Origin of the sequence: Magnetospirillum sp. (genome assembly GCA_027532905.1) — a bacterium.
Classification (GTDB): Bacteria; Pseudomonadota; Alphaproteobacteria; order CACIAM-22H2; family CACIAM-22H2; genus Tagaea.
The window spans coordinates 1,470,087-1,525,710 of record JAPZUA010000001.1; the positions used below are offsets into that span (position 1 = coordinate 1,470,087).

A 55,624-nucleotide genomic window follows, 5' to 3' on the forward strand; every position below is an offset into this window, starting at 1 on the left:
TGATCTCGATGCCGCGTGCATCGACGTTCTTTTCGTGCGCGAGATAATCAAGCAAGGCGCCGTCGCCGCAGCCGATATCGAGCACGCGCGTCCCCGGCTCGATCATCTCGGCAATCGCCTGCAGATCGACGCGGATCGAGGCGCGCGGGCGCCCTTGTGCTGCCAACGGTAACGGACCGGTCATTTGAATCTGAGACCCCGATGTTCGGCCGCCCCGTTGAGGAAGCCGCCGAGTACGGCATGAAACTCCGGCTCGTCGAGCAGGAACGCATCGTGGCCCTTGTCCGACACGATCTCGACGAACGAGACGTTGGCGGCAGCGGCATTGAGCGCATGCACAAGCGCGCGGCTCTCGGACGTCGGGAACAGCCAGTCGGACGTGAAGCTCACGACGCAAAAACGCGTCTTGGTGCCTTCGAATGCCGCAGCAAGGCTGCCGCCATGCTCGGCCTGCAGATCGAAATAATCCATCGCGCGCGTGATGTAGAGATAGGAATTGGCGTCGAACCGGTCGACGAAGGTGGAGCCTTGATGGCGCAGATAGCTTTCGACCTGGAAATCGGCGTCGAAACCGTACGAAAGCTGGGCACGGTCCTGCAGCTTGCGCCCGAACTTGCGATGCAGCGCCGTTTCGGACAGATACGTGATGTGGGCGGCCATGCGGGCCACGGCCAAACCCCGCTGCGGCTGCGTGCCCGCAGCTTGGTAAGCACCGCCGTTCCATTGCGGATCGGCCATGATCGCCTGGCGGCCAACCTCGTGGAACGCGATGTTCTGCGCCGAATGGCGATAGGATGTGGCGACGGGCACGGCCGCAAACACACGCTCGGGATATGCGGAGCACCATTCCAGCACCTGCATGCCGCCCATCGAGCCGCCGATCACGCAAAACAGCTTGTCGATGCCGAGATGGTCGATCAGGCGCGCTTGCGCCTTCACCATGTCGCCGATCGTGATGACCGGAAAGGCAAGGCCATAAGGCTGATCGGTGGCTGGGTCGATGTCCTTGGGGCCTGTGGTGCCCATGCAGCCGCCGAGCACGTTCGCGCACACGATGAAATAGCGGTCCGTGTCGAGCAATTTGCCGGGGCCGACGATCGCCTCCCACCAGCCGGGCTTGCCGGTGACGGGATGGCGGTCGGCCACAAAATGGTCGCCGGTCAACGCGTGGCAAACCAGAATGCCGTTCGACTTGTCGGCATTCAGCGTGCCGTAGGTCTGGTAGGCGACCGTGACGGGCCCGAGTTCGACGCCGGAATCGAGGCGCAAGGGATCGCTTGCCGGGATCACAAAGCGTTTGCCGGGGAACGATGCTGCAGCACTGTCGAGAGGCGTGAGGCTGGGATGTGCGGTCAAGGGTCGGATGCCAAAAGGCCAAGCAGGCCGGACGGGAGGAACAAAGTGGGCGAAACATGGGCCAAGCGGCAGGCGGATTCAAGCGCTTGCTGAAAATCCGCGCCGCGACTTGCCGCAGGCCAATTGTATTGCGCGGTGCGACGGCGCTGGGCTATGGCTTGTGCGCCCAGCATGACCCAGCTCCAATGACCCAAGCGCCTGCTTCGCTCGCCGATCTGCGCCGCCGCCTCGATGCAATCGACGACCGGCTGCTCGACCAGCTTATGGAGCGCGCGCGCGCGATGGAAGACGTGCGCGCCGCCAAAGCCGCCGAAGGCACCGATGGGAGCCCGCGCCTCGCCCGCCCGGGGCGCGAATTGGCGATCCTGCGCCGGCTTGTGGCGCGTATCCAAGGGCCGCTGCCGCCGGGCCTCGTCGTGCGGCTGTGGCGCGACATCATGACGAGCTTCACGCGCCTGCAGGGGGCGTTCTCGGTGGTCGTGCTCGATGTGCCCTCGAACGAGCGCGCCAAACCGCCCGCCCAGCTGATGGGTTTTGCGCGCCGCCACTACGGCCAAGCCACACCGCTTCTGACCGCAAGCTCGCCTGCCCAGCTTATTGCGCGCCTCGACGACGGGCGCGCGCAATTGGGCCTACTGCCCACGCCCGAAGACGCACCCGATCTCAATTGGTGGCGCAATCTCGCACCCGGCGGCTTGCAGGTCCTGGCCCGTCTGCCGATCGACGGGCGCGAAACCCAGCCAGGCGCCTTCGTCGTCGGGCGGCAGAGTTTCGAAGAATCCGGCGCCGATCGCGGCCTGCTCGCGGTCGCCCCGGACATCGAGGCAAGCCGCGCCAAGCTCGTGCGCCTGCTGACCGATGCGGGCCTCGCCCCCGTCGGCATCATCGCCGAATCGTCGGCAGGCGGCAGGCCGATCTTTTTGATCGTCAACGAAAGCTACGTCGCCCCCAGCGACGCAAGGCTTGCGCATTTGGCCGAGGCGGGCTTGCGCACCAGCGTCGCCGGCGGCTACGGCGTGCCGCTCGACCTTGCGCTCGACCAGCCTTTGAAGGGAGTCCCTGCATGAGCTCGCCTGTGCCGCGCCCCGGCATTCTCGAAATCAAACCCTATGTCGGCGGCAAATCGAGTGCGGCGGGATCGCAGAAGCCGATCAAGCTCTCCTCGAACGAAGGCGCACTCGGGCCCTCGCCCAAGGCGATTGCCGCCGCCGCCGCAGCGGCAGCGGAAATGCACCGCTATCCCGACAGCCAATCGGCTGCCCTGCGGGCCGCCATCGGCAAGCGCTTTGCGCTCGATCCGGCGCGCATCGTATGCGGCTCAGGCTCGGACGAACTTATCGCCCTGCTCGTCAAAGCCTATGCCGGGCCCGGCGACGAAGTGCTCTACAGCCAATACGGCTTTACGATGTATCCGATTTCGGCCCTCACGGTCGGTGCCACGCCCGTGTGGGCGCCAGAACAGGGCTATCGTACCGACATCGACGCACTGATCGCCAAGGCGGGACCGAAGACGAAAATCTGCTTCCTCGCCAATCCCAACAATCCGACCGGCTCCTACGTGACGGGGGCGGACATCAAGCGCCTGCGCGACCGGCTGCCGCCGCACACGCTGCTGGTGATCGATGCGGCTTATGCCGAATATGTGAGCCGCAACGACTATTCGGCCGGCGTCGAGATCGTGGACGGCAGCGACAACACGGTGATGCTGCGCACCTTCTCGAAGATGTTTGCGCTCGGCGGCATGCGCCTGGGCTGGGCCTATTGCCCGCCCGCGATCGTGGACGTGCTCGACCGCGTGCGCGGCCCTTTCAATGTGGGTGCAGCCGCCCAGGCCGCCGGCGTGGCAGCCCTCGAAGATCTCGCCTTCCAAGACCAAGTGCGCGCGCACAACGACCGCATGCTGCCGTGGTTCGTGGCCGAGTGCGAAAAGCTCGGCCTTTCGACACTGCCGTCGGTCGGCAATTTTGTGATGGTGCGCTTCCCGGACGCGCCTGCGAAAAACGCGGCGGCGGCCAACGAATTTTTGATGGCGCGCGCGATCATTCCGCGCGCGGTCGCGAATTACGGCCTGCCGGAATTCCTGCGCTTCACGATCGGCACCGACGAAGAAATGAAGGCCGTGGTCGCGGCCCTTGGCGATTTCCTCAAATGAAGCCCGTCGTCGGCACGCTCGCAATTATCGGCTGCGGGCTCATCGGCTCGTCGATCGCGCGCGCGGCCCGGCGCGGCAATGCGGCGGCGCGCATCGTCGTGTGCGATGCCGATCCCGGTGCGCGCCGCGCGATCGCCAGGCTCGGTTTTGCCGACGCGATTCTGGCGTCACCCGCCAAGGCCGTGGCCAAGGCCGACATGGTCGTGATTTGCACGCCGATGTCGACCTATGCCGCGATCGGGCGCGCGATCGGGCCGAAACTCAAAGCGGGTGCGATCCTCAGCGATGCAGGCTCGGTCAAGCGCGCCGCCCTCGATCGCCTCGCGCCGTTTGTACCGCGCGGCGTGCATCTTGTTCCAGCACACCCCGTGGCGGGCACGGAAAACTCGGGGCCCGAAGCGGGCTTCGCCGAATTGTTCGACGGGCGCTGGTGCATCGTCACACCCGTTGCCGGCACGCCCAAACAAGCGACCAAAAAGGTCGAAGCCTTGTGGACGCGCCTGGGCAGCAAAGTCGCCGTGATGACGCCCGAGCACCACGACCGCGTGCTCGCGATCACAAGCCACGTGCCGCATCTGATCGCCTACACGATTGTGAACACGGCAAGCGATCTTGAAGGCACGTTGCGCGCCGAAGTGATCCGCTATTCGGCCTCGGGCTTCCGCGATTTCACGCGCGTGGCCGCCTCGAGCCCTGTCATGTGGCGCGACATTTTCCTCGCCAACAAAGACGCCGTGCTCGAAATGCTCGGCCGTCTCTATGAAGACATTGCATTGCTGCAGAAAGCGATCCGCCACGACGAGGGCGACACGCTCGAGCGGCTGTTCGCCAAGGCACGCCACATAAGGCGCAGCGTCGTCGCCGCCAAACAGGACTAGCTAGCGGCGCACATAGCGCAGAATAGTCGCCTTGCGCCCTTGCAGGCGCGCTTTGGCGGCGTAGCGCGTTTCGATGGCGTCGGGCGGATAAAGGCGCCAATCGTCGGCAGTGCGCGCGGTCCACGCAAACGCCGGATGCGACTTCATCTCGACGAGCATCCACAAAAGATACGGCTCGTCGTCGGTCGCAAGACGCAGTTCGGAACCCGGTTTCAGCAGCCGTGCCGCTTCGTCGAGAAACGGTGCCGCGATCAAGCGGCGCTTGTGATGGCGCTGCTTGGGCCACGGATCGGGATGCAGCACGAAGAGTTTTTCGAGCGATGCGTCGGGCAGATGGCCCAACAATTCGCGCGCGTCGCCCGCATAGAGGCGCACGTTTTTGAGATTGCGCTGTTCGAGATGACGCACGGCCGAGACCACGCCGTTCACAAACGGCTCGGCGCCGATCAGCGCCACATCGGGATTGTTGGCGGCTTGATGGGCCAAATGCTCGCCGCCGCCGAAACCCACTTCGAACCACAAAGCGCGCGGCACGAATCCGAACAGGGCGGGGATGTCGAGCAGCGTTCCTGCCGCCGGTTTGGCAAGCGCATAGGCCGGGAGTTTTTCGTCGACCAGAACGGTCTGGGTGGGCTTCAGCTTGCGCCCGCGCCGCCGGCCGTAGGAATGCACAAGGCGCCGGGGTTCGCCCGGCGCCTTGTCGTTTCCGTCGCGATCCGCGTCGTCGTTCAACGCGCGCCGAACGCCTTGCGCAGATCCTTGACGAGGTCGGTCTTCTCCCACGAGAAGCCGCCGTCCTTTTCGGGCGCGCGGCCGAAATGGCCGTAGGACGAGGTGCGGCGATAGATCGCCTTGTTGAGCCCCAGATGCTCGCGAATGCCGCGCGGCGTCAGGTTCACGAGCTCCTGCAGCACCTTCGAGAGCTTGGCTTCGTCCACCTGGCTCGTCCCGTCGGTATCGACATAGACGGACAGGGGTTTGGCCACGCCGATCGCGTAGGAGAGCTGGATCGTGCAGCGGTCGGCAAGGCCGGCCGCGACGACGTTCTTGGCGAGGTAGCGCGCGACATAGGCGGCCGAACGGTCGACCTTCGTCGGGTCCTTGCCCGAGAAAGCGCCGCCGCCGTGCGGGGCCGCACCGCCGTAGGTATCGACGATGATCTTGCGGCCCGTAAGGCCGCAATCGCCGTCTGGACCGCCGATCACGAAGTTGCCGGTCGGGTTCACGTAGAACTCGTTCTCCGGAATCTTCCAGCCCTTCGGCAGAACGGCCTGCACGTAGGGGCGCACGATTTCGCGCACGTCGTCCTGGTCGACCTTGGCCGAATGCTGCGTCGAGACGACGATGGCCGTCGCTTCGACGGGCTTGCCGTTGACGTAGCGCAGCGTGACTTGGCTCTTGGCGTCGGGCTCGAGATATTTCTCTTTGCCCGAATGGCGCGCTTCGGCCATGAGGCGCAGGATGTTGTGCGAATACTGCAAGGGGGCCGGCATCAGTTCCGGCGTTTCGTTCGTGGCGTAGCCGAACATGATGCCCTGGTCGCCCGCACCTTCGTCCTTGTTGCCCTTGGCGTCCACGCCCATGGCAATGTCGGCCGACTGGCCGTGCAGATGGACCTGCACCTTGGCCTTCTTCCAGTGGAAGCCCTTCTGCTCGTAGCCGATCTCGCGCACGGCACCGCGCGCGAGCTTCTCGATCACGTCGGCATTGACCTTGCCGCCCTTGAGCATCGGCGCCTTGGGACCGCACTTCTTCGCGTCGAGGCGAACTTCGCCCGCGATCACGATGCGGTTGGTCGTCACCAGCGTTTCGCACGCGACGCGCGCGTACGGGTCGAGACCCAGAAACGCATCGACGACCGCGTCGGAAATGCGGTCGGACACCTTGTCCGGATGGCCTTCGGAAACGGATTCGCTGGTGAAAACAAACTCGCCCTTGCGCATGGGCTTTCCTCCGAAATGGGATCAGGGATCGTAACGTTCGAACAACACACAACGCGCGCGACTCGGGGGACTATTCCCCGTGTCGTGCGCGAAAACTGCGGTCTTTTGGCAAGGATCGTCCGGCGCGTCAACAGACAAGCGACCCGCCGACCGCGTCCGCCCGCAAGATCGCCGCAAAACAGCGGCTATTTCGCGTTTTTCTTGGCTTTGTTGGTCGAGCCGACCGGCCGGCCACGGCGCGGACGGGCGAGCGCCGTCGGGCTGTTGCTGCCGATGGCGCGGATGGCACTGACCATGTTCTGGCGCAGCTTGCGGTCCTCGATGTCGTAGTAGGCGCGCACCAATTCGATCGTTTCGCGCCGCACGAGCGGATCGATCTGGTACGTCGGAACCGGACCTTCGGCGAGACCCTGGATGTGCTTGCGGCCGTAGGCGGCGACATCGTTCGGCATGTCGTCGAAGAAATACTGCACCGTCGTGTCGAGGGCGCGCGCCGCTTCGTAGAGGCGCGAGGCCGACATGCGGTTCGCACCGCGCTCGTTCTTCTGGATCTGCTGGAACGTCACGCCGAGAAGGCGGCCGACTTCCTGCTGCGAGAGACCCAGGATCGTGCGCCGCTCGCGCAGCCGATGCCCGACATGCACGTCGATCGGGTTCGGGCCTGGCGAAGCGCGCCCGCGGCGACCGCGTGCGGCGGCTGCAGTCGGTTTTTTCTTCTCGGCCATTGATCGACTCTCCCGTCTCGGTACCAAATTCTGCGTGGTGTACATTTGTAGGCGCGGGGAACATAGCGCGCAATCAAGTGCGAGGCAAAATGGAAATTCACCACGTCGCCACGTTGCGGCGGCGCAGCACGCCTGCCAAAGCGCCGAAGAACACTGCCAAGACAAAAACTGGCGCGTTGCGCGCCTGCACGTAAGGCGTTGCCGACAGCGAAGGCGGCAGACCAGAATCGAGCACGCCGCGCACGCCGAGCCCGAGCTTGGCCACGGGGCGGCCATAGCCGTCAATGACCGCCGAGATGCCGCCGCCCGCCGCCCGGATCGCGGGCAAGCCCTCTTCGACGGCGCGCAGTCTTGTCGCCGCAAAATGCTGGTGCGGGCCGCTCGACTGCCCGAACCACGAATCGTTGGTGATATTCAGCAGCAGGTTCGGGCGCGGGCCCTCGGGCACGACGTTGCCGGGAAAGATGATCTCGTAGCAGATCAGCGGACTCGCGACCGGTAGGCCGCGGACCGCCAGCAGCTGCGGCCCCGGACCGGCGCTGAAATCGATGCCGCCGGGCACGATGCGCTCGAACGGCAGCCACTCGCGCAGCGGCACGTATTCGCCGAACGGCACCAAATGGAATTTGTCGAAAGTGGCCGTCAGCGTGCCGTCCGGGGCCATCGCATGAAGCGAATTCCATGCAAAAATAGTCCCGTCTGCGTCGCGTGCGAATCGCGGCGCACCCGTCACCAGCATGCCGCCCGGCGGCACCGCTTCGGCCACCTGCGCGCGCCGTGCGGCAAGCGCGGGCGTGTCGCCCCAAATCGGAAAGGCGGTTGCGGTCTCCGACCAGATCACGTGCGTCGCGGTGGCGAAGCCGTCGCTGCGCGTAAGCGCGATAAGCTCTTCGAGATTGCGCTCGCGCGCTTCGGGATCCCATTTGAGCGCCTGCGGCACGTTGGGCTGCACGATGCGCAAGCGAATGTCCGGCAACGGCACTTCGTCGCTCTGCGCCAAGCGATACGCACCCGCACCCCACGCGACGGCGAGGATCGCCGCACTTGCCGCCGCCGGGCGCCATTTGCCGCGCGCCAAAGCGGCGGGCAATGCAAACACGAGCACGCCGATGGCGGACAAGCCGTAGGCGCCGAACAGGGCGGCACTTTGCGCCAACGCATCGCTCGCAAGCCATGCGGTCGCGACGAGGTTCCACGGGAAACCCGTCAGCACATGGCCGCGTGCGATTTCGGCCAGCATCCAAAAGAGCGCAAGCCCGAACGGGGCGGCAGCGCCCGACAATTTGGCCGCGCGCACGCTCGCCGTTGCAGCGCCCGTGAACACGCCGAGCACGGCACCCAAGCCAAGCACGGCGAACGGGATCATCCAGCCCACGCGCCACCATTCGATCATCAGCGCGTTGGCGATCCAATAAAGGCCGGCCGCAAAATGCCCAAGGCCGAACAGCCAGCCGATCCAGAAGGCGCTGCGCACGCTTCTGCCTTCGATCATCCACACGAGGCCGGCAAACGCAGCAAAACCGAGCGGGAACAGATAAAGCGGCGGCAGAATGCCGGCCCCAACAACGCCGAGCCCGATCGCCGCGGCGGCACGCCGCCGCCCGGACAGTGCGCCGAGAGCGGCCGCAGCCGAACCCAAATTCAGAACGCGCATCGGATCAGCCGGCCGGCTCGTCGGATGCGCCGCGCGGCTCGATCCGCCGCGCTTTGAGCTTTCGGATGCGCCTGGGATCGGCATCGATGATCTCGAATTCGCAGCCCGCCGGATGGCGGATGATCTCGCCGCGGCCCGGCACGCGGCCTGCGACCGACACGACCGCCCCGCCGACCGTATCGACGTCGGCCGCGCGCTCGGCGTCGTCGAGCGCAATGCCGGTCTGCGTCTGGAACTCGTCGATCGGCAGACGCGCATCGACCAACCACAAACCGTCGACGGTTTTGGCGAGCAATGGGCCGTCTTCGACGTCGTGCTCGTCTTCGATGTCGCCGACGATCGCTTCGACGACGTCTTCAATGGTCACGAGCCCGTCGATGCCGCCATATTCGTCGACGACGAGAGCAAGATGCGTGCGGCTCTTGCGCATCTCGAGCAGCAGATCGAGCACGCGCATCGACGGCGCCACGAACAGCACCTTGCGCAGTACGTCGGCGAGGTTGAACGCCTCGCCCGACTGCTTGACGCGCAAAACGTCTTTGACGTGCACAAAACCCTGTACCTCGTCGAGCGAGCCGCGGAACACGGGCACACGGCTGTGCGCCTCGCGCACCAGGAAGGCGACGAGCTCTTCGAGTGCGATGCCGTAATCGACCGCGACGATGTCGGCGCGCGGCACCATCACATCTTCGGCCGTCACTTCGCGCAAGCGCAGCACGTTGGCGAGAATGGCGCGCTCAGCAGCACCCATCGGCTCGGCGGGCGCTTCGCCCTCTTCGATGATTTCTTCGATCGTGTCGCGCAGCTGCTCTTCGGCCGCACGGCCGCGCGGACGCAGCATATCGCGCAAGCGTTCGCGCAGGCGGTCGGCAAAACTATGGGCGTCGTCGTTCATGCTGCGGATCTGCTCGCGTAAGGGTCGGACAAGCCCAAGCGGCGCAGCACGCGCCGCTCGCGCGCTTCCATCGCAAGGGCATCTTCCGCCGTTTCGTGGTCGAAGCCGCGCAGATGCAACGTACCGTGCACGACCAGATGACGCACATGGCGGGCGAAGGATTTGCGCTGCTGGCGCGCCTCGCGCCGGCAGGTTTCGAAGGCGAGCGCCACATCGCCCGCACCGGGGCTTGCGGCAAAAGACAGCACGTTGGTCGGCTTGTCCTTGCCGCGATAATCGCGGTTGAGTTCGCGCAGCATTGCGTCGTCGCCGAGTGCGATCGCGATGGTGCCGCCCGCAAAACTTTCGAGTGCCGCCACCGCCGCTTGGCGCACGACCGCCTCGGTGCGGGCAAGCGAACGCCGCCAGCGCGGATCCAGCACGGCAATGCGAATATCGGCGTTCATTTTTTGGCGCCGTCGCGCGCGTCGTACGCATCGACGATGCGCCCGACCAGCGGATGGCGCACGACGTCTTGATTGAGGAAACGCACGGTGCCGATGCCTTGCACGCCTTCGAGCGCTTCGAGCGCGTCGGCGAGGCCCGAACGCGTTCCCGGCGGCAAATCGACCTGGCTCAAATCGCCGGTCACGACCATGCGGCTGCCTTCGCCAAGACGCGTCAAAAACATCTTCATCTGCATGGCGGTTGTGTTCTGCGCCTCGTCGAGAATCGCAAACGCGTTGGCAAGCGTACGGCCGCGCATGAAGGCGAGCGGTGCGATTTCGATCTCGCCGGTGGCCAGGCGCTTGGTCACCTGTTCGCCGGGCAGCATGTCGTAAAGCGCGTCGTAGAGCGGGCGCAAGTATGGATCGACCTTCTCGCGCATGTCGCCCGGCAGGAAGCCCAAGCGCTCGCCCGCCTCGACCGCCGGGCGCGACAGGATGATGCGATCGACCTTGCCCGACGTGAGCGCGTCGACCGCCATCGCGACGGCGAGATAGGTTTTGCCCGTGCCCGCCGGCCCCACGCCGAACACAAGCTCGTTGAGCTTGAGGGCTTTCAAGTAAGCGCCTTGGTTGGCCGTGCGCGGTGCGACACGGCGCTTGCGCGTGGTGATCGCAAGTCCCTCGGCGCCGAAAAGATCGAGCCCGCCCTCGGTGCTGCGCGGCTGCGAAAGACGCACGGCCGCTTCCACTTCGCCCAGATCCACGTTCATCCCCTTGCGCAGTTTGGCGTAGACGGCGTTGAGTGCGTCGCGCGCGGCTTCCATTGCCGAATGCGGACCTTGGATGCGAACCTGGTTGCCGCGCGACACGATGGCGACACCCAGCATCTGTTCGATGCGGGCGAGATGCCGGTCGTGTTCGCCGAACAGAGGCGAGAGCAGCGACGTATCGTCGAATGCCAGAACGATGGGAGCGCTCACGCCGACCGCCTTTCCGCCGAATCGAACTGCGTATCGCAGATTTCGCCGGCCAACGAATTCGGCGCCAGCGCCAATATGCGCGTTTCCAGAACTTGGCCCGCCGCTGCGGCAGACGCGTGCGCATGCACAGGCTGCAGCCACGGCGTTTTGCCGACGAGCTGGCCCGCATGGCGGCCCTCGCGCGCATAGAGGACCGGCACGGTTTTGCCCACGAGTGCGCGATTGAAGGCATCCTGCTGGTCGCGCAGCAATGCCTGCAGGCGCTGCAGCCGCGCATCCTGCACAGGCTCGGGCACTTGGGCGGCGATGAGGGCGGCGGGCGTGCCCGGACGCGGCGAATACTTGAACGAGTAGGCAGCGGCAAAGCCGATCTCGGCAACAAGCGCCAGGGTGGCTTCGAAATCCGCTTCGGTTTCGCCGGGGAAACCGACGATGAAATCGCTCGAGAGTGCGATATCGGGGCGTGCTGCGCGCAGGCGGCGCACGAGCGCGCGATACTGGTCGGCCGTGTGGCCGCGATTCATCGCATCGAGAATGCGGTTCGAGCCCGACTGCACGGGCAGATGCACGTAAGGCATCACGGCCGCCGTATCCGCGTGGGCGGCGATCAGATCTTCATCCATGTCGCGCGGATGCGAAGTGGTGTAGCGCAGCCGCTTGAGCCCGTCGATGCGCGAAAGCCTGCGCATCAAAGCACCAAGCCCGATCTCGGCGCCGGTTTCGTCGCGCCCGTGATAGGCATTCACATTCTGGCCGAGCAGCGTGAGTTCGGCGGCCCCGTTCGCCACAAGCGCACGCGCCTCGGCTTCGATCGAAGCGGGCGTGCGCGAATATTCGGCCCCGCGCGTATAGGGCACCACGCAGAAGGTGCAGAATTTGTCGCATCCTTCCTGCACGGTGAGAAACGCCGACACGCCTTGAGCGGTCGCCGGGGCCGGCAGATGGTCGAACTTCACGTCGACCGGAAAATCGGTATCGAGTGCGGTACCGGCCCCACGCGCCGCACGCGCCACAAGCTCGGGCAGACGGTGATAGGCTTGCGGACCCAGAACGACGTCTACGTAGGGTGCCCGCGCAAGAATGGCTTCGCCTTCGGCCTGGGCCACGCAGCCTGCGACCGCCAGCAAGGTGCCGTCGCGGTCTTTAAGCGGCTTAAGACGGCCCAATTCGGAAAAGACCTTCTCGGACGCTTTTTCGCGGATATGGCAGGTGTTGAGAATGACGAGGTCGGCCCCTTCGGCCTGATCGACAGGCCGATAGCCGAGTGGCGCCAGGACATCCGCCATGCGGGCGGAGTCGTAGACGTTCATCTGGCAGCCATATGTTTTGATGTGGAGCTTTTTCACGCGCGCCGCAAACTCATTCTGCAGCCTATCATTGGCGGACAAGGTGCTTCAAGCGGCCACCGGACGGCCGGCATTGATCGCCGCCAGCGTGTGCGAAATCGTCGATTCGCAGTGCTGGGACAAGGCCTTGCGCGACCCGGCAGCGGCGAGGCTGGTGGCCGGATGGAAGACGATTTCCACGCCGAGCTGCCCCAGCCCGATGAGCCGCCACAGATGCGGCAGCAATTCCATGTCGCCGTACCAGGCCACCGCAGGGCGCAAGGCGCGGCACAGCGGCATGCCGTCGAGCCGCGTATAGGCGATCGTGACCGGTTGCACGACCACGCCTGCCCGGTCGGCGGCGGCGAACAAAGCGCTCTTGAAGGGCCGCGTGCGGTTGCCGTCGCCGGTGGTTCCCTCGGCGAACAGCACAAGTGCGCCGCCCTGCGTCAGGCGCGTTTCGAGTGCGGATTTTTCGTCGGCGACACGGTTGCGCTGGCGACCGACAAAAACCGTGCGCTGGAGTTTGGCAAGCCAGCCGAAAAACGGCCAGCCGGCGATTTCGGTCTTGGCGACGAAACTCACTTCGGCCACCGCCGACAAGGCGACGATGTCGATATACGACACGTGGTTCGCCACAAACAGTACCGGCCGATCCGCAACCGGCATGCCGGTGGTTTTGATGACGATGCCGAACAGGCTTGCACAGCGCGCATGGTACCAGCGCGGCAACGCGCTTGCGGCTCGCCAATCCAGCGCCACGAACAAAGCCTGCAACGGCATCAACGGCAGCGTCAAAGCGACATAGGCGGCCGCCCGAAGACCGGCCAGCATGCGCGAGGCGATTTGGTCCAAGCCGGTCAGTCCGCGCTCGAAGCGCCGACTTCGCGGCTGTAGTGCTTGAGATATTTGGATGTGACCGCATCGGTCACGACCTGGATGCAGACGTCGATCGTGTTGAATTCGTGGTCGATCACTGCCCCGTCGCCGACGAAACCGCCCACACGCAGATAGCCTTTGATGAGCGGCGGCAATGCCGCAATCACGGCGCGCGCATCGAAGGCGCGCGCGGCATCTTCATGCACCGCCTGGTCGGCGGCAATCAGATCCATCGACACGTAGCGCTCCGGCAAAGCGCGCGCGCGGATGCGTTCGGGGGCAAGATGGTTGTGGTGCAGATAGCCAAGCGCGCCTGCGTGCGCCGAAACATCCGTACCCGGCAGGCTCGCGCAGCCGAACAGAATCTTGACGTCGTACGCGAAGACGTAAGCGGCAATGCCCTTCCACAGCAGCTGCATGGTCGGGCGATTGCGATGGGCGACATCGACGCACGAGCGGCCGAGTTCGAGCAACTCGCCCTCGGCTGCCAGCATGCGCGAAATGTCGAACTCGCCGGCCGAATAAAATCCATGATGGCGGTCGGCGACCGAGCGACGCAGCAGCCGGTAGGTGCCCACGATCGCAGCCGGGCCCGTGGCCTTGGCGTGGTCGAGCACGAGCAGATGGTCGCAATATTCGTCGTAGCGGTCGGCGTCGCGTTTGCGATCGGCGGCAGGCCCGGTTGGCCGCGCGCCCATTTCCTCGACGAAGACTTTGTAGCGCAGGGCCTGTGCCGCATCGATCTCGGCTTCCGTCTCGGCCAAGCGCACTTCGAGCGAGCCCAAACGAAGCCCTGCGTCTGCAAGGCCGGGGGCGGGAAGGCCGGCGGCGGGAAATCCTAGGCCGGGCATCGCCCCGCCCGACAAAAGCGCATCGAACATCGCGGCATGAGCGGTCATTGCGGGATTTCCTTTTTCTTCGCAAGCGCTGGATCGTGTGCCGCCAACGGCACGCCGTAGAGTTCGAGACGATGGCCGACCAGCTCGTAGCCATGCTGGCGCGCCACTTCCCGCTGCAGACGTTCGATTTCTTCGTTGTGGAATTCGATCACCGTGCCGCCTTTGATGTCGATCAGGTGGTCGTGATGCTCTTCGGGTGCTTCTTCGTAGCGCGAGCGGCCGTCGCCGAAATCGAGGCGCGCCAGGATATTGGCCTCTTCGAATAGCTTGACGGTGCGGTAGACGGTGGCGATGGAAATGCGCGGATCGATGGCCGAGGCGCGGCGATAGACCTGTTCGACGTCCGGGTGGTCCGTCGATTCGGCCAGAACCCGCGCGATCACGCGTCGCTGGCCGGTCATCTTCAGACCTTTTTCGACGCAAAGCTGCTCGATTCGCTGTGGCATCGCAACGTAACTCCCGTAGCCGTCAGGCATCGTTAAAGCGCCGCTCCTTTCCTTCTCGCCCTTCTGCCGCCAAGTGCCTGGATCTGCGCTTGCGACTCGAGGTGTCGTGAACCGGAGACGACGATGTACCCGAATTATATTGCGTCGCGATGACGGCGGTTAGTCCCCATTGCCGCCGCGCCGCCGTTTCGCCTTGGTACCCAAGCCGAGATCGCGCGCCAACTGGCTGCGCTTCTTGGCATAATTGGGGGCGACCATCGGATATTCAGGCGGCAGGCCCCAGCGCTCGCGATATTGTTCGGGCGACATGTTGTAGGCCGATTTCAGATGTCTTTTCAACATCTTGAGCTTCTTTCCATCTTCCAGGCAGACGATGAAATCGTTGGTCACCGACTTTTTGATCGCCACCGCCGGCTGCGGCCGCTCGACCGGGGTTGAGCCCGTTTCAATGCCCGCAAGCGTTTGATAAGTCTGGCGAATAAGGGCCTGGAGGGCATCGCCGTCAAGCGCGTTTTTGGCCGCGTGGGCGGCCACGATATTGGCCGTCAACGTCAGCAAGTCGGCGTTGCGCGGCGCTTCCGGTTTCATCTCGATTGCCACAAGAATCCCGTTGTTTTAACGCATTTACTTGGTTCATGTAGGTATCTGCACACCAATTCGCAAGTATTGCCAGTTAGCCAAGCGTCGTGGGTGCCGCCGACATCGTCAAAGCGGCAACAAAACGCCCGCCGCCGCGCGCATAATAGTTTGCCCGACGGCCAACTTCGGCAAAGCCGAGCCCGCTATAGAGGCGCTGGGCGCCACGATTGTCTTCGGCGACCTCGAGGAAGACGGCCGTCACGCGCGGCACGCAGGCCGCAACCGCGCGTACCAAGGCCCGGCCCACCCCTTGGCGGCGATAGGGCGCCAGCACGCCGAGGCTGAGAAGCTCGGCCGCATCGCCCGCAAGACGGCCCAGGGCAAAACCAACCGGCGCTTCGCCGTCGAACGCCATCAGCGCGTAGACGCCCGGCGAGCGCATCACGTCGGCCATCGCACTCGGACCCCAACCTTCGTCGAGACATTCGCAATGCAAGGCCGACAGAACGGCGCTATAGGCTCGGTCGACCGGATGGATTTCGATCATTGGGCCTTCGGAACAGTGGTAGCAGGCGGATGGATATAGAGCGGCAGCAGCGGGCCGGTATCCGCCGACGTCGCTTCCGCAAGCAAAGCAATCGTGCGCGCATCGGGCAAGCTGGTGCCGGGATCCATACGCGCGGCTTTGCCCAGCGTCCGCAGGCGTTCGACAAAGACCGACGCCACATCGCCGCCGACCAGAAACGCGTCACCGAGCGGCGCAAAATCGGCGGGTTTGACGGCTCCTGGCGCTTGCCCATCGAGTTGGAAAAACACCTCGGCGCGTTTGGAATCGAACACGATCAAACGCTGCTCGCCGTCGCCAAGTGCGCCCATTTGGGCGGCGACCACGGCAAACGCATCGAAGCCGACGAGGCACGCGCCGCTGGCTTGCGCAAAACCCTGTGCGGCCGCGATCCCGGCGCGCAGGCCCGTGAAATGGCCGGGCCCGCGCACGGTCGCAACGCAATCGATTTCGGATGCGGCAACGGCTGCCTCGGCCAGCACCTCGGCCACCATCGGCAGCAGGATTTCGGCATGGCCGCGCGAGGTGACGACATGGCGCCACGCGCGCGACTGACCATCGACCCGCACGCAGGCCGAAACGGCCGCAAAGCTCGTATCGAAGGCCAGAATTTTCATGCTAAAACCGCGTCATGACTTTGGTGCCGATCGCCGCTCCGAAATTCGACGTCGATGTCGATCTGCGCTACGCGACGTCCGACAATTTTACGGGCAAACCGGTCTATGCCAACGCCCAAGCTTGGCTGCACGCAGATGCCGCCGACGCCCTTGCCCGCGCGATCGAATTGGCGGCAGCGCTCGGCTTGCGCTTCAAGATCTTCGATGCGTTTCGCCCGTCCGAAGCGCAATGGGCCTTGTGGAATTTCCGCCCCGATCCCGATTTCATCGCCGATCCGCGCCGCGGCTCGCCGCATTCGCGCGGTGTGGCGGTCGACCTCACGCTGATCGACGAGGCTTCCGCAGCCGAGCTCGACATGGGAACGGAATTCGATGCGTTCACGACGCAATCCTACCATGGCGACACGACGGTGAGCCGCGAGGCCCAGCGCAATCGCCATATCTTGCTGGGCGTCATGTCGGCGGCCGGCTGGGATTTCTACAGGCGCGAATGGTGGCACTATCAGCTCTTCGATTCGAGACGCTATCCGGTTCTGTCCGACAGCGTGCTGGCGGCAGGGCAGGCAGGCGGCCTGATGGCGAAGCCTTAGCCTGCGAATCGGAGACAAGGCGAGCGTGAAACGGCTTACCGTCATCGTCAAAGGCTGGCCGCGCCTGTCGGAAACCTTCGTGGCGCAGGAATTGGTCGGGCTCGAGGCGTTGGGCCTCGAACTCGACATATGGTCGCTGCGCCACCCGACCGACACGCGCCGCCACGCGCTGCATCTGCAGCTCAAAGCCCGCGTGCGCTATCTGCCGGAATATCTGTGGCAGGAGCCGGGCCGCGTGTTGCGCGGGATCGCTGCCGCCTTGCGCCTGCCGGGCTGGGGTGCTGCTTTGCGCACCTTCCTCAAAGATTGGCGGCGCGATCCAACGTCCAATCGCGGGCGTCGCTTCGGCCAGGCATGCGTGCTGGCGGCCGAGATGGAGCCGGCCACGGCCCATCTTTATGCGCATTTCATTCACACGCCGGGCTCGGTCGCGCGTTATGCGGCGATTCTGCGCGGACTCAGCTGGTCGGCCTCGGCACACGCCAAAGACATCTGGACCACGCCGGCCTGGGAAAAAGCCGAAAAACTCGCCGACATGGCATGGTGCACGACGTGCACCGCCGCGGGGGCCGCGCATCTGAATGCGCTCGTGCCGGGCAAGACCCATCTCGTCTATCACGGGCTCGATCTCGCCCGCTGGCCCGCCCCCACCCAGGCGCGGGCGTCGCGCAACGGGACGGATCCAAGCGATCCCGTGCAGATCGTTTCGGTCGGTCGATTGGTCGCCAAAAAAGGCTACGACGACCTGATTGCGGCCTTGGGCCAGCTCGACAAAAACATCGCTTGGCGCCTTATCCATATCGGCGGCGGCCCGCTCAAAGAGAGCCTGCAGGCGCAAGCTTCGGCGGCCGGCATTGCCGCGCGCATCGACTGGCGCGGTGCGCAAGACCAGACGGACGTGCGCGCGGCGCTGGCGGCAGGCGATCTGTTCGTGCTGGCAAGCCGCATTGCCGCCGATGGCGACCGCGACGGGCTGCCCAATGTGCTGATGGAAGCGGCAAGCCAGGGCCTCGCGCTGATTGCAACCGAAGTCGCCGCGATTCCTGAATTCGTGACAGCAACCTGCGGCGTGCTCGTCCCGCCCGGCGACCCGTCGGCTTTGGCAGTGGCTTTGCAAAGCCTGATCGGCGACCCGGCCGCACGCGCGCGACTGGGTGACGCAGCCCAAAGCCGCGTGCAGCGCGATTTTCCGTTCGCGCGCGGACGCGAAGCGCTCTACCAATTGCTCCAACCATGCTTGTCGCCGCCTATGCCCCGCTGAAACCACCCGACCATCCGGTGCCATCCGGCGACCGGCGCGTGGCGCGGCTGCTCGACGCGGCCCTCGTGCTTGCGGGCCATCGCGTGGAATGGCCGTCGCGCTTCCGCAGCCGCGACGGAGCCGGCAATCGCTTGCGCCAATTGCGCTTGGCCCTGCTGGGCGGGCGCTTGGCCGACCGGCTATTGCGCCGGCTTGCGGCACGCCCGACCGGGCAGCGCCCGCAAGCCTGGATCACCTACCATCTCTACTACAAAGCCCCCGACCATCTGGGGCCGACGGTCGCGCGCGGACTCGGCATTCCCTATATCGTGGTCGAGGCCTCGCTCGCCGCCAAGCAATTGGGCGGCAAATGGGACATGGGCCATCGCGCGACCGTGGCGGCCCTTGGCCAAGCCTCGGCCATCGTCTCGCTCAATCCGGGCGACGTGCCGGCGATCGACGCGTTCCGCAATCCGCGCATCCCGCATTATCTGCTGCCGCCGTTTCTGGCGGCCGACAGCTATTCGCAAAGCCGCCCGCGCACAGCGCCGCCCGCACGCTTGCTGGCCGTGGGCATGATGCGCAAAGGCGACAAGCGCCGCTCATATGCGGTGCTGGCGCAAGCGCTGGCACGGCTCAAAACACCGTGGCAGCTTGAAATCGTCGGCGACGGGCCGATGCGCAGCGAAATCGAAGCGGATTTTGCGGCCTTCGGCGAACGCGTGCGCTTCCACGGCGAATGCGATGAGGCGCGGATGGCGGCCTTGCGCGGCGCCAGCGACATCTATGTGTGGCCCGCGATCGGTGAAGCGTTCGGCATGGCGCTGCTCGAAGCGCAGGCAAGCGGCCTGCCGGCCGTGGCGGGGGCCACACCTGGCGTTGCCGCGATTGTCGTCGATGGCCAGACCGGCCTGCTTGCAACCCTCGGCGATGCGGCCGAATTCGCGCAAGCGCTCGCCACCTTGTGCCTCGACACGGGGCTTCGCGCCAAGATGGGCCGGGCCGCATTCGAAAAAATTCGTGCGCAGCACGACATTGCAGGTGCCGCCGACCTGTTCGACCGAATCCTGCGGCGGCAAGCATGAGCGGCGCAAGCACGAAGGACGGGCGCATCTATGTGGCCTTCATGCGCCACGGCCCAACCGCCTGGAACGGCGCACGCCGGCTGCAGGGGCGGGCCGACATCGAAATTACGCCGCGTTCGCAGCATTTCCTCGAAGAGCGCCGCCTACCGCGCGAATTCGGGCATTTCCGCGTGCTGTGCTCGCCTTTGCGTCGCTGCCGCCAGACGGCCGAGATCCTCGGCCTCAACGCCGAAATCGAGCCGCGTTTGATCGAAATGGATTGGGGCGAATTCGAGGGCCACACGATCGAAGAATTGCGCGTGTCGCACAATTTCGATTTCGTCGAAAACGAAAAGCGCGGCCTCGATTTCCAGCCGCCAGGCGGCGAATCGCCGCGCATGGTTCAGGAACGCGTCGCGCCTTTGCTGCGCGAGATCGCCCTCGAGGGGCTCGACACGCTATGCGTCACGCATCGCGGCATTTTCCGCGCGGTCTATGCGCGCGCGCGCAACTGGGACATGATCGGCCCGCCGCCCGATAAGCTCGATCTCTATTCGCTGCATGTTTTCGCCCTCGATGCGGACGGCACGCCGCATGTCGAAGCGCTCAATCTGGCGCTGAAGCGGCGATGGCTGAAATCCTGATCCATGTCCAGCATCTGCTGGGTTCGGGCCACGCACACCGCATGGCGGCGATCGCCGCCGCTGCCGCCGCACGCGGCCACGATGTAACGCTCGCCTCGGGCGGCCGACCGCTGAAACTCGAGCTTGGGCGCGCCAAGCTCGAACAATTGCCGAGCCTCATGGCCGCCGACGCGAGCTTCAAAGATCTGCGCGACGACCGCGACCGGCCCATCGATGCCGCGTGGCGAAGCCGCCGGGTTGCCGCAACGCGCGACCTCTTCGCACGGCTCAAACCCGATCTGCTGGTCGTCGAGCTCTATCCGTTTGGGCGCAGCATGCTGGCCTTCGAGCTCGAAGCGTTGCGCGCGGATGCAAGCACCATCCCGGTTCTGTGCTCGGTGCGCGACGTGCTGCAGCGCCCGGCCGATGCGACCAAAGCAACCGCGCGCATCGCCGCTGCAGCCCGCTTCGATGCCGTACTCGTGCATGGCGACCGCGATTTTCTGCCACTCGCGGCAAGCTGGCCCGAAACGGCTTCGCTGGCGGCGAAGCTGCATTACACAGGCTATGTCGGCCCGGCCAGCGGGGCAGCAAGTGCGGCACGCGACGAAATCGTCGTATCGGTCGGCGGCGGGGCGGCAGGCCAAGCTTTGCTCGAAGCTGCCCTACCGCTGGCCGAGCGGCGCGCGCATGAAGGCGAAAAATGGCGCATCCGTGTCGGCAACGACGCTGCTTTGCCTGCGTGCGCCAATCCGCATGTGATGTGCGAACTGAACCGGCCAGATTTTCGCGACCTTCTGCGCCATGCGCGCCTGTCAATCAGCCAGGCCGGCTACAATACCTGCGTCGATCTCTTGCACGCGCGCTGCCCGGCCCTGCTGGTGCCCTTCGATGCGGGCAACGAGCGCGAACAGTCGATCCGCGCGAACGCATTCGCCCAAGCGGGCTTGGCGCAGGTCTGCACGCCGCGCGAACTCGCCCGCCATATCGACCGCGTGCCCGCGCCCCGTGCCCACAACATCGCTTGCGAAGGGGCGGCCCAAACGGCCAAACTCTTCGAACAATGGCTATAATCTATCCGCCTGCCGACTGGTCCGATCTGCGTGCAGCGCTCGATGCTTTTGCCGCCGCCGGCAAAAGCGCGACGCTGTGGTGGCGCGACGACGACGCGACGCATCCGACCGCTGCCCTCGACCGTTTGCTGACGGTCGCACCCGAAATCCCGTTGGCGTTGGCCGTAATCCCAGCGCGTGCGGTTCCGGACCTCGCGGTCCGCATCGCGCAGGCGCGCAATGTGCGCGTCTGCCTGCATGGCTGGAACCACTGGAACCATGCGCCGCTGGGTGCGCCCAAAGCCGAATTGGGGCCCGAACGGCCGACGGCTTACGTGGTCGGCGAATTGGCGCGCGGACATATGGTGCTGCGCGCGTTGTTCCCGAACATGCTGGCGATGCTTGTCCCGCCGCACAACCGCATCGCACCCGCCGTGGCGGCCGCACTGCGCGGTGCTGGCCTTACCGGGCTTTCGACCTTCAACGCGCGCAAGAAAGTGCCGCAGGGCATCGCCCAGACCAACACCCATGTCGATCTCATGGATTGGACCACGCGCCGCTTTGCAGGCGAAGGGGCGTGCTTGGGCGCACTCGTCGGGCATTTGCGCGCACGGCACGAAGCGCGCGTCGATGCGGACGAACCGACCGGCATCCTCACACATCATCTGGCGCACGACGAAGATGCGTGGGCCTTCCTGCAACGCCTGTTCGTGGCCCTTGGCACGCATCGTGCGGTGCGCTTTGCCGACCCACTTGAAATTTTCGCGGCACAACAATGACAGAACGACTTTCCTACCCCGCCAAAGCCGTGATGGGCGACTATGCGCGCGCGGCGATCGGCGTCTTTTTCACCGGCGTGCCCGCTTTGTCGCTGGGACAATGGACATTCGCGCATTGGGTGCTGGTGCCCCTGTGCCTTTTGTTTTTAGTTTTCGGCTGGCGGACTAGAGTACGCCAGCAGACGGCGATCGTCTGGGACGACACGGGTCTCTCGCTTTCGGGATCGGCGCAAGCTAGTGTTCGATGGGATCAAGTTCGGTCGTTGAAGCTTGCCTTCTATGCAACGGGGCGCGACCGCACGGGGGGTTGGATGCAACTGACGCTGAAGTCCGAGGCGGCGAAGATCGTCGCCGATTCGGCCGCCGACAATTTCCCGGCTTTTGCGGCGCGCGCAGCCCTTGCTGCACAAGCGCACGACCTTCCGATCGACGAGATCAGCCGCGCCAATTTCAACGCGCTCGGCATCCATCTCGCCCCTGCCGTCGACGACGCTGCCGCAACCGACGACACGAAAAATAGCGGGGCGAACGCGTGAACCTGCTCGAAGTCCGCGATCTGGCGATCGATTTTCGCGTGCACAATTCGCATGTGAAGGCGGTCGACGGCGTGGATTTCCGCGTGCGGCCCGGCACCACGGTTGCCGTGGTCGGCGAGTCGGGTTCGGGCAAAACCGTAATCAGCCAATGCGTGATGGGCATTCTGCCGAAGGTCGGGCGCATTTCGCGCGGTTCGGTGCTGTTCAACGACCGCGGTACGACGATCGATCTTGCCAAGCTCGATCCGGACGGTGCGCCCTATCGCAAAGTGCGCGGCGGGCGCATTTCGATCATCTTCCAGGAGCCGATGACCTCGCTGTCGCCGCTGCACACGGTCGGCGACCAGATCTCCGAGGCCGTGCGCCTGCACCAAACGCGCGACGAAAAAGCCGCCCTCGAACTTGCCGGCGACATGCTGGCACGCGTCGGCTTCCCCAATCCCACAAAGGCGCTGCAGACCTATCCGTTCGAGCTTTCGGGCGGCTTGCGCCAGCGCGCGATGATCGCGATGGCGCTTGTCTGCCGCCCGGCCCTGCTGATCGCCGACGAGCCGACGACCGCGCTCGACGTGACGATCCAGGCCCAGATCCTCAAACTTCTCAAGGATCTGCAAAACGATCTCGGCATGGCGATCCTGCTGATCACGCACGATCTGGGCGTGGTCGCCAACATGGCCGACGAGGTCGTGGTCATGTATCGCGGCCGCGTGATGGAGGCGGGAACGCGCGAAGACATCTTCCGGCGGCCCGAGCATCCGTATCTCAAAGCGCTGCTGCACGCCGTCCCGCGCTTCGACATGAAGCCCGGCGAAAAGCTGGTGCCGCTGCGCGCGATCAAAAGCGACCTCGGCGAAATGGTGCGTCGGCGCAACGCCCCGCCCGAGCGCCGCCAGATCAACCAGGGACCCGCACCCGAAACGGGCGAGCAGCGCGGCGCCCTGCTGCAGGTCCAGAATCTGCGCAAGACCTACACGATCCGCAAATCGGGTTTCTTGGGCGCGGGCGCGCCGCAATCGGTGCTGGCGGTCGACGATGTCAGCTTCGACGTGCTGCGCGGCGAATGTTTGGGTCTCGTCGGCGAATCGGGCTGCGGCAAAACGACCGTGTCCAAAATGGTCATGCGCGCGCTCACGCCCGATTCCGGCACCGTGCTGTTCGAAGGGCGCAACGTGCACGAGCTGCAGGATGCGGCCTTGTTCGAATATCGCCGCCAGGTTCAGTTCGTATTCCAGGATCCTTTCGGTTCGCTCAATCCGCGCATGACGGTGGCCGACATCGTAGCCGAGCCGCTTGTGATCCACGAAATCGGCGACGATGCGGGCAGACGCGCGACGGTCAGCGAACTCCTGCGCGTCGTCGGGCTCGACGATCGCGCACTCAACCGCTATCCGCATTCGTTTTCCGGCGGGCAGCGCCAGCGCATCGGCATTGCGCGTGCGCTCGCGTTGGGGCCGAAGCTGCTGCTGCTCGACGAGCCGGTCTCGGCCCTCGACGTGTCGATCCAAGCGCAGGTGTTGAACCTTTTGCAGGATCTCAAGAAGGCGCTCGGCCTCACCTATGTGTTCGTAAGCCACAATCTGGCGGTCGTCGACTACATGGCCGACCGCATTGCGGTGATGTGCGCAGGCCGCCTCGTCGAAGTCGCCCCGCGTGCGCAACTCTTCCAGGAGCCGATCCACCCTTATACGCAAGCGCTGCTGTCGGCGGTCCCTGAACCCAATATCGACAAGCCGCTCGATCTGCGCGCGCTCATGGAAGGCCGCGCCTCGATGCCGGGTCTGTGGCCGGCACCCTTCACGGTGGACGCGACGACAGACGCGACCTTGATCGATCTCGGCGGCGGGCATCTGGTGCGCGCGGCGCGCGGAAGCGACCATCGTCTCTTGCGCAGCTGTGCTCGCCCGAGGGTGACCGCATGATCCGCAAACTTGTTCTTGCCCTTGCATTGTTGGCGGGCCCAGCTGCGGCGGCCCCCTACATCGAAACGCCTTCGCTGGCGGCCGACGTCGCGGCCGGGCGTTTGCCCGCGATCGAGGCGCGTTTGCCCAAAGCGCCGCTTGCAACCAAACTCGCGCGCGAAGATTGGGAGCCTGGGCGCCATGGTGGCGAAATTCGCACGCTCGCGGGCCGCGCCCAAGATGTGCGCATTATCTCGACCTTCAGCTATGCGCGGCTTATCGGGTACAATTCCGAGCTGCGCTTGACCCCCGATCTGCTCGAAGCACTCGACATCGTCGAAGACCGCATCTTCACGATGCGCCTGCGCCCCGGCCATCGCTGGTCGGACGGCAAGCCTTTCACGTCCGAAGATTTCCGCTATTTCTGGGAAGACGTCGCCAACAATAAAGAATTGTCGCCGGGCGGGCCCGTCAAAGCGCTGCTGGTGGACGGCAAGCCGCCGAAGGTTTCGTATCCCGACGCCACGACCGTGGTCTACGAATGGCATGCTCCCAATCCGGGCTTGCTGTCGGCACTCGCGGGGCCGGCACCGCTCACGCTCTACCGGCCAGCGCATTACTTGCGCGCCTTCCATGCGCGCTACACCGATGCGGCCGCTTTGACGCAAGCCGCGCGCCGCGCCAACGCGCGCAATTGGGCCCAGATGCACAATCGGCTCGACAATGTCGGCCGCAACGAGAATCCGGATTTGCCCACGCTCGATCCGTGGATGGTGCGCACGCGCGCACCCTCGGAGCGTTTTGTGTTCGAGCGCAATCCCTACTACCACCGCATCGACGAGAACGGCCGCCAGCTGCCCTATATCGACCGGCTCGTGATGAACGTGGCCGACGGCAAGATCCTCGCCGCCAAAACCGGGGCGGGCGAGTCCGATCTGCAGGCGCGCGGCCTCAATTTCGCGAACTACACGTTCCTGCGCCAGGCCGGCAAGCGCAACGATTTCGAAACGCGCCTGTGGAACACGGCCAAAGGTGCCCATATCGCGCTCTATCCCAATCTCAATGCCAACGACCCGGTGTGGCGCGAACTGCTGCGCGACGCGCGCTTCCGCCGCGCACTCTCGCTTGCGATCAATCGCCGCGAAGTGAACCAGGTCGTCTATTTCGGGCTTGCGGTCGAAGGGGCCAACAGCGTGCTGCCGGCAAGCCCGCTCTACGCGCCGGCATTCCGCAACCAATGGAGCGGTTTCGACGTTGCCGCCGCCAACCGGCTGCTCGACGAAATCGGTCTGACCCAGCGCGACGGGCGTGGCGTGCGCAAGCTGCCCGACGGTCGGCCGCTCGAGGTCGTCGTCGAAACGGCGGGCGAAGACGGCGAGCAGGTCGATGTGCTCGAACTCATCCACGATTCGTGGATGCAAGCCGGCGTCAAGCTCTTCTCGCGCCCGCAGCAGCGCGAGATTTTCCGCAACCGCATCTTTGCGGGCGAAACCAAAATGAGCGTGTGGATCGGTCTCGAGAACGGCCTGCCGAGTGCCGACTTCTCGCCCGAAGAACTCGCCCCGGTGTCGCAGAACCATCTGCAATGGCCCAAATGGGGCCAATACGCCGAGACCGGGGGTACGGCCGGCGAGGCGGTGGACATGGCGGCTGCCAAGGAACTTCTCGAACTCAACGAAGCCTGGCGCCGCGCGGGCGATCCGGCCGACCGCACGCGCATTTGGCAACGCATGCTCGCCAACCATGCCGAAAACGTCTGGTCGATCGGCATCGTCGCCAATGTGCGCCAGCCCGTCGTGGTGTCGCGCCGCTTGCGCAACGTGCCGAGCGAGGCCGTGTGGAACTGGGATCCGGGCGCCTTCTTCGGCATGCACCGTATGGACACGTTCTGGTTCGACGGCGAGGCGCGGAGATAGCGGCATGTTCCAGTATCTCATCCGCCGCCTGCTCGTGATGGTGCCGACGCTGTTGGCGATCAGCGCCATCGTGTTCACGATCATCCAATTGCCGCCCGGCGACTATCTGTCGACGTTGATCGCCGAGCTGCAATCGCAGGGCGAGACCGCCAATCTCGAGCGCATCGCGTTCCTGCGCGAGCAATACGGGCTCGACCGCACGCCGGTCGAACAGTATTTCCACTGGCTGTTCGGCCTGCTGCAGGGCGATCTCGGCTGGTCGTTCGAGTACAATCTGCCGGTAAATCAGGTGATCGGCGACCGGCTGGCTTTGAGCTTCCTGATCGCGTTCGTGACGGTGCTGTTCACCTATGCGGTCGCGTTCCCGATCGGCATCTATTCGGCCACGCACCAATATTCGTGGGGCGATTATGGCCTCACGCTGCTTGGCTTCTTGGGGCTCGCAACACCGTCGTTTCTGCTGGCCCTCGTGATGCTGTATCTCGCCAATGTGTGGTTCGGCACGTCGATCGGCGGCCTCATGGACCCCGAATATGTCGACGCGCCTATGTCGTGGGGCAAGTTCCTGTCGGTGCTCGAGCATCTGTGGATCCCGGTCGTCGTGATCGGTACGTCGGGGACGGCCGCCATGATCCGGCGCTTGCGCGCCAATCTGCTCGACGAGTTGCAGAAGCAGTATTTCACGACCGCCAAGGCCAAAGGCCTGCCGCCGCGGCGCGCCTTGCTCAAGTATCCGCTGCGCATGTCGCTCAATCCGTTCATCTCGGACATTGGCGATCTGTTGCCGCACATGATCTCAGGCGCTGCCATCGTCTCGGTCGTGATGTCGCTGCCGACCAACGGGCCGATGCTGCTGTCGGCGCTGCGCAGCCAGGACATGTATCTGGCAGGCTCGTTCCTGATGATCGAAGCGGTGCTGATCGTGGTCGGCGTGTTCTTGTCGGACTTGGCCCTCGCCGCCCTCGATCCGCGCATTCGCCTGCACGGAGGGGCCACGAAATGAGCGGCAGCCCCGTAACGAGCGACGAAAAACTTCCGCACTTTGTGCGCCGCGAGCCGTTCGATCCCTACGACGGCGAGAAGCTCGATCCGAAGCTCGAATCCTACTACATGGCCACGCAATGGCGGCTGATGTGGTGGAAGCTCAAGCGCCATCGCTTGGCCGTGTGGTCAGGCGTTTTCCTGCTGCTGATGTACGCCTCGATCCTCGTGAGCGAGATGATCGCCCCCTATGCGAGCGGCACACGCAACACGGATTTTATCTACGCACCCCCGCAGGCCGTGCATCTGTTCCACGAAGGCAAATTCGTCGGCCCGTTTGTCTACGGGCTCGACTATTCTCTCGATCTCGACACGCTGAAGCGCAACTACACCCCCAATCCTGACAAAGTGCAGCCGCTGCGCTTTTTCTGCCGCGGCGACGCCTACGAATGGATGGGTCTGGTCGCCGGCAATTTCCATTTCGTGTGCCCGGCCGAGGGCGGAACGTTCTTTCTGTTCGGTACCGATCGGCTCGGGCGCGACGTGTTCAGCAGGCTCGCATATGGCACGCGAATTTCGCTGACGATCGGCCTCATCGGCGTGACGATCAAGTTCATTCTCGGCATCGTGCTGGGCGGGCTTGCGGGCTATTACGGCGGCTGGGTCGATATGACGATCCAACGCCTCATCGAGATCATCCGCTCCTTCCCCGAGCTTCCTTTGTGGATGGCGCTGTCGGCGTCGCTTCCGGTATCGTGGAGCCCGCTTTACATCTATTTCGGCATCACGCTCATTCTCGGCATGATCGGCTGGACAGGCTTGGGGCGCGCCGTGCGCTCGAAATTGCTGTCGCTGCGCGAAGAGGATTTCTGCACGGCCGCCAATCTGATGGGCGCATCGCCCAGGCGCATTATCTTCCGCCATCTAGTGCCGAGCTTCATGAGCCATCTGATCGCGTCGGCCACGCTCGCGATCCCGACCATGATCCTGGGCGAAACCGCGTTGAGCTTCCTCGGCCTGGGCTTGCGCCCGCCGATCACCTCGTGGGGCGTGCTGCTCACGGAAGCGCAGAACATCAACGTCGTCGCACTCTATCCGTGGCTGCTGCTGCCCGTGCTGCCGGTCATTGCGACGGTGCTGGCATTCAACTTTTTGGGTGACGGTTTGCGTGACGCGGCCGACCCGTACAAATAAAATCAGAGTTCGATCGTCTGGCCTTCTTTGGCGACGAAGGTACCCGGGCGCATCGCAGCGGCTTCGGCCGCGACTTTGTCCATGAAATCGTCGTCGTGCGACGGGTCGTGATGGAAGATCGCGAGGCGCTTGGCGTTGGCCTGCGTCACAAGCCGCACACCTTCCTGCCAGGTCGAGTGGCCCCAGCCGACATGGCTCGCAAATTCGGCGTCGGTATAGGTGCTGTCGTAGATCACGAGATCGGCACCGTCGATAAGGCGCAGAATGTTCGCATCCGGCTTGCCCGGCTCGTGCTCCGTGTCGGTCACGTAGCACAGCGATTTGCCGGCGACTTCGATTCGGTAGCCGGTGGCGCGATTGGGATGGTTGAGCGGGGCCGTTTTGATCACGATGCCAGGGCCGGGGCGTAGCGTGTCACCGATTTTGAAGTCGTTGAACGTCACGTCGGCGGTGAAGATCTCGAGCGGGATCGGGAACAAAGGTGCCTGCATCATTGTCGAGAGCACGGCGCGCAGGCTCGTTTCGGGGGCAAGATGGCCCGCCCACATGCGGAAGCGATTGCGCGGATTGTAAAGCGGATCGAAGAACGGAATTCCCTGGATATGGTCGAAATGGCTGTGCGTGAAATACCAGTCGGCCTCGCACATGGCGGCGCGCGCGGCGATGTTGCGGCCGAGTGGCAAGAGGCCCGTGCCGGCGTCGAAAATCAAATGGCGGCCGGCGGCGTGCACTTCGAGGCACGGCGTGTTGCCGCCGTAGCGCACGGTCGTCGGGCCCGGACAGGCGATCGATCCGCGAACGCCCCAGAAGGTGATGGCAAGACGATCAGTCGTCACTTGCGCACGTCCTTTCCGCGCAGCGCCAGACGATAGCCGCCGGGCACCGTTTCGAGAATCTTGGCGCGGCCTTGGCCGTGCTCGAGCTTGCGCCGCAATCGGTAGATATGGGTCTCCAACGTCCGAGTGCTCACCTTTGAATTATAGCCCCAAACGTCGCGGAGCAAGTCTTCTCGTGGCACGGCTTGACCGGCGGTTCGCATCAGCATCGACAAAAGATGCGTCTCGATTTCGGTCAACACGGTTTCGATCCCGGTGCGGCGATGGCGCAAGCGGCGTGCAGGCGCATCGAAATCGAAATCTGCGTTGCCCAAACGCAGCTGGGAAAAGGCTTTCCGGGAGCTTTTGGCCGGTGCTGCACCACCCGTGCGCAACGCTGCGCGCAACGCCGTCGCCAAGGCCTGCAGCCGCACCGGTTTGGGCAATAGGGCATCGATTCCGGTCAGTTTCACGCGCAGATCAGGCGATACCAGCAGACAGATCGGGCAACGCAAGGCGACGGCAAGAACCCCAAGCGCTGCCTGCGCGCGCCGCCCGAGATTGCCGCGATCAACAACGGCGGCTTCGAAACCGATGGCGCCGGCAAGGGCAAGCGCCGCATCGCGCGCTGCCGTCGTTTCGGCGCGAAAGCCATGTCCCTCGAGCCCTTCGGCAAGGGCTGCGGCAAGCGGGTGATCGGCCAGGATCAGGATGCGCGGGCGGCTCATAAGGTACCGATCCTAGCCCGCCACCCCCTAAAAATGAAACGGGCCGCGCGGGGTTTTGCCCGGCGCGGCCCGTTCCGTTCGTTCAGATGGATTTAGAACTTCTTGATGAACGAAAGAGCGACCTGACCCTTGGTCTGTTCGTACGTGTCGGACAGCAGCACGCCCGGCGTGCCGGCGACCTTGTCGAGACCGAGCGACGAACCCTTCTTGATGTTCGTGTCCGAATAGACAGCGGCCAGCGTGAAGGTGAAGGGCACTTCGAAATCGCGCGCGAGGCCGACGTTCCAGGTCGTGTAGTCGGGCACGCCGAACGAGTAGTTGTTCTGGATCGTCTGGCGACCGACGCGGCCCGACAGCAGGAAGGCGTAGGGCAGCGGCACGTCGAAACCGCCTTCGTAGTACCATGCCTCGCCGCCAGCGTAGGAGAAGTCCTTGGCGTAGAAGACCGAGCCGACAGCGACCGCGAGGCTGAAATCATAGGCGAACTTGCCGTAGACTTCATTCCACTGCGGATTGCCGTAGGTGTTGGGGCCGCCGGACTTGTTCTGATCCGCCGTGTTGTTTGGGTAGGTGTAGCTGATGAAGCCCGCATCGAGCGTGAGGCCCGCGAGCGGGGTTGCATAACGCACGCCGCCAAACAGATCGAGCTCGACATGCTGGCGCATCGTCTGCGAACCGGCGGGCGTATTGTTGGCCGGGAAGCGCACGGTCGAAGCGAAAGCACCCAGGTACGGCGTGAAGTCGCCGATCGGATAGGTGTATTCAAGGTTCGCCTGCAGCGCCGGCTCGCGCTTGCTCTGCGACAAGCCGCGGAAGATGTAGTTCGACGTTGCGATCACGCTCGGCGCGAAATTGCCAAACGACGTTTCGATCTGGGCCTGAGCGGGTGTGCTGGCAACCGAAATGCCGAACAAAGTGGCAATTGCCCCAAGGACTGCCGAATTCTTAAGCGTTTTCAACATTTTGGACCTCATTTAGCAAGTGATGCGTATGCTTGAGCAAGAATTAGCCCAATGTATTCGAGTCGGTCACGCTTTTTTGCCGAGTCCCATGTGTGTTATGCGAGTCTTCGAACTCTCGTTGCAATTCTGCAACAGAAGCGACATCGCGCCTATTTCGACCCCGCGGAAATCATCGCCAATGCCGCTTTGCCGACCGGATGTGAAAAATCGGCGAGCTTCTCGACGATCGTAAAGTGGTTGAGGCGCGCAGCCGGCACCACCGTTACCGCAGCCCCGGCCGAACCCCAAGCTGCGGCGAGATCCGCCTGTTGGCCCAGAAAGGCCGGCGTTTCGTCTGCACCCACTGCGAGCCACAGCTTCGTGCCGGGTTGCGGTCGCAAGGTGAGCGGCGAACAAGTTGCGACGACGCGGTCGGTCAATCGCAGAACCGGCTGCTGGTAGCTGCGCTTGAGCGGTGCGAGATCGTAGACGCCCGAAACGCCGTAACAACCAGCGATGCGCGCGGCCGTGTCGGGAAACGTGCACAACATCGCCGCAAGTTGCCCGCCCGCCGAATGGCCGCCGACGAAAATTGCGCCGGGATCGCAGCCGAATCGCGGGGCATGGAACCACAGATAGTTGAGCGCTGCGCGCATCTGGTCCACGATCGCGTCGATGCCGACAGCGGGGCACAGCGCATAGTTCAACGTGGCATAGGCAATGCCTTTGGCGGCAAAGGCCGGCCCCAGGCCGCGCACGTCGCTTTTGTCGAGCGATTGCCAATAGCCGCCATGGATGAACACGAACAAAGGTACGCGCGCCGCACCCTGCCGCTTGGGCACCAGCAGATCGAGGGTCTGGTTGAGCCCCGGACCGTAGGCAACGTCGCAATGCAAGCCAGGCGTTGCCAAAGCGGCTTGGCCACTGCGCTGCCAGGCTTCGACCGTTTTGGCAAAATTGGGCACGGCTGCGCGATTGTTAAACAGCGCATCGAGGGCTTCTTGGTCGGCAGGATAGGAAAACCGTTTGGACATGACGCGTTCCGCCTTGTTTGAGGCGCAATTGTGCGGCATGAACGCCCGCGATGGCGAGCGAATTGAATAAAGGCAAACGGACATTGGCGCGGCGCGGCTTTCTGCTGGCCGCCGCGGCTTTCGTCGGCACGCCTGCAAGCGCACAAGCGCCGAGCGGTTCGGACGCCGCGGACGTTGCGCGCGTCGAGGCCTATCTTGCGACGATACGCACGCTTGATTCGCGTTTTCTTCAGATTGGGCCGGACGGCAGCGTGGCCGAAGGGCGCTTCCTGCTGGCACGCCCCGGGCGCTTGCGGCTCGAATACGATGCGCCCAATCCCAATCTGCTGGTGTCGGACGGGCGGGCCTTCGTGCATATCGACAAGTCGCTGCGCACGATTGCCTATCTGCCGATCGATTCGACGCCCGCAGGCCTGCTGGTGCGCGCCGAAATCCGCCTGGCGGGCGACGTCACCGTCGTCGGCGTCGAGCGCAGCCCGGCAGCCTTGCGCATGACACTGATCCAGACCAAAGATCCGCGCGCCGGGCGCTTGGTCTTGACCTTTGCCGACCGGCCTTTGACGTTGGTCGGGTGGAGTGTGGTCGATGCGCAGGGGCTGACCACGCGGCTTACGATGGTCGATGCCAAATTCGGTGCCGAACTGGATGCGGCGGCCTTTGCGTTCGTCGATCCGAACGTGCCGACCGGCGTGTCTCGGCCCTAGGCCCCCGGCTCTAGGCAAAGAACGGCAGAGACGCGGCAAATCTTGCCGCATGCGGCGTCCGTGCTTTTGTCCAAGTAATTGATTAGATTGAGGAACGCTGTGGTCTGGCGCTTGCTTTGACAAGGCCAGCCATGATCGAGCCAAACCGCCCTACTGGATTTTCGCCGCCCGCAGCTTTCGAAGTGCGGCCGAGCCCCAATCGGCATCTCAATGCCGATGCGCCGGACGATATCGTTCTGCCCGCCAAAAGTTCCAGTTCCGGCGGCAGCTTCTTCGACTACATCAACCCGTTGCAGCATCTTCCGATCGTCGGCACTGTCTATCGCGCGGTGACTGGGGCGACGATTTCGCCGTCCGCGCGCATCGTCGGCGGCCTGATCTATGGCGGCCCGATCGGTTTTGCGAGCTCGCTTGCCAATGCCATGGTCGAGACCGCCAGCGGCAAAGACATCGGCGAACATGCGATGGCGGCCGTCGGCATCGGCGGCTCGCACAATAAATTCCCGACGCTCGACACCTCCGCGAATTTCGCGCAAGCAGCCCCACCGCCGCCGCCCCAGAATGTCGATGCCCGCGCGATGGCGGCCTTCGGCGGCCTTGGCTCGCAATCTGGGGGCGTGCAGTTGGCAAGTGCGGGCGGCGATGCGGGCAGCATGTTGGCGACATGGATCGCAGGACCCGAGCAGATGCTGGCGCGCAATGTCGCCGTTGCGCAACCCCAGCCGACACGCACGCCGCCAGCGCCCGTCGCCGCAGCGCCGACACCGGTCCAGCAGGCCGCAGTACCACCCGCCGGTGCCAATATCGGCGACAACAGCCGGTCGGCAGCAAGCGCGCCGGTCGGTCGGTCGTTGGTCGAGTATCGGGCGTCGGCCCTCAATACAGCGGGCGGTTTCCGCGGCCTCGGGCCGGCTGGACCCACGGGCGTGTCGCGCATGCCGTCTTCGCCCATCCAAACGGCGAGCCTGCAAGGCCAGCCGACGGCCCGCGCGAATACGGGCGAAACCGCCTTCTCGGCGCAGGTGCAGACCCAGCTGCAGGCGCAAAGCCAGGGCGATTCGGGCGAGGCGGGCAGCTATTTTGCAGCACAGATGGCGGCCGGGCTTGAGCGCTATTCGCGCATGCAGCGCGAGCGCATCGGCGAAGGCCAGCGACTTTAGGGCAGTGCCGATTTAGACAGCTTCAGACGGGCGCGCACCGAAGATGGCGCTGCCAATGCGCACATGCGTGGCGCCTAAGGCGGCGGCGATCTCGTAATCCGCACTCATGCCCATCGACAGCAGCAAGAGGCTATTGCGCGCGGCGATTTCGGCCAGCAGCGCAAAATGCGGTGCCGGCGGCTCGTCGGCAGGCGGAATACACATTAGACCCGCAATCTCGAGCCCGTGGACACGGCGGCATTCGTCAATGAAGGCATCCGCCGCTTCCGGCAGAATGCCGGCCTTTTGCGGCTCGGCACCGGTGTTGACCTGCACGAACAGGCGCGGCCGTTTGAGCGTGCGCGCGAATTCAGCCGCCATGGCGGCTGCGAGTTTCGGTCGGTCGAGCGTTTGAATAACGTCGAACGTGGCAACGGCTTCCTTGACCTTGTTGGTTTGCAAGGGGCCGATCAGATGGAGTTCCAGATCGGCATGTCGGGCGCGCAGTTCCGAGTACTTGGCCATCGCCTCTTGCACGCGATTTTCGCCGAACACAAGCTGACCCGCCGCGATCGCCTGTTCGACATCGCTGGCCGGGTAGGTTTTGGCGACGGCAACAAGGACGACGCTTTGGCTTGCCGCAGCGGCAATTCTGGCGCGTGCACTGCCAAGCCGGGCTGCGATCGTGTCGGTCATTGCATTCGGTTCCCAAAAAGAAAAAGGGGGATGGCGAACCATCCCCCTTTCCGCATCTCCGAAGTGTGGAGAAACGTTTAGCTTAGAACGCCAGGACCAGGGCCGAAACGGCGCCCGAAGCCTTCTGGGAGTTCTTGACGCCGGTGTTCTGCGTCTGGAAGCCGTTGTAGTAACCGCTCTTCTGCTTCAACGTGAACAGCGACAGCTGGACCGACACGCCCGGAGCGAGCGTGTAGGCGCCGTTCAGAGCAAGAGCCGAACGCTCGTCCTTGCCGAGCGGAGCGGCCGACTTGACGCCGTTCGAGCGGCTCGCGCGATCCGTGTCGGCTTCGCCCTTGAAGTAGTTCAAGGAGACCGAAGCCGGCCCGAAGATATAGCCGATGCCGCCTTCGTAGCCGACGCTGTCGCCGATAATGGTCGTCGCCGTGCCGAGGCCGTTGGTGCCGGCACCGATCGTGTCGGTCGCCGTGTAGCTGCCGCGAGCGATGTTAGCAACGTCCTTATACGAGGTGTACGAGCCGCCAACTTGGATACCCTGCCACACCGCATTCAAACCGAAGCCGTAAGCCGACGGATCGGGAAGCTTGAAAGCGCTGGTGTTGGTCGAATGCGCACCCGGGTTCGTCGCGTTCCAACGGTAGTACGTGCCGTACGCGCTCACGGCGACGCTGCCGATCGGACGCGTGAAGTTAAGACCGGCCGACAGACCGTTGATGTAGGTCTGGCCGTTCGAGCTGGGCTGTTCCGAGTTGCGGCCTGCCGCAATTTCCGGGGTCCAGCTGCCGACCAGCTGGAAACCTTCGATGCGCGGCGAGATGTAGACGAGCTTTTCCGACTGGCGGTCGAAGAGACGGATCGAGGTCGAACCCACGCCCGTATCGTCGGCCGACACCGTCAGCGGCGATCCGCCGATGAAGTCGTAGATCTTGCCGAGACGTGCCGAACCGGCCGTGAAGGCGTCGAACGAGCCGACGAAGGTCTGCTGCGACGCGTTGTCGTCGCGACCGACGCGAACCTGGCCGAACGCGCCGCCGATGCCGGCGTATGCACGACGCATCACCGAGTCGATCAGGAAGCGGTTGTTCACGGTATCAAACGAGCCGCGGCCTTGATCCTGGAACTGGATCACGCCGAGAGCCTGCATGCCGTTCGCCGTGGCGAAACGCGCCGTGATGTCGAAACGTGCGTCGAGCTGCACGTCCGCGCCCTGGAAATTGGCGGTCGTACGGTCAGCCGACACTGCGCCAGCGAAACCGCGGGTATAGCCGCCGATCGTGACTTCCGTGTTGGTCGTCTTGAATGCCTGGGCATTTGCCGGGGCAATCGCACCGAACGAGGCAGCGAGTGCCAGCGCCGTGGTGCCAAAAAGCCAGTTCTTGTTCATTCACTCTCTCCATGATGAGCTCTGCGCGAGCATTATCGCTGCACTGGTTTGGTCCCAACGCAAACGCTCAGTAGGCTTCTCATTTTGCCGCCGGGTGGTCAATTGCAAGAGAGGTGGCCGGAAAGCTTTGAAAGCAGCCTGTTGCTCATGCGCCACAGAAGAATTCAAGATATAGGACATATAACTCGTATTATGGAATATTCACTTATATTTTCGACCGCATATGCCGCGGCCCATGTCTTTGCGAAGACCGCCGGAACCGGCTAGTATATTGTGCTGTTTCTAGTTCTTTCCCAAGATAGGTTTCGTTATGCCCGTTATGCGTGCCCGGATACTCTTGCGGTTTGTCGGCGCAGGTGCCGTCGCAGCGATGCTTGCAGCGTGCTCGGGTGCGCGCATCGAGGAGGACATACCGCGCGAAATTCCGGGCAGCCCTGGCGTCTATACCTCGTCGAATGCGTCTCGTAGCGGTGAATCCGGCAGCTTGTTCGGCGACGGCGGGCTTGGCTTCGGCGGCAATCGCGGTGCCGGCGCTGGTGGCGGCGGAATCGGCGTCAACGCGCTGCTATGGCAGGCCACGCTCGATACGATCGCGTTTATGCCGCTGGTACAGGCGGATCCGTTCGGCGGCGTCATTCTGACCGACTGGTACAGCGCGGACAACGCGCCTTCCGAACGCCTCAAACTCAACATCTTCATTCTGGGCCAAGAACTTCGCGCCGATGCCGTGCGCGTGTCGATGTTCCGCCAGCGCCGCACCGGGCCGGACAGCTGGGAAGACGTCGCCGTGCAGCCGCAGAGCCCGGTCGGGGTCGAAAACGCGATTTTGACGCGCGCGCGCCTGCTTCGCCGCGAGCGTGCCGGCGCGCGCTAGCCCGGCTCCAATGCCCAATGACGGTCCAGGCCGAGCACTTGCGCTCGGATACGCGGCCGAACGCGCGGGCGATCTGCGCGCCGCCATTGGGCATTTCAAAGCGGCCGAAACGCAGACCCCGCAGGCCGCCGAACCAAGCATTGCGCTGTTTGCGGCGGCTCGTCGGGTCGGCGATGTGGCTATGGCGCTGGCGGCCGGTCGGCGGGCCGCACAAAAAGCGCCCGACAATCTCGATCTATTGGCAGGCTACGGCCATGTGCTGGCGGCGGCCGGCGAAACGACACGAAGCCTTGCGGTCTTTGCCCAAGCCGCCGAAAAAGGCCCGGACAATGTCGGCGCGCTCGTCAATTACGCCAATGCGCTGAACGACGCCAAGCGCAACAGCGAAGCGCGCGACGTTGCAGCGCGCGCGTGCGCGCTCGAGCCCGTCTCGGCAGCACCGCTGTTGAGCAAAGCGCAAGCCGAACTTGCGCTCGGCGCCGTCGAAGCTGCAATCGGCACCCTGGAAGAAGCGCAGCGGCGCGAACCGACAGCACCTGACGTCCGCATTTCGCTAGCCACGGCACTTTGCCGCAGCGGGCGTTGGTCGGCGGCCGTCGAGGCAATCCGTGCCGCACTCGTGCTAGCGCCGGATTTTGCGCTCGGGCATCTGACGCTAGGCAATCTGCAGTTCGATCTGGGCGACATGCAGGCTGCGGCGGCTTCCTTCCGGCGCGCGATCGCCGCAGGTGCGGCCGCCGGGTACGCCAACCTCGTGCAAGCACTCAACTACGATCCGCCTGCCAACCCGCTTGCGACCAAGGCAGCACATGTCGAACTTGCGCGCACGCTCGAGACGACGCCGGTTCGGGCAAAACAACGGGGTCGGCCCGCGGCGGGCGGCGCACTGCGCGTCGCGTTCCTGTCGCCCGATTTCCATACCCATTCGGTGCCGCATTTTCTTGAATCCTGGCTGGACCATGTCGATCGCGGGCGCATCGAAACCGTTGCCTACAGCGATACGCAATCGCCCGACGCCACGACTGCACGGCTGCGCGCGCTTTTCGCCGGCTGGCGCGACACGCGACGCTTGAGCGACAGCAACTTAGCCGAACGCATCGCGCGCGACCGCATCGACATTGCGATCGACCTTGCCGGGCACACGCGATTCAATCGCCTCACGGCTTTTGCGCACCGTTTGGCGCCGGTCCAGATCGCCTGGATCGGCTATCCCGCAACGACAGGGCTGCGCGCAATGGATTGGCGCCTGACGGATGCGGTCGCGGACCCCGTCGGCGCATCCGACGCGCACTTTACCGAGCGACTTTTCCGCCTGGCGCATTTTCTGTGTTACGCGCCGCCAGCCGATGCACCCGACATCGCGCGCATTGGTGACGGTCGGGTTGTCCTGGGCTCGTTCAACAATGCGGCGAAACTCTCGCAAGCCACGCTCGTGGCATGGGCCGAAATTCTGCGTCGCCTGCCGGAGGCCGACTTGTTCCTCAAAGCAAAGACGCTCGAAAATGCGGACGCAGCGGCGCGCTTGCGCGGGTTTTTCGCCGAACAGGGTATCGCGCCCGAACGGCTGCGCCTCGCGCGCCACACGCCGGACCGCACGGGCCATTTGGCGCTTTACGGCGAAATCGATGTCGCACTCGATCCGCTCGGCTACAACGGCACGACGACAACGTGCGAGGCGCTGTGGATGGGCGTGCCGGTTGTGACGCTGGCAGGCGACCGCCATGCAGCCCGCGTCGGCGCCAGCCTAATGGCCGCGGCGAACCTGCCGGAGTTCGTCGCAACGGATCGCGAAGTCTACATCGCGCTTGCCGTCGCACTTGCGTCGGATCCTGCGCGCCGCGCGCACGAGCGCGCGCGGCTGCGAACGCATCTTGCCAACAGCGCGCTGCTCGACGGTCGGCGCATGGCAACCGACTTTGCCGATGCGCTGCACGCGATCTGGCGGATGCCGCGAAGCTAGTTAGGCAGTGCGGCCCATCGCGTCGCGGTAGACGTCCTCGATGGCGGCCTCGAAGCGGCGCGTCCAGCCGGCCCCGTCCATGACCGGGCTTGCCGCAAAACGCGCGCGCAACGTTTTGCGATATTCGACCAGGCGCGCCGGATCGCGTGCGAGTTCGATCGCTTTTGCCACGTAATCGTCGATATCGGCTGCGACCAGGGCGTCGAGGCCGATATGGCGCAACAAGCTTGCGCCCACGCGCGCGGAGTGGCGGTTGCCCGCGAAGGTAACGACCGGCACGCCCATCCACAGCGATTCGCATGTCGTCGTCGTGCCGTTATAGGGAAACGGATCGAGCGCCACATCGACGCGCGCATAGGAGGCAAGATAGGCCGCCGTGCTTCGCTCGCCGTCGGCAAGGATCAGCCGGTCGGCGGGCATGCCGGCATCGGCGAACATTTTGCGCAGTCGCGCACCGGCTTTGGGTTCGCCCGTCAACGGCGCCTTGATCAGGAGTTTCGCATTAGGAACCGAAGTAACAATGCGCGTCCACGCCGCCGCCACCGGCGGGCGGATTTTGTGCGGGTTGTTGAACGACCCAAAGGTCGGCGCGCCGACGATCGAAACGGGTGCCGGTGCAACCTCGGGCGCTTCGGGCGGCAGCGAATAGCAAAGGAACGGTCCGTCGAGCCGGACCATCTTTTCGGAAAAATGCACCGCATCGTCAGCCGGCGGATCGGCGATCGCATCGCCAAGGCGGTAGCCGATTTCGGGTACGCCGGTCGAACCGGGAAAGCCCAGCCATTCGACGATCGCGGGTGCAGGTTTGAAGGCGCAAACCGGGATCAGCGAACCGCCCGAATAGCCGCCAAGCTCGACCAGCACATCGATGCCGCGCTCGGCGACCGCAGCGGCGATCTCGGAGGTTTGCATTTCCGTGGTCACGCACCATGACATGGCCATTCTCTCGAACCACGCCGAGATTTCGTCGGATTTGTGTTCGGAGAAATCGGCAAAACAATGGAATTCGTAGTGCGCGCGCTCGAAATTCTCGAAAAGCGGCTTCAGAAAATACGCGCAAGAATGGCGCCGAAAGTCGGCCGACAGAAAGCCCACGCGCAACTTTTCGCCGCGCGGCCGCGGCGCGAAAAGCGGCCGCGACGGGCGCTGCATCTTCGCCGAAATCGCCTCGCCCATCGCGCGCAACGCGGCGCCGTCGAATGCCGCGTTCGAGATATGCGGAAAATAACGGCGCTGCAGCGACGGAAAGGCCTCTTCGTCGTCGTTTTCGGCGACGATCGCGTCGAAAGCCTGCGATGCAGTTTCGACGTCGCCAACCTTGTAGTCGAGCGTCGCCAGATTGTAGCGCGCCTGCATGTGGTGCGGTGCCAGGCGCAACGCGCGTTCCAGCGCGTCGCGCGCTGGCGCAAAATCGCGCATCTCCGAAAGTAGATTTCCGAGATTAGCCCAGCGTTCAGGCGTTTCGGGATCGCGTTCGACGGCCTTTTCGAGGAGTGCGCGAGCCGCATCGCGGTCCTTGAGCGATATGCACACGAAGGCAAGCGCCGTCATCGCCAAAACCGAGTCGGGCCGCACGGCGACCGCGCGCTCGAGCGCTGCGCGCGCATCTGGCAGCTGGGATTTGTCGCGCATCAGCAGGCCGAGATTGTACCAAGCCTCGTAGCTGCCGGGATCGAGGGCGGCTGCCTCGCGGAAATAGCCGATCGCGTCGTCGACACGACCGGCCTGGCCCGAAAAGACGCCCAGATTGTTGACGATTTTCACGTTGCCGGGTTCTGCCGCGCGCGCTTGGCGCAACACGGCAAAACACGCATCGAGGTCGCCGCTCTGAAACGCTTCGACCGCCGCCGCAAGATAGGCGGGCATTTCGCTGGGTGGCGCGGTGCTGGACATCAAGATACCGGGATCGACATAAGGGATCGGCGGGGTACCATGCGCGCCCGCACCTGACAAGCGCAGGGCCTAAAGCATGCCCGTGCGGCGCGATGTCGGCTATTCCCATCTCCGGGAAGTTCGCCTATTCATGAAGCCCCTTCGACCGAGAGACGGCAAAAGAACGCATGGCCCGCTACAATTTCCGCGAATCCGAAACGCATTGGCAGCAGCGCTGGGAACAGACGCGCGTGTTCGAGGCAAGCAGCGACTACACGCGCCCCAAATACTACGTGCTCGAGATGTTTCCGTATCCCTCGGGCCGCATCCATATGGGCCATGTGCGCAATTACACGCTCGGCGACGTGGTGGCGCGCCATCGCAAAGCGCTTGGCTACAACGTGCTGCATCCGATGGGCTGGGACGCGTTCGGCCTGCCGGCCGAAAACGCCGCGCGCGACATGCAGATCCATCCCGGCAAATGGACCTACGACAACATCGCCACGATGCGCGGCGAGTTGAAGCGCGTGGGCCTCGCCATCGACTGGACGCGCGAAATCGCGACCTGCCACCCCGGCTACTACGCGCACGAGCAGCAGCTGTTTTTGGATTTCTTCGACAAGGGCCTCGTCTATCGCAAGGAAGCCTTCGTCAATTGGGACCCGATCGACCAGACCGTGCTCGCCAACGAGCAGGTCATCGACGGCAAGGGCTGGCGCTCGGGTGCTGCGGTCGAGAAGAAGAAGCTGTCGCAGTGGTTCTTCAAGATCACGCACTACGCCGATGAGCTTCTGGCGGCTTTGGGCACGCTCGACCGCTGGCCCGAAAAAGTGCGGCTGATGCAGGAAAACTGGATCGGCAAGTCGGCCGGCGCTTACGTTCGTTTCGCGCTCGAGGGGCGTGCGGACAATATCGAGGTTTTTACCACGCGGCCAGACACGCTGTTTGGCGCGTCGTTCCTGGCACTGTCGCCCGACCACAAGCTGACAGCCGAACTTGCCGCCGCAAACCCCGCACTCGCTGGCTTCGTGGCCGAGTGCCAGCGCGCCGGGACCTCGGCCGCGATCGTCGAGCAACTCGAAAAGAAGGGCTTCGACACGGGCCTTCGCGTCGCGCACCCGTTCGTGGCCGGCAAGACGCTGCCCGTGTGGGTCGCCAATTTCGTGCTGATCGACTACGGCACGGGCGCCATTTTCGGCTGCCCCGCGCACGACCAGCGCGACTGGGATTTCGCGACCAAATACGGCCTGCCGATCGTCGCCGTCGTCGCCCCAGAAGGCGAAAAAATCGACATTTCGAAAGAGGCATATACGGGCCCCGGCCGTCTCGTGAATTCGGATTTCCTCGACGGCCTCGCGGTCGAAGACGCCAAAACGAAAGTCGGCGAAAGGCTCAAAGCATTGGGCTCGGGCGAGCCCACGGTCGTGTGGCGCCTGCGCGACTGGCTCGTGAGCCGCCAGCGCTATTGGGGCTGCCCGATCCCGGTCGTGCATTGCGACACATGCGGCGTGGTGCCCATGCCGAAGAGCGAGCTGCCGGTCAAGCTGCCCGACGATGTGCGCTTCGACAAGCCGGGCAATCCGCTCGACCATCACCCGACTTGGAAACATGTCGGCTGCCCCAAATGCGGCAAACCTGCGCGCCGCGAAACCGACACGTTCGACACGTTCGTCGATTCGTCGTGGTACTTCGCGCGCTTCTGCAGCCCACGCGACGCGAACCCGGTGGACCGCAAGGCGGTCGATTACTGGCTGCCGGTCGACCAGTATGTCGGCGGCGTCGAGCATGCGATTTTGCATCTGCTCTATTCGCGGTTCTTCACGCGCGCGATGCGCGCCACGGGCCACGCCAATCTCGACGAGCCGTTTGCGGGCCTGTTCACGCAAGGCATGGTCTGCCACGAGAGCTACAAGAGTGCGGCCGGCAAATGGCTCTATCCAGAAGAGATCGAGCGCAAATCGGAGAATCTCGTGATCGAAATCGCGACCGGCCAACCTGTCACGGTCGGCCGCCGCGAGGTCATGTCGAAATCCAAAAAGAACGTCGTCGCCCCGGGCCGCATCATCGACGAATACGGTGCCGATACCGCCCGGCTGTTCATGCTGTCGGACAGCCCGCCCGAGCGCGATCTCGAATGGACGGAAGCGGGTGTGGATGGCGCGTTCCGTTTCCTGCAACGCCTGTGGCGCGACGTGACCGAACCCGATGTGCCGTTCGCGGCCAAAGACGCGGCGAAGCCCGACACGCTTGATCCAGTCGCCGACGCGGCCTGGCGGGCCGTGCACAAAACGATCGCGTCGGTCTCGGACAATCTCGAGAATTTCCGCTTCAACGTGGCAGTTGCCCAGATCCGCACGCTCGCCAACACGCTGGGCGACCTAGATCCTAAGGCGGCCGGAGCCGATTGGGTGCGACGGCGCGGCTACGAAATTTTGGTGCAGCTCGTGGGCCCGATGGTGCCGCATATCGGCGAATCGCTATGGGCAGCCCTCGGGCACGCCGATCGCATGCTGGTCGAAGAAGCCTGGCCCAAGGCCGATCCAAGCCTGCTCGTCGACGAAAGCGTGACCCTGGCCGTTCAGGTCAACGGCAAGCTGCGCGGCACGATCGCCATCGCGCGCGATGCGGCCGAGCAAGTCGCCAAGGATGCCGCCCTGGCGGTCGCCAACGTGCAGACCGCCATGGCCGGCAAGCCCGCACGCAAGATCGTCGTGGTGCCCAACAAGATCGTCAATATCGTGGTGTAAACCGGAGCCTCACGGCCCCGGCACGTATTGCGCGATCCCGTTGCCGAACGACCAGTCGACGCGCGTGTTTTCGGCAAGAGCGATCATCACATCTTGCGGCCGCAGGCCCGGGTCGACGCCAAGATTGCGCGCGACCGCAGCATAGAGGCTGCGCTTGATTGCGTCGTTGCGGCCCACGCTCAAGAAAATCTGCACAAGCACAAAATCGTTCGTGCGGGCGATGCCGAAATAGTTCGGATCGACGATGCGCATGTCGGGGGTTTGCTCGCTCAGGATCTGGAAGCGGTCGTCGGCGGGTACACCGGCCATCTCGACCAAAGCCGCATGCACGCCGTCCGCGATTGCGCGCTTCCAAGCGGCGGATTTTCCGGCAGGCAATTCGATTCGCACGAGGGGCATTGCTGTCTCCATTGACGGGGTCGAAGGAGAGCAGATTGCGCGTGCGCGGCACGGCAGAACCACACGCGCACAGAACTTGTGCGCGCGCGGCACAAATAGGGCGATGTCAGATGCGCAACAGCCAGAAGCGATAGAAATCGAACGGCTGGGCCCGCGCCGCTTCGAGTTTTTGCCAGTTGGCAATATCGGCGCAAGTCTGCTCGGCCGGGAATTTCTTTTTGTAGCTCTGCAGCGTGCCAGGATCGAATTCGAAGCCCAGAAACTTGACCGGTAGCCCGTCAAGCAGCGTGCGCAAGGCCGCAATGTCGAAACTGTTGTCGTGCGTTTGCAAACCGAACGCCGCCAAAGCGGCGGCCGAATGGAAGCCTGGCCAGTGCGGCAGATTGCGCTGCAGTTCCGGCCCGTATTTGCCCGAAAGAATGTCCGTACGCCACCGACGCAGGCTCGCAAGATCGGTTTGCGCACCGGCTGCGCGCAAGGATTCGCGCGCTTTGGCGAGAAACGCACGGCCGTTTTTGCCGGGTGCGTCGAGCCGCAGGAAACTGCCCGGGGCCAGCACAGCGACAAGAGCTTCCACGCAGGCGCGCGGATCGGCAGCGGCGCCGAGCACGTCGAGCGCTTCGGCATGGCCCCACCCGGCACCGGTCTTGGGCAAATCGAGCAGATCGGCTTGCGAAAAATGGACATTCGGCACGCCGATCGCCTCGGCCTGGGCGAGGCCGAACGCGAGAGCCCGGCGCGACAAATCGGTCGCCTCGACCTGCACATTGTCGTAGCCAACCGCCATCGACAAAGCGAGATGGCACGTGCCCGCCGACGGCACCAGCGCCAGCAGGGGCGGTGCGAATTCCGGGAACGGACCGGCCCACGCATATTGGCGGCCAAGGCCCGCGCGGATATCGATGCGGCCGGGCATGCGCAAACCCTGCCAGCGCGGTGCGGGTGCGTGCGCGTCGCGCGCGGTTGCGTGCGCAAACGCATCGGGTGTGAGCGGATACATCGAGACGATGCGCTGCTCGGCCGATTGCAAAGCGGCCTCGTATTTCGTGCGCTCGGCCAGATAGGCGCCAAGCATGGGGAAGCTCGCTGCCGCCGGATCGAGGGGGCCAAACATTGCGCGCCGTGCGACGCCGAATTCGTCGCCCGCAACAAAAGTGAGGGCCGCTTCGTCTTCGGCCGTGATCGGCCAGACATAGTCGTTGTTGAAAGCCTGCTGGGCAAAGGCGATGGCAAGGGGCAGCAATTTTGGCTTGGCGTCGGGGGCGCACAAGGCGCGCCGGGCGCGGCACAAAAACGCCTCGACGACCGGATCGCCGATCAGCCCCAGATGGAGCACCGCCAACAGCAACCCGTCGCGCGCAAACGCGTCGAGAATGTCGAGCGAGGGGACCGCACTTGCATCGGCCATGCGGTATTTGAGCGCGAGCTGGGCTTGCGCGCTACGCACCAAGCCGTCGCGGCGCGCTGCCGGTGTGCCAAGGGCACGCTCCAGCAAAGCCGCAAGGCCCGGGTGAAATTGTGGCGTGCGCGCACCCTCGAGAATCTGGGTGAGGCCGTCGAGTGCATCGAGCCGTTTGGCGTCGGCGCTCAGCACGGCGACATAGCCCTCGAGGGCGGTTTCGAGGTCGCCGGCAGCGTGGGCTGCAGAAGCGCGAGCGAAATTCGGATCGGTTGAGTCGGCCATCGCAAAAGGGCTTAGCAAACTGCTATCGTCGGCGCCATGGTCATTAAAGGTGCAGCCGTCGCGAATTTCGCCAAACGCCCGGATCCTGCGGCGCGTGCGGTCCTATTGTACGGCCCCGATGCGGGCCTCGTGCGCGAGCGCGCCGAGCAGATAGCGCGCACGATCGTGCCCGATCTGGCCGACCCGTTCCGTGTGGCCGACATTTCGCCCGAGGCGATCAAGGACGACCCAGCCAAACTCGCCGACGAAGCGGCCGCGATTTCGATGCTCGGCGGCCGACGCGTGGTGCGCGTCCGCGGGGCCGGCAACGATATCGCGACAGCGGTTGAAAATCTGCTCGAAGACCCAAAGGGCGACGGGCTCGTGGTGATCGAAGCAGGCGAGCTCGATGGCAAATCGAAGCTGCGCAAGCTTTGCGAAAGTGCGGACAATGCGGCCGCAATCGCCTGCTACCACGAGGAAGGGCCGGATCTTGCGCGCACCATTTCCGAGACCCTGACGCAGAACGGCGTCAAAGCCTCGGGCGAAGTGCTCGACTGGCTCGCCGCGCGGCTCGGCGGCGACCGTGCGATCACGCGCAGCGAACTCGACAAGCTCGCCCTTTACGCCGGCAAAGGTACGACGCTCACGCTCGAGGATTGCCACGCCGTGATCGGCGATTCGGCGGACATCGATCTCGACGACGTGATCCGGGCGGCGGCAATGGGCGATCTTGCCGGGCTCGAGCGCGCCTATGGGCGCGTCTCCAGCGAAGGCGACAGCCCGATCGGCATTCTGCGCATGACCGCGCGCCATTTCATGCGGCTGCAAAGCGTGCAGGCCGACATCGCACGTGGCCTCAGCGCCGATGCAGCGATGGGCAAACTCTGGCCCAAAGTCTTCTACAAAGAGGTTGGCCCGTTCAAAACCCAGCTCGCGCGCTGGCCGCAGCCGCGCATCGTGATGGCGCTCGAGCGGCTGCTGGAAGCCGAGATCCAGTGCAAATCGAGCGGTGGCATGCCGAGCGAGCTCATTACCCAACGCAGTCTGATGGCGCTTGCGCAAATGGCAGCACAGGCGGCACGCCGTTAAGCCAATTCGCGTCAAATTTAGTGAAATCTTTACTATTTAGGGCGTAAGATACTCGAATCATGAGCATTCCGACGTCTCGAGCCATCGGCCAGGCCGATCCCAGCCCGCGCGGTGCTTCGCGCGAAGTCGTCGATGCAATCCGCGACGCCTCGAAACGCAGCGGTGTCGACTTCAAATTCATGCTCGCCAAAGCGCAGACGGAATCGAGTTTCGATCCCGGTGCTAAAGCGCGCACCTCGTCGGCCTCGGGGCTTTATCAGTTCATCGAGAGCACGTGGCTCAACACGGTGCGCCAGCACGGCGCCAAACACGGGCTCGGCCAGTATGCCGCCCAAATCGAAGACGATTTCGGCGGCGGACCCAAAGTGCGCGACGCTGCGGCGCGCAAGACCATCCTCGATCTGCGCTTCGATCCGCGCGCGGCAAGTTCGATGGCGGCGGAGTTTGCGCGCAGCAACTACAACCAGCTTGAAAACGCGCTTGGCTCCGGCGTCAACGCAACCGATCTCTATCTTGCACATTTCCTGGGTGCTGGCGGTGCCACGCGGTTCCTTGCAAGCTATCGGCAGGACCCGCAGCGCATCGCGGCCACGCAGTTCCCGGAAGCCGCATCCGCCAATCGCGGCGTGTTCTACGATGGCAGCGGGCGTGCGCGCACGCTCGACCAGGTCTATCGGTTTTTCGAATCGAAAATGACGCGCGATGTGGCCGATGTGGCGGCGATCGCGTCGGCCGAAGCACCGGCCGCCAAACCGGCACCCAAGCCTACGGCAACGCCAGCCCTGCCGCCGCAGCTGCAGGCCCTTGCCAACCAGTTCGGCCTCAAAGGGGCGGCGCTCAAGCCCGAAACGATTATGGCGATGGCGCTGCTGGCCGAACCGCTCGTCGAATCGGTGCGCGGCGGCACGTCGCTGTTCGAAAGCGGCAGCACCAAGCGCGGCAGCCGCATCTTCAACCCCGATATCGGCGTTTAAGCAGAAGCTTATTCGCCCACACCGACGATATCGATGAGGCCTTCGCGGATCGCGTTGGTCAACGCGTCGATGCCTTCGGTCAGTTCTTCGTGCGCTTTGCGCAGTGCCGCGAGCTCTTCGATATTGTTGCGCGAGATGGGCGCGCGGTTCGCACCCAGATCGACGACGCAAGCGAGATAGCGCGCACGCGCGCGCGCTGCGAGCTGTACGGCTTGTTCGACTTCGCGCGCGCGCACCTGTGCCACGATCTGGCCGATCGAGCGGGCTTCCTCGGTTTTGGCGAGATGTTCGAGCGTCTTCAAATAGCGCCCGCGGCTGATCGGGGCTGCCGCTTCGGGTGCGCGGCGCAAAGCTGCGATCGGCTTGGGCTGAACCTGGGTTGAGCCGCCGACCGACGCGAGCGTCGGCTTGGCAACTAGATTGGTTGTCGGCGCGGACGGTTTGGCCGTCGGCGTCGGTACGGGCGCGGGCGCGGAAGCGGGCACGGACGATCTTGATGCGACGACGGCAATCTGGGCCGGCGTTTTCGACAGGTTGAACAGTCCCTGGTGCTGGGGCAGGTCGGACAAGGCAGATTGCGTCATGATTGGAGCTCCGCGGCCGGGTGGCGATTGGTCATCAGTGACATCGCAAGCGGCGGGCCAGTTTGATTGTGGCGGAAAAACAATAGGTTAGAGCAAGGCAGTGCGTGCGGTGCTCGGCAAAATCGACCCATAGCGGCGTTTTTTGCCGAGCCTGTGACCGTGCGCACTTAAAATTGCTGCTCGATCAGCCATTCTGTTTCAGATATCGAGAAGCCGAGGTCAGGGGAGCGCATCGATTTTGCGAACCGAAACCCTTATTAGGAGTAGTGACGTGAAGGCCAGCAGTCGTGGCGTAAGTTTGGCACGACCGTTTGCGTGGCCGGTCCTTGCGGCGATTCTCGTGGCCTATGTCGTCGCCGAGATCGTCTTCAATCTCGAGCTGGTCCAGACGGTCGCGCAGCCCACGGTGGACCGCGAAAGGCTCGACGATCTTGTGCGCTTCGGCAAGGCCACCGGTTCGTTCGGCATTGCGCTGTTCGTGCTGCGGCCGTTTTTGGCGCGCGCGTGGCGCCGCTTTTCGTGGGGCTTGCCGGTCGGTTTCCTCATCCTGTGGAGCGGGTGTTTTGCCGCCGTCGATCGGCTTTACGACGAGGTGCTGGCGCAAGTGCCGCCGTCGCTGCAGCGTGAGGCGCTGTATCTCACCATCTATCGCGACGCGCTGTTCCATGGCGGTGCAACGGACGTCGAGCTTGGCGATGCGAGCGGCTTCAGCGACGACACACAGCGCCTGGCACTTCTCAATCTCGCAGCACGCCTGACCGGCGACAAACCCGAAATCGCATCGGTCCGCGCGCGCCTCGGCGAGGCCGAAACGGCGGCGCAGATGGGGCTGCCGCTTGATGCGCGGACGCAAGCGCTGCTCGCGCGCAGCAAGATCGACGATGCGGCGACCTTGCGCGATGCAACGGCAGCTATCTTGCTGCCGCCGATGTCGATGACGCTGTCGCTGCTGGCGATCGTCGCCAATCTTGCCGCCCTGTGCGGCTTGCTGCTGACGGTCGCGTTGCGCCGGCGCCGCGCTGTTCGGTTTGTGGCACCTATACTTCCCGTTCTGGCGGTCGTGGTGGCTTTGGCCGCTGCCGAAACGCCGCCCTTCCCGGCGGGATCGCACAATCGCAGCGTTTTTTCGCAGCTCGATGAGCGTCTCGGCATGATCGGCTGGATCTGGAGCCGGGCCGTCAATGGCCAGGCGATGATCCTGCGCTTGACCGAAATCGAGGCGGGGACCCGCGTTATCTAGACGCTTTGGGGTCGTGCTCGAGGCGTGCGAGCAGATCGTCGAACTGGTCGAGAGTCGCGTAGTGCAGCACGAGCTCGCCCGCCCCGTTTTTGCGCGGCTTAAGTTCGACGGCGAGGCCCAACGCCTCGGTCAGACGCCGCTCGATGGCCCGCGTATCGGCATCGCGCGCCACGCCCGTTGGGGCTGGTTTCAGTTTTTTCTTGGCCAGCTTCGGGTCGGCAAGTTCCTTGAGCCGGGCTTCGGCCGCGCGCACGGTGAGGCCCTCTTGCGCAACCATTGTAGCGAAGGCGCCAGGGTCGGGTGCCATCAAGGCTACGCGCGCGTGGGCTGGCGTAAGTTTGCCTTCGGCGACCAGCTTTTGCGCCGCCAGCGGCAGATCGAGCAGGCGCAGCGTGTTGGCGACATGCGGCCGGCTCTTGCCGAGCGCTTGGGCCACACGCTCTTGCGTGAAATCCATCTCGTCGATGAGGCGGCGATAGCCAGCCGCCTCGTCGATCGCGTTGAGATCGGCGCGCTGCAGGTTTTCGACAAGAGCCGCTTCAAGCGCCTCTCGGTCGCCGAGATCTTTGACGACGGCGGGTATCTCGTGGAGTTGGGCCGCTTGGGCGGCGCGCCAGCGGCGCTCGCCTGCAATCAGCTCGTAGCCCGTCGGATCCTTGGGATCGCGGCGAACGAGGATCGGCATCAAAACACCTTGCGTGCGCACCGAGGCGGTGAGTTCGGCAAGGGCGTCGGCATCGAAAGAACGGCGCGGCTGGAACGTTCCGGGGCGGATCTTGCCGACGGCGATCAAGCGCGCCGCACGCGGGCCTTCTGTCGAAGCGGCGGCCGTCGCACCGCTCGGCGTGCCGAGCAGTGCCGAGAGGCCGCGGCCTAGACCCTTTTTGGCGTCGGCCGGACTCACGCCACAACCTCGGCCGCAAGGGCGGCTTCGCGCTTCAAGAGCTCGCTTGCCAGCATCACGTAAGCTTGGCTGCCCGCACAGCGCAGATCGTAAAGCAGCACCGGTTTGCCGTGCGACGGCGCTTCGGAGATGCGCACATTGCGCGGGATCGCCGTCTCGTACACGAGATCGCCCAGATGTTGGCGAACGTCGGCGGCGACCGCTTCGCTCAGATTGCTGCGCTTGTCGAACATGGTCAGCACCACGCCTTGGATCGTCAACCGAGGGTTGAGACGCTCGCGCACGCGGTCGATCGTGCGCATGAGATTGGAGAGGCCCTCGAGTGCAAAGAACTCGCATTGCAGCGGCACCAGAACGGCATCGGCCGCGACGAGTGCGTTGAGCGTGAGCAGGCCCAGCGACGGCGGCGCGTCGATCATCACATAATCGAGCGACAGGCGGCCGACCGCTTCGACGATCGCATCGGCGAGGCGATATTCGCGCCGCTCGAGATCGACGAGTTCGAGCTCGGCCGCCGCTAGATCGGGCGTGGCCGGCAGCACGCTCAAACCCGGAATGATCGACGGGCGAATGGCTTCGGCCGTCGGCACATTGCCGATCAGCACGTCGTAGGAACCGACATCGCGATTTTCCGGCGGAATGCCGAAACCGGTCGACGCATTGCCTTGCGGATCGAGATCGATCACGAGGATTTTCTTGCCGACGGCCGCAAGGGCCGTGGCGAGGTTGATCGCGGTCGTGGTTTTGCCGACCCCGCCTTTTTGGTTGGCGATCGCCAGAATGCGCGGCTTTGACGGAGAGATTTGCGTCACTTGGCTTTGATGTCCCGCAGCGTCAAAACGGCAGCGTCCGGCTCCGTTAGGGAAGCAACGGCGGACACGCGCATATGCCACGCGCTTTCCGCCTGGGTCAATTCGGCTTTGTAGGTTGCCCCCTTGAGAAACGTGCATAACCCGTCGGCGGCCAGCAGCGGCACGGCCAAGGGCAGCAATTTGTCGAGCGATGCAAGCGCGCGCGCCGTAACGGCGGCAACCTGCAGATTTCCCGCCATCGCTTCCGCGCGGCGATTGTGGATTTGAATATTGGCGCCGGTCTCGCGCGCCACTTCGATCTGAAAGGCGCATTTGCGCGCATCCGACTCGATAAGATGCACGGTCTTGGCCGGCGCGCAGATCGCGATCACGAGGCCCGGAAAGCCGGCCCCAGCACCCAGATCCGCAACCGTCGCAGCGTCGCCGAGTGCGGGCAGAACCTGCCAGGAATCGAGAAAATGACGCAGCCAGATATCCGGCAGCGTGGTTGCCGACACAAGGTTGATCTTGGCCTGCCATTTTTCAAGAAGTCTCTGATAGATAACGAGCTTCTCTATTGTTTCGCGCGAAACATCGGTCGCTTGGCGGAAACGGTCGGGGGTCACGCGGCGCGCTTCGCGTAACGGAGCAGCAAGGTCAGCGCTGCGGGGGTCACACCGGAGATGCGCGCGGCCTGACCGATCGTGGCGGGGCGAATCTGCGCGAGTTTCTGGCGCACTTCGCTCGACAGCGCCTGCAGCGCCGCATAGTCGAGATCGGCCGGCAGACGCAGACCTTCGTCTTGGCGGAAGGTGCGGATATCGGCGTCCTGGCGGACCAAATAGCCACGATAGAGCGCATCGATCTCGATCTGCGTGGCGATCGCCGGCGGCAGCACCGCCATCTCGGGCCAGGCGCGCCCGAGGGCAGCCCAATCCACGCCCGGCAGCGCCAGCAGATCCAGCGGCGTGCGCGCCACCCCGTCTTGATTGACGGCAAAACCGCGCTTGGCGAGTCTTGACGGGCTTTCCGCAAGACGGGTCACGAGATCGCGCGCCGCAGCAAGGTCGGACGCTTTCTTGGCCCACGCCGCCTGGCGAATGGGTCCCACGCAGCCAATGGCCAAGCCCTTGTCGGTCAGGCGCTGGTCGGCATTGTCGGCGCGCAAGGTCAGGCGATACTCGGCCCGGCTTGTAAACATGCGATAGGGCTCGCGCGTGCCGAGCGTGACCAGATCGTCGATCAACACGCCAATATAGGCATCTGCCCGATCGAGCGTGAAGGCGGGCGACCCGGCGAGTTTCAGGGCGGCGTTGAGGCCGGCCATGAGGCCCTGCGCGGCCGCCTCTTCGTAGCCGGTCGTGCCGTTGATCTGGCCCGCGAGGAACAGCCCCGGCAGCAGGCGGGTTTCGAGCGTAAGGGCAAGGGCGCGTGGGTCGATAAAATCATACTCGATCGCATAACCCGGCCGCAGCATCGTTGCATTCTCAAGGCCTTGAATAGTCTTGAGGATTTCGAGCTGGACGGCTTCGGGCAACGAGGTCGAGATACCGTTGGGATAGACGGTCGAATCGTCGAGCCCTTCGGGTTCGAGGAAAATCTGGTGGCGCTCGCGGCTGGCAAAACGCACGACCTTGTCTTCGATCGACGGGCAATAACGCGGGCCGACACCCTCGATCTGGCCCGAATACATCGGCGCCTGGTGCAGGTTCGCACGGATCAATTCATGCGTGGCCGGCGACGTATAGGTGATGCCGCATTCGATCTGTGGCACGTCGATGCGCGCCGTTAGCGTCGAAAACGGCTCCGGCGGATCGTCGGCGGGCTGCATCTCGAGCCCGGCCCAATTGATCGTGCGGCCATCGAGGCGCGGCGGCGTTCCAGTCTTGAGACGTCCCAGCGGGAAACCAAGCCGCGCCAACGTGTCGGACAACGCCAACGACGGTTTCTCGCCGACCCGGCCCGCCGGGATCTTCTCAAGCCCGATATGGATCAGGCCGCGCAAAAACGTACCAGTCGTCAAGACAACCGCGCCGCAGGACAGCCGCTTGCCGGCAGCCGTCACGATCGCGGCAACCGCCCCGTCGGGCCCCAGTTCGATATCGGCGGCTTCGCCGGCCGCAATCGTCAAGTTGGGTTGCTCGGTCAACAGGGCCTGAACGGCCTGGCGATAGAGCTTGCGATCCGCCTGGGCGCGCGGGCCGCGCACGGCCGGCCCCTTGGAGCGATTGAGCACGCGAAACTGAATGCCGGCGCGATCGCCCGCGCGGCCCATGATGCCGTCGAGCGCGTCGATCTCGCGCACCAGATGGCCCTTGCCCAAACCACCGATTGCCGGATTACAGCTCATCTCACCGATCTTGCTCGGATCGAGCGTGAGCAGCAGCGTGCGTGCACCAACGCGTGCTGACGCCGCAGCGGCCTCGCAGCCAGCATGGCCACCGCCAATCACAATTACATCGAAATCACGACGCGTCGTCATAGGCCGCAACCTATTCAGTCGCGGCACCAACGTCAATTCGGCGCCGTCTTTTTAAGGGTTTGTTTCGCGCGAAACATTCTGAAAATATAAGCAAATCCAGTGGTTTACGAATCGCTAAATCATTCGCAAAATGCAAAATTCCTTATTGCCAATTGATTCCAGATACTTACCCCATGACAAAAAGGCTGCTTGGGTGTAGCTTTTTGCCGTTCCATCCCCAACGCGAGGGTCGCAGACAATGGAAACCTATGTGGTGCAGTTCTACAAAGCCGGCGGGCCGCAGAACGCCACGGGGCAACCGGTTTATGCCAGCAACGATTTCGGTTCTGCCACCAAGGCCTACGACGACGCCTCGAGCAAGTATGGTCCCGGCTGGATCATCTTGTGGAACCAAAAGAACCGCATGAAGCTGCAGAGCAAGCAGGTTCTCAAGGCGCCGAAATAGCTATTTGCCGATACAGAATTCGGCGAACAGCAGGTCGAGCACATCTTCCACGCCGGTGCGGCCCACGATACGACCCAACGCGTCGGCCGCCCGGCGCAAATCCTCGGCGATGAGTTCGGCCGCTGTTTGCGCGCGTGCCTGACGCAAGGCCGCGCGAACATCTTCCAGCGCTTCGCGGTGGCGCGCCCGCGTCACGATGCTCGCCTGGCCGTCTTCCTCACCCAAAGCAGCAGCGGCTTTTTGCGCCAAAACCGTTTCAAGTTCGGCAAGCCCTTCCCCGGTCGTCGCCGACACGCCGAGCGCTTCGCGGCCGGCCGGTGCCAAATCGATCTTGTTGTGCACAACGAGCGCTTCGGCGGCAAAGCGGGAAAGCGCATCGTCGATGACGGGTGCCGTCGCATCGAACACCAGCACGCGCAAATCGGCGGCCTTGGCCAGCAGCTGCGTGCGCCTAATCCCCTCACGCTCGATCGCAAACTGCGGATCGCCGTCTCCATCGTCGGCAAGCTCGCGCAGGCCGGCCGTATCGATCAGCGTGACCGGCCAGCCGCCGAGATCAAGATGCACCTCGATCGCGTCGCGCGTGGTCCCGGCCATGCTCGACACGATTGCAGCCTCGCGCCGCGCCAGGCGATTGAGCAGGCTCGATTTCCCGGCGTTCGGCGGTCCCAGCAGCGCCACCGTGTAGCCGTTGCGCAAACGCTCGCCGCGCGTCGCTTGCCCGATCAAAGCACCAAGCTCGGCATCGAGTGCAATGAGAGCCGGTGCCATCGCGGCGATGAGATCGCCCGGCACATCGCCTTCGTCCGGAAAATCGATCTCCGCCTCCGCCTGCGCGCGCAGACGCAGAATGCGCAGTCGCAAACCTTCGACCGCGGCCCCCAAGGCGCCGCCCAGTTGCTGCAAAGCTTGGCGCGCTTGCGCGCGCGTCTCGGCCGCGATCAGGTCGGCCAGCGCCTCAACCTGGGCGAGATCGAGCTTGCCAGCATCGAACGCGCGCCGCGCAAACTCGCCGGGTTTTGCAAGCCGCAATCCGGGCCGTGCCGCCAGCACCGCCAGAAGATCGGCAATTACTGCGCGCGCGCCATGCACGTGCAATTCGGCAACGTCTTCGCCCGTAAAGCTCTTCGGCGCCGGAAACCACAAAACCAAGCCGTCGTCGAGCCGTTCGCCGGTTTCGGGATCACGCAGATCGGCCCGCGTGGCCATCCGCGCCGCCGGAATTTGGCCGCACAGAGCCTGTAAAACAGCCCCGGCGTGCGGGCCGGAAATACGGATAACGGCAACCCCTGCTTTGCCCACGGCCGTCGCCGGCGCAAAGATCGTCGCCCGGCTGTTCGCCATGTCAGGCCTTGGGCGGCGTTCCAGGCGGCGGCGTTTCGGGCGCCGTCGTCGCTGCCGATGCCGGCGGCGGTGCCGAGTCCGATTTTTCGTCCGCCATGCCCTTTTTGAACGCCTTGATGCCGCTCGCCATATCGCCCATCAATTTCGGGATTTTGCCGGCCCCGAAGAACAGCAGCACAATCAACGCCAGGATCAGAATTTCGCCGAACCCGAGATTCATGGCGCTTTTTCCTTTTTCTGATCGGGTGCGAGCATCAGCGCTTGCGCGCGGCCGCCGGCGACCATATGGCTCGCAAGGATCGTATCGATATCTTCGCGGGTTTGCGGCGAATACCATATGCCTTCGGGATAGATCACCATCGTCGGCCCAAACTCGCAGCGATCCAAGCATCCGGCCGTATTGATGCGGACATTCTTGAGGCCCAACTCCTTGGCGCGCGCCTTCATATAGTCGCGTAGCTTCTCCGATCCGCGTTCTTTGCAGCAGCCGCGCGGGTGCCCCGTCGGGCGCTCGTTCGTGCACACGAACACATGCGCCTCGAAATAGGGTGCCGGGTCGCTCGGCAAAGTCCGGTCGGTCATTTCGTCTTGTCCTTGTCGGCACTTTGGGCCAGCGAC

57 protein-coding genes (2 of these 57 only partly in view) are annotated in these 55,624 nt (G+C 64.3%); 23 read left to right on the forward strand and 34 right to left on the reverse strand.

The window, feature by feature from the left end:
* Window positions 1-184: the 5' portion of a methionine biosynthesis protein MetW gene (gene metW, locus O9320_07125; GenBank protein MCZ8310607.1), read on the reverse strand. Its footprint begins 467 nt before the window's first position; 184 of the gene's 651 nt are visible here — the first part of the coding sequence; it begins with the start codon at window positions 182-184; its stop codon lies off the left edge, out of view.
* A complete protein-coding gene (locus O9320_07130; protein MCZ8310608.1) occupies window positions 181-1,290 on the reverse strand; it encodes a homoserine O-acetyltransferase in 1,110 nt (369 codons plus the stop codon). Before O9320_07130 ends, metW begins: the two co-directional genes overlap by 4 nt.
* Before the next feature lie 251 nt (window positions 1,291-1,541).
* Between O9320_07130 and O9320_07135 the strand changes: the two genes are divergently transcribed.
* The 3 genes from O9320_07135 to O9320_07145 are packed head-to-tail and all read left to right on the forward strand — an operon-like array spanning window position 1,542 to window position 4,386.
* A complete protein-coding gene (locus O9320_07135) occupies window positions 1,542-2,423 on the forward strand; it encodes a chorismate mutase (protein ID MCZ8310609.1) in 882 nt (293 codons plus the stop codon).
* A complete protein-coding gene (gene hisC, locus O9320_07140; protein ID MCZ8310610.1) occupies window positions 2,420-3,508 on the forward strand; it encodes a histidinol-phosphate transaminase in 1,089 nt (362 codons plus the stop codon). The genes O9320_07135 and hisC overlap by 4 nt, the downstream gene beginning before the upstream one ends.
* On the forward strand, window positions 3,505-4,386 hold the full coding sequence (locus tag O9320_07145; protein MCZ8310611.1) for a prephenate/arogenate dehydrogenase family protein: 882 nt from the start codon (window positions 3,505-3,507) through the stop codon (window positions 4,384-4,386). The genes hisC and O9320_07145 overlap by 4 nt, the downstream gene beginning before the upstream one ends.
* Here O9320_07145 and trmB read toward each other — a convergent pair whose 3' ends face one another.
* The 14 genes from trmB to tsaB form a co-directional block, all read right to left on the reverse strand.
* Window positions 4,387-5,118, reverse strand: coding sequence for a tRNA (guanosine(46)-N7)-methyltransferase TrmB (trmB, locus tag O9320_07150; GenBank protein ID MCZ8310612.1), 732 nt, complete (start codon window positions 5,116-5,118; stop codon window positions 4,387-4,389).
* Complete coding sequence (gene metK / locus O9320_07155; protein MCZ8310613.1) at window positions 5,115-6,329, reverse strand: methionine adenosyltransferase; 1,215 nt, start codon at window positions 6,327-6,329, stop codon at window positions 5,115-5,117. The genes trmB and metK overlap by 4 nt, the downstream gene beginning before the upstream one ends.
* Before the next feature lie 185 nt (window positions 6,330-6,514).
* The gene (locus O9320_07160; protein ID MCZ8310614.1) at window positions 6,515-7,054 is read right to left on the reverse strand and encodes a helix-turn-helix transcriptional regulator; all 540 of its coding nucleotides are present in this window, start codon (window positions 7,052-7,054) and stop codon (window positions 6,515-6,517) included.
* Between the two features lie 97 nt (window positions 7,055-7,151).
* The gene (gene lnt / locus O9320_07165) at window positions 7,152-8,708 is read right to left on the reverse strand and encodes an apolipoprotein N-acyltransferase (GenBank protein ID MCZ8310615.1); all 1,557 of its coding nucleotides are present in this window, start codon (window positions 8,706-8,708) and stop codon (window positions 7,152-7,154) included.
* A 4-nt stretch (window positions 8,709-8,712) separates the two neighbouring features.
* A complete protein-coding gene (locus O9320_07170) occupies window positions 8,713-9,603 on the reverse strand; it encodes a hemolysin family protein (GenBank protein ID MCZ8310616.1) in 891 nt (296 codons plus the stop codon).
* The gene (gene ybeY, locus O9320_07175) at window positions 9,600-10,049 is read right to left on the reverse strand and encodes an rRNA maturation RNase YbeY (protein ID MCZ8310617.1); all 450 of its coding nucleotides are present in this window, start codon (window positions 10,047-10,049) and stop codon (window positions 9,600-9,602) included. The genes O9320_07170 and ybeY overlap by 4 nt, the downstream gene beginning before the upstream one ends.
* Window positions 10,046-11,011, reverse strand: a complete 966-nt coding sequence (locus tag O9320_07180) for a PhoH family protein (GenBank protein MCZ8310618.1) — start codon at window positions 11,009-11,011, stop codon at window positions 10,046-10,048. Before O9320_07180 ends, ybeY begins: the two co-directional genes overlap by 4 nt.
* Window positions 11,008-12,399, reverse strand: coding sequence for a tRNA (N6-isopentenyl adenosine(37)-C2)-methylthiotransferase MiaB (miaB, locus tag O9320_07185; GenBank protein ID MCZ8310619.1), 1,392 nt, complete (start codon window positions 12,397-12,399; stop codon window positions 11,008-11,010). Before miaB ends, O9320_07180 begins: the two co-directional genes overlap by 4 nt.
* A 6-nt stretch (window positions 12,400-12,405) precedes the next feature.
* Window positions 12,406-13,191 carry a lysophospholipid acyltransferase family protein gene (locus O9320_07190; GenBank protein ID MCZ8310620.1) on the reverse strand — a complete coding sequence of 262 codons (786 nt, stop codon included), beginning with the start codon at window positions 13,189-13,191 and terminating at the stop codon, window positions 12,406-12,408.
* Between the two features lie 5 nt (window positions 13,192-13,196).
* Window positions 13,197-14,114, reverse strand: a complete 918-nt coding sequence (locus O9320_07195) for a GNAT family N-acetyltransferase (protein ID MCZ8310621.1) — start codon at window positions 14,112-14,114, stop codon at window positions 13,197-13,199.
* Window positions 14,111-14,560 (reverse strand): Fur family transcriptional regulator, encoded by a 450-nt coding sequence (locus O9320_07200; protein MCZ8310622.1) that lies wholly within the window; start codon window positions 14,558-14,560, stop codon window positions 14,111-14,113. The genes O9320_07195 and O9320_07200 overlap by 4 nt, the downstream gene beginning before the upstream one ends.
* 159 nt (window positions 14,561-14,719) lie before the next feature.
* A complete protein-coding gene (locus O9320_07205; protein MCZ8310623.1) occupies window positions 14,720-15,148 on the reverse strand; it encodes a MucR family transcriptional regulator in 429 nt (142 codons plus the stop codon).
* 85 nt (window positions 15,149-15,233) lie between these two features.
* Window positions 15,234-15,686 (reverse strand): GNAT family N-acetyltransferase, encoded by a 453-nt coding sequence (locus tag O9320_07210; protein ID MCZ8310624.1) that lies wholly within the window; start codon window positions 15,684-15,686, stop codon window positions 15,234-15,236.
* Window positions 15,683-16,321 carry a tRNA (adenosine(37)-N6)-threonylcarbamoyltransferase complex dimerization subunit type 1 TsaB gene (gene tsaB / locus O9320_07215; GenBank protein ID MCZ8310625.1) on the reverse strand — a complete coding sequence of 213 codons (639 nt, stop codon included), beginning with the start codon at window positions 16,319-16,321 and terminating at the stop codon, window positions 15,683-15,685. The genes O9320_07210 and tsaB overlap by 4 nt, the downstream gene beginning before the upstream one ends.
* Window positions 16,322-16,335: 14 nt before the next feature.
* On the opposite strand from tsaB, the gene ddpX reads away from it, so the two are divergent.
* The 11 genes from ddpX to O9320_07270 are packed head-to-tail and all read left to right on the forward strand — an operon-like array spanning window position 16,336 to window position 28,194.
* Window positions 16,336-16,911, forward strand: coding sequence for a D-alanyl-D-alanine dipeptidase (gene ddpX, locus O9320_07220; protein ID MCZ8310626.1), 576 nt, complete (start codon window positions 16,336-16,338; stop codon window positions 16,909-16,911).
* A gap of 25 nt (window positions 16,912-16,936) precedes the next feature.
* Complete coding sequence (locus O9320_07225) at window positions 16,937-18,172, forward strand: glycosyltransferase family 4 protein (protein MCZ8310627.1); 1,236 nt, start codon at window positions 16,937-16,939, stop codon at window positions 18,170-18,172.
* Window positions 18,145-19,236 carry a glycosyltransferase family 4 protein gene (locus O9320_07230; protein ID MCZ8310628.1) on the forward strand — a complete coding sequence of 364 codons (1,092 nt, stop codon included), beginning with the start codon at window positions 18,145-18,147 and terminating at the stop codon, window positions 19,234-19,236. Before O9320_07225 ends, O9320_07230 begins: the two co-directional genes overlap by 28 nt.
* Entirely contained in the window at window positions 19,233-19,859 is a 627-nt protein-coding gene (locus tag O9320_07235) for a histidine phosphatase family protein (protein MCZ8310629.1), read from the forward strand. The genes O9320_07230 and O9320_07235 overlap by 4 nt, the downstream gene beginning before the upstream one ends.
* Window positions 19,844-20,911, forward strand: a complete 1,068-nt coding sequence (locus O9320_07240) for a glycosyltransferase (GenBank protein ID MCZ8310630.1) — start codon at window positions 19,844-19,846, stop codon at window positions 20,909-20,911. Before O9320_07235 ends, O9320_07240 begins: the two co-directional genes overlap by 16 nt.
* Complete coding sequence (locus O9320_07245) at window positions 20,902-21,669, forward strand: polysaccharide deacetylase family protein (GenBank protein MCZ8310631.1); 768 nt, start codon at window positions 20,902-20,904, stop codon at window positions 21,667-21,669. The genes O9320_07240 and O9320_07245 overlap by 10 nt, the downstream gene beginning before the upstream one ends.
* Window positions 21,666-22,205 (forward strand): hypothetical protein, encoded by a 540-nt coding sequence (locus O9320_07250; protein MCZ8310632.1) that lies wholly within the window; start codon window positions 21,666-21,668, stop codon window positions 22,203-22,205. Before O9320_07245 ends, O9320_07250 begins: the two co-directional genes overlap by 4 nt.
* A complete protein-coding gene (locus tag O9320_07255) occupies window positions 22,202-24,124 on the forward strand; it encodes an ABC transporter ATP-binding protein (GenBank protein MCZ8310633.1) in 1,923 nt (640 codons plus the stop codon). Before O9320_07250 ends, O9320_07255 begins: the two co-directional genes overlap by 4 nt.
* Window positions 24,121-26,019 carry an ABC transporter substrate-binding protein gene (locus O9320_07260; protein MCZ8310634.1) on the forward strand — a complete coding sequence of 633 codons (1,899 nt, stop codon included), beginning with the start codon at window positions 24,121-24,123 and terminating at the stop codon, window positions 26,017-26,019. The genes O9320_07255 and O9320_07260 overlap by 4 nt, the downstream gene beginning before the upstream one ends.
* 4 nt (window positions 26,020-26,023) lie before the next feature.
* Window positions 26,024-27,022 (forward strand): ABC transporter permease, encoded by a 999-nt coding sequence (locus O9320_07265; GenBank protein ID MCZ8310635.1) that lies wholly within the window; start codon window positions 26,024-26,026, stop codon window positions 27,020-27,022.
* Window positions 27,019-28,194: an ABC transporter permease gene (locus O9320_07270; protein ID MCZ8310636.1), complete on the forward strand. Its 1,176-nt coding sequence runs from the start codon at window positions 27,019-27,021 to the stop codon at window positions 28,192-28,194. The genes O9320_07265 and O9320_07270 overlap by 4 nt, the downstream gene beginning before the upstream one ends.
* 2 nt (window positions 28,195-28,196) lie before the next feature.
* On the opposite strand, the gene O9320_07275 is transcribed toward O9320_07270, so the two are convergent.
* The 4 genes from O9320_07275 to O9320_07290 form a co-directional block, all read right to left on the reverse strand.
* On the reverse strand, window positions 28,197-29,030 hold the full coding sequence (locus tag O9320_07275; protein ID MCZ8310637.1) for an MBL fold metallo-hydrolase: 834 nt from the start codon (window positions 29,028-29,030) through the stop codon (window positions 28,197-28,199).
* Window positions 29,027-29,737, reverse strand: a complete 711-nt coding sequence (locus O9320_07280) for a winged helix-turn-helix domain-containing protein (protein ID MCZ8310638.1) — start codon at window positions 29,735-29,737, stop codon at window positions 29,027-29,029. Before O9320_07280 ends, O9320_07275 begins: the two co-directional genes overlap by 4 nt.
* A 92-nt stretch (window positions 29,738-29,829) precedes the next feature.
* The gene (locus O9320_07285; GenBank protein ID MCZ8310639.1) at window positions 29,830-30,699 is read right to left on the reverse strand and encodes a TorF family putative porin; all 870 of its coding nucleotides are present in this window, start codon (window positions 30,697-30,699) and stop codon (window positions 29,830-29,832) included.
* A gap of 149 nt (window positions 30,700-30,848) precedes the next feature.
* A complete protein-coding gene (locus O9320_07290; protein MCZ8310640.1) occupies window positions 30,849-31,712 on the reverse strand; it encodes an alpha/beta hydrolase in 864 nt (287 codons plus the stop codon).
* Between the two features lie 62 nt (window positions 31,713-31,774).
* Here O9320_07290 and O9320_07295 point away from each other — a divergent pair, with 62 nt between their 5' ends.
* Entirely contained in the window at window positions 31,775-32,416 is a 642-nt protein-coding gene (locus O9320_07295) for an outer membrane lipoprotein carrier protein LolA (GenBank protein ID MCZ8310641.1), read from the forward strand.
* Window positions 32,417-32,547: 131 nt separating this feature from the next.
* Window positions 32,548-33,576 carry a hypothetical protein gene (locus O9320_07300; GenBank protein MCZ8310642.1) on the forward strand — a complete coding sequence of 343 codons (1,029 nt, stop codon included), beginning with the start codon at window positions 32,548-32,550 and terminating at the stop codon, window positions 33,574-33,576.
* Window positions 33,577-33,588: 12 nt separating this feature from the next.
* Here O9320_07300 and O9320_07305 read toward each other — a convergent pair whose 3' ends face one another.
* Window positions 33,589-34,251 carry a YggS family pyridoxal phosphate-dependent enzyme gene (locus tag O9320_07305; GenBank protein ID MCZ8310643.1) on the reverse strand — a complete coding sequence of 221 codons (663 nt, stop codon included), beginning with the start codon at window positions 34,249-34,251 and terminating at the stop codon, window positions 33,589-33,591.
* A gap of 82 nt (window positions 34,252-34,333) precedes the next feature.
* Entirely contained in the window at window positions 34,334-35,635 is a 1,302-nt protein-coding gene (locus tag O9320_07310; protein MCZ8310644.1) for a porin, read from the reverse strand.
* A 310-nt stretch (window positions 35,636-35,945) separates the two neighbouring features.
* Here O9320_07310 and O9320_07315 point away from each other — a divergent pair, with 310 nt between their 5' ends.
* Window positions 35,946-36,509: a DUF3576 domain-containing protein gene (locus O9320_07315; protein ID MCZ8310645.1), complete on the forward strand. Its 564-nt coding sequence runs from the start codon at window positions 35,946-35,948 to the stop codon at window positions 36,507-36,509.
* Between the two features lie 10 nt (window positions 36,510-36,519).
* Window positions 36,520-38,469, forward strand: a complete 1,950-nt coding sequence (locus O9320_07320; GenBank protein ID MCZ8310646.1) for a tetratricopeptide repeat protein — start codon at window positions 36,520-36,522, stop codon at window positions 38,467-38,469.
* Here O9320_07320 and O9320_07325 read toward each other — a convergent pair whose 3' ends face one another.
* Window positions 38,470-40,362 carry a tetratricopeptide repeat protein gene (locus O9320_07325; GenBank protein MCZ8310647.1) on the reverse strand — a complete coding sequence of 631 codons (1,893 nt, stop codon included), beginning with the start codon at window positions 40,360-40,362 and terminating at the stop codon, window positions 38,470-38,472.
* Window positions 40,363-40,529: 167 nt separating this feature from the next.
* On the opposite strand from O9320_07325, the gene leuS reads away from it, so the two are divergent.
* Window positions 40,530-43,088, forward strand: a complete 2,559-nt coding sequence (gene leuS / locus O9320_07330) for a leucine--tRNA ligase (GenBank protein ID MCZ8310648.1) — start codon at window positions 40,530-40,532, stop codon at window positions 43,086-43,088.
* A 9-nt stretch (window positions 43,089-43,097) separates the two neighbouring features.
* On the opposite strand, the gene O9320_07335 is transcribed toward leuS, so the two are convergent.
* Both O9320_07335 and O9320_07340 read right to left on the reverse strand, forming a co-directional pair.
* Window positions 43,098-43,487, reverse strand: a complete 390-nt coding sequence (locus O9320_07335; protein ID MCZ8310649.1) for a tautomerase family protein — start codon at window positions 43,485-43,487, stop codon at window positions 43,098-43,100.
* 106 nt (window positions 43,488-43,593) lie between these two features.
* On the reverse strand, window positions 43,594-45,171 hold the full coding sequence (locus O9320_07340; GenBank protein MCZ8310650.1) for a class I SAM-dependent methyltransferase: 1,578 nt from the start codon (window positions 45,169-45,171) through the stop codon (window positions 43,594-43,596).
* A gap of 36 nt (window positions 45,172-45,207) precedes the next feature.
* On the opposite strand from O9320_07340, the gene holA reads away from it, so the two are divergent.
* Together holA and O9320_07350 are read left to right on the forward strand one after the other, a co-directional pair.
* Window positions 45,208-46,242 carry a DNA polymerase III subunit delta gene (holA, locus tag O9320_07345; GenBank protein ID MCZ8310651.1) on the forward strand — a complete coding sequence of 345 codons (1,035 nt, stop codon included), beginning with the start codon at window positions 45,208-45,210 and terminating at the stop codon, window positions 46,240-46,242.
* Between the two features lie 59 nt (window positions 46,243-46,301).
* A complete protein-coding gene (locus O9320_07350; protein ID MCZ8310652.1) occupies window positions 46,302-47,216 on the forward strand; it encodes a transglycosylase SLT domain-containing protein in 915 nt (304 codons plus the stop codon).
* An 8-nt stretch (window positions 47,217-47,224) separates the two neighbouring features.
* On the opposite strand, the gene O9320_07355 is transcribed toward O9320_07350, so the two are convergent.
* Window positions 47,225-47,800, reverse strand: coding sequence for a hypothetical protein (locus O9320_07355; GenBank protein ID MCZ8310653.1), 576 nt, complete (start codon window positions 47,798-47,800; stop codon window positions 47,225-47,227).
* 271 nt (window positions 47,801-48,071) lie between these two features.
* Between O9320_07355 and O9320_07360 the strand changes: the two genes are divergently transcribed.
* On the forward strand, window positions 48,072-49,040 hold the full coding sequence (locus O9320_07360) for a hypothetical protein (protein ID MCZ8310654.1): 969 nt from the start codon (window positions 48,072-48,074) through the stop codon (window positions 49,038-49,040).
* Here the strand turns inward: O9320_07360 and O9320_07365 are convergent.
* From O9320_07365 to mnmG, 4 genes are read right to left on the reverse strand one after another with little or no spacing between them, the layout of a single operon-like run.
* Window positions 49,033-49,944: a ParB/RepB/Spo0J family partition protein gene (locus O9320_07365; protein MCZ8310655.1), complete on the reverse strand. Its 912-nt coding sequence runs from the start codon at window positions 49,942-49,944 to the stop codon at window positions 49,033-49,035. The genes O9320_07360 and O9320_07365 overlap by 8 nt on opposite strands.
* A complete protein-coding gene (locus tag O9320_07370) occupies window positions 49,941-50,756 on the reverse strand; it encodes a ParA family protein (GenBank protein MCZ8310656.1) in 816 nt (271 codons plus the stop codon). The genes O9320_07365 and O9320_07370 overlap by 4 nt, the downstream gene beginning before the upstream one ends.
* Window positions 50,753-51,361, reverse strand: a complete 609-nt coding sequence (rsmG, locus tag O9320_07375) for a 16S rRNA (guanine(527)-N(7))-methyltransferase RsmG (protein MCZ8310657.1) — start codon at window positions 51,359-51,361, stop codon at window positions 50,753-50,755. The genes O9320_07370 and rsmG overlap by 4 nt, the downstream gene beginning before the upstream one ends.
* Entirely contained in the window at window positions 51,358-53,217 is a 1,860-nt protein-coding gene (gene mnmG, locus O9320_07380; protein MCZ8310658.1) for a tRNA uridine-5-carboxymethylaminomethyl(34) synthesis enzyme MnmG, read from the reverse strand. The genes rsmG and mnmG overlap by 4 nt, the downstream gene beginning before the upstream one ends.
* A 238-nt stretch (window positions 53,218-53,455) precedes the next feature.
* Here mnmG and O9320_07385 point away from each other — a divergent pair, with 238 nt between their 5' ends.
* Complete coding sequence (locus O9320_07385; GenBank protein ID MCZ8310659.1) at window positions 53,456-53,662, forward strand: hypothetical protein; 207 nt, start codon at window positions 53,456-53,458, stop codon at window positions 53,660-53,662.
* On the opposite strand, the gene mnmE is transcribed toward O9320_07385, so the two are convergent.
* The 4 genes in view from mnmE to O9320_07405 are tightly spaced (at most 1 nt apart) and all read right to left on the reverse strand, a layout consistent with a single transcriptional unit that may run on beyond the window.
* The gene (gene mnmE / locus O9320_07390; protein MCZ8310660.1) at window positions 53,663-55,006 is read right to left on the reverse strand and encodes a tRNA uridine-5-carboxymethylaminomethyl(34) synthesis GTPase MnmE; all 1,344 of its coding nucleotides are present in this window, start codon (window positions 55,004-55,006) and stop codon (window positions 53,663-53,665) included.
* A 1-nt stretch (window position 55,007) separates the two neighbouring features.
* On the reverse strand, window positions 55,008-55,226 hold the full coding sequence (gene tatA, locus O9320_07395; GenBank protein MCZ8310661.1) for a twin-arginine translocase TatA/TatE family subunit: 219 nt from the start codon (window positions 55,224-55,226) through the stop codon (window positions 55,008-55,010).
* The gene (locus O9320_07400) at window positions 55,223-55,588 is read right to left on the reverse strand and encodes a (2Fe-2S) ferredoxin domain-containing protein (protein MCZ8310662.1); all 366 of its coding nucleotides are present in this window, start codon (window positions 55,586-55,588) and stop codon (window positions 55,223-55,225) included. Before O9320_07400 ends, tatA begins: the two co-directional genes overlap by 4 nt.
* Window positions 55,585-55,624 carry the end of a DUF6489 family protein gene (locus O9320_07405; protein MCZ8310663.1) on the reverse strand. Its footprint extends 200 nt past the window's final position, so the window shows 40 of its 240 coding nt (coding positions 201-240); the start codon falls outside the window, past its right edge — the gene reads right to left on this strand; the stop codon is at window positions 55,585-55,587. The genes O9320_07400 and O9320_07405 overlap by 4 nt, the downstream gene beginning before the upstream one ends.

What these genes read in the sequence shown, in the direction of transcription:
- O9320_07135 (MCZ8310609.1), top strand. Translation starts at nt 1,542, where the DNA reads ATGACCCAAGCGCCTGCTTCGCTCGCCGATCTGCGCCGCCGCCTCGAT.
- hisC (MCZ8310610.1), top strand. Translation starts at nt 2,420, where the DNA reads ATGAGCTCGCCTGTGCCGCGCCCCGGCATTCTCGAAATCAAACCCTAT.
- O9320_07145 (MCZ8310611.1), top strand. Translation starts at nt 3,505, where the DNA reads ATGAAGCCCGTCGTCGGCACGCTCGCAATTATCGGCTGCGGGCTCATC.
- metK (MCZ8310613.1), bottom strand. Translation starts at nt 6,329, where the DNA reads ATGCGCAAGGGCGAGTTTGTTTTCACCAGCGAATCCGTTTCCGAAGGC.
- O9320_07160 (MCZ8310614.1), bottom strand. Translation starts at nt 7,054, where the DNA reads ATGGCCGAGAAGAAAAAACCGACTGCAGCCGCCGCACGCGGTCGCCGC.
- lnt (MCZ8310615.1), bottom strand. Translation starts at nt 8,708, where the DNA reads ATGCGCGTTCTGAATTTGGGTTCGGCTGCGGCCGCTCTCGGCGCACTG.
- O9320_07170 (MCZ8310616.1), bottom strand. Translation starts at nt 9,603, where the DNA reads ATGAACGACGACGCCCATAGTTTTGCCGACCGCCTGCGCGAACGCTTG.
- ybeY (MCZ8310617.1), bottom strand. Translation starts at nt 10,049, where the DNA reads ATGAACGCCGATATTCGCATTGCCGTGCTGGATCCGCGCTGGCGGCGT.
- O9320_07195 (MCZ8310621.1), bottom strand. Translation starts at nt 14,114, where the DNA reads ATGACCGCTCATGCCGCGATGTTCGATGCGCTTTTGTCGGGCGGGGCG.
- O9320_07200 (MCZ8310622.1), bottom strand. Translation starts at nt 14,560, where the DNA reads ATGCCACAGCGAATCGAGCAGCTTTGCGTCGAAAAAGGTCTGAAGATG.
- O9320_07205 (MCZ8310623.1), bottom strand. Translation starts at nt 15,148, where the DNA reads ATGAAACCGGAAGCGCCGCGCAACGCCGACTTGCTGACGTTGACGGCC.
- O9320_07210 (MCZ8310624.1), bottom strand. Translation starts at nt 15,686, where the DNA reads ATGATCGAAATCCATCCGGTCGACCGAGCCTATAGCGCCGTTCTGTCG.
- tsaB (MCZ8310625.1), bottom strand. Translation starts at nt 16,321, where the DNA reads ATGAAAATTCTGGCCTTCGATACGAGCTTTGCGGCCGTTTCGGCCTGC.
- ddpX (MCZ8310626.1), top strand. Translation starts at nt 16,336, where the DNA reads ATGACTTTGGTGCCGATCGCCGCTCCGAAATTCGACGTCGATGTCGAT.
- O9320_07230 (MCZ8310628.1), top strand. Translation starts at nt 18,145, where the DNA reads ATGCTTGTCGCCGCCTATGCCCCGCTGAAACCACCCGACCATCCGGTG.
- O9320_07235 (MCZ8310629.1), top strand. Translation starts at nt 19,233, where the DNA reads ATGAGCGGCGCAAGCACGAAGGACGGGCGCATCTATGTGGCCTTCATG.
- O9320_07240 (MCZ8310630.1), top strand. Translation starts at nt 19,844, where the DNA reads ATGGCTGAAATCCTGATCCATGTCCAGCATCTGCTGGGTTCGGGCCAC.
- O9320_07245 (MCZ8310631.1), top strand. Translation starts at nt 20,902, where the DNA reads ATGGCTATAATCTATCCGCCTGCCGACTGGTCCGATCTGCGTGCAGCG.
- O9320_07250 (MCZ8310632.1), top strand. Translation starts at nt 21,666, where the DNA reads ATGACAGAACGACTTTCCTACCCCGCCAAAGCCGTGATGGGCGACTAT.
- O9320_07260 (MCZ8310634.1), top strand. Translation starts at nt 24,121, where the DNA reads ATGATCCGCAAACTTGTTCTTGCCCTTGCATTGTTGGCGGGCCCAGCT.
- O9320_07265 (MCZ8310635.1), top strand. Translation starts at nt 26,024, where the DNA reads ATGTTCCAGTATCTCATCCGCCGCCTGCTCGTGATGGTGCCGACGCTG.
- O9320_07270 (MCZ8310636.1), top strand. Translation starts at nt 27,019, where the DNA reads ATGAGCGGCAGCCCCGTAACGAGCGACGAAAAACTTCCGCACTTTGTG.
- O9320_07280 (MCZ8310638.1), bottom strand. Translation starts at nt 29,737, where the DNA reads ATGAGCCGCCCGCGCATCCTGATCCTGGCCGATCACCCGCTTGCCGCA.
- O9320_07285 (MCZ8310639.1), bottom strand. Translation starts at nt 30,699, where the DNA reads ATGTTGAAAACGCTTAAGAATTCGGCAGTCCTTGGGGCAATTGCCACT.
- O9320_07290 (MCZ8310640.1), bottom strand. Translation starts at nt 31,712, where the DNA reads ATGTCCAAACGGTTTTCCTATCCTGCCGACCAAGAAGCCCTCGATGCG.
- O9320_07300 (MCZ8310642.1), top strand. Translation starts at nt 32,548, where the DNA reads ATGATCGAGCCAAACCGCCCTACTGGATTTTCGCCGCCCGCAGCTTTC.
- O9320_07305 (MCZ8310643.1), bottom strand. Translation starts at nt 34,251, where the DNA reads ATGACCGACACGATCGCAGCCCGGCTTGGCAGTGCACGCGCCAGAATT.
- O9320_07310 (MCZ8310644.1), bottom strand. Translation starts at nt 35,635, where the DNA reads ATGAACAAGAACTGGCTTTTTGGCACCACGGCGCTGGCACTCGCTGCC.
- O9320_07315 (MCZ8310645.1), top strand. Translation starts at nt 35,946, where the DNA reads ATGCCCGTTATGCGTGCCCGGATACTCTTGCGGTTTGTCGGCGCAGGT.
- O9320_07320 (MCZ8310646.1), top strand. Translation starts at nt 36,520, where the DNA reads ATGCCCAATGACGGTCCAGGCCGAGCACTTGCGCTCGGATACGCGGCC.
- O9320_07325 (MCZ8310647.1), bottom strand. Translation starts at nt 40,362, where the DNA reads ATGTCCAGCACCGCGCCACCCAGCGAAATGCCCGCCTATCTTGCGGCG.
- leuS (MCZ8310648.1), top strand. Translation starts at nt 40,530, where the DNA reads ATGGCCCGCTACAATTTCCGCGAATCCGAAACGCATTGGCAGCAGCGC.
- O9320_07335 (MCZ8310649.1), bottom strand. Translation starts at nt 43,487, where the DNA reads ATGCCCCTCGTGCGAATCGAATTGCCTGCCGGAAAATCCGCCGCTTGG.
- O9320_07340 (MCZ8310650.1), bottom strand. Translation starts at nt 45,171, where the DNA reads ATGGCCGACTCAACCGATCCGAATTTCGCTCGCGCTTCTGCAGCCCAC.
- holA (MCZ8310651.1), top strand. Translation starts at nt 45,208, where the DNA reads ATGGTCATTAAAGGTGCAGCCGTCGCGAATTTCGCCAAACGCCCGGAT.
- O9320_07350 (MCZ8310652.1), top strand. Translation starts at nt 46,302, where the DNA reads ATGAGCATTCCGACGTCTCGAGCCATCGGCCAGGCCGATCCCAGCCCG.
- O9320_07355 (MCZ8310653.1), bottom strand. Translation starts at nt 47,800, where the DNA reads ATGACGCAATCTGCCTTGTCCGACCTGCCCCAGCACCAGGGACTGTTC.
- mnmG (MCZ8310658.1), bottom strand. Translation starts at nt 53,217, where the DNA reads ATGACGACGCGTCGTGATTTCGATGTAATTGTGATTGGCGGTGGCCAT.
- O9320_07385 (MCZ8310659.1), top strand. Translation starts at nt 53,456, where the DNA reads ATGGAAACCTATGTGGTGCAGTTCTACAAAGCCGGCGGGCCGCAGAAC.
- mnmE (MCZ8310660.1), bottom strand. Translation starts at nt 55,006, where the DNA reads ATGGCGAACAGCCGGGCGACGATCTTTGCGCCGGCGACGGCCGTGGGC.
- tatA (MCZ8310661.1), bottom strand. Translation starts at nt 55,226, where the DNA reads ATGAATCTCGGGTTCGGCGAAATTCTGATCCTGGCGTTGATTGTGCTG.
- O9320_07400 (MCZ8310662.1), bottom strand. Translation starts at nt 55,588, where the DNA reads ATGACCGACCGGACTTTGCCGAGCGACCCGGCACCCTATTTCGAGGCG.